This is a genomic window from Corynebacterium sp. LK28, assembly GCF_014335105.1.
GTDB lineage: Bacteria > Actinomycetota > Actinomycetes > Mycobacteriales > Mycobacteriaceae > Corynebacterium > Corynebacterium macclintockiae.
In genome coordinates this window covers 230,436-275,694 of sequence record NZ_PDGZ01000008.1, presented here as the reverse complement: position 1 = coordinate 275,694, position 45,259 = coordinate 230,436, and the positions used below count along the sequence as shown (strand labels likewise).

At 61.5% G+C, this 45,259-nt stretch carries 42 protein-coding genes (1 of these 42 running past the window's edge); 28 read left to right on the top strand and 14 right to left on the bottom strand.

Annotation, left to right across the window (positions count from 1 at the left end; genetic code table 11):
* Positions 1-103: 103 nt before the first annotated feature.
* Positions 104-1,615, top strand: coding sequence for an MFS transporter (locus CRD15_RS03440; RefSeq protein ID WP_187401902.1), 1,512 nt, complete (start codon positions 104-106; stop codon positions 1,613-1,615).
* Between the two features lie 2 nt (positions 1,616-1,617).
* On the opposite strand, the gene CRD15_RS03435 is transcribed toward CRD15_RS03440, so the two are convergent.
* Positions 1,618-2,559, bottom strand: coding sequence for a pseudouridine synthase (locus CRD15_RS03435; protein ID WP_043012787.1), 942 nt, complete (start codon positions 2,557-2,559; stop codon positions 1,618-1,620).
* 96 nt (positions 2,560-2,655) lie between these two features.
* Here CRD15_RS03435 and CRD15_RS03430 point away from each other — a divergent pair, with 96 nt between their 5' ends.
* The 3 genes from CRD15_RS03430 (at position 2,656) to CRD15_RS03420 (ending at position 4,799) form a co-directional block, all read left to right on the top strand.
* Positions 2,656-2,814 (top strand): hypothetical protein, encoded by a 159-nt coding sequence (locus CRD15_RS03430; RefSeq protein ID WP_168163070.1) that lies wholly within the window; start codon positions 2,656-2,658, stop codon positions 2,812-2,814.
* A 195-nt stretch (positions 2,815-3,009) separates the two neighbouring features.
* A complete protein-coding gene (locus CRD15_RS03425) occupies positions 3,010-3,921 on the top strand; it encodes a universal stress protein (RefSeq protein WP_034968360.1) in 912 nt (303 codons plus the stop codon).
* Positions 3,922-4,028: 107 nt separating this feature from the next.
* Complete coding sequence (locus tag CRD15_RS03420; protein ID WP_034968377.1) at positions 4,029-4,799, top strand: TetR/AcrR family transcriptional regulator; 771 nt, start codon at positions 4,029-4,031, stop codon at positions 4,797-4,799.
* Here CRD15_RS03420 and yidC read toward each other — a convergent pair.
* Positions 4,796-5,755: a membrane protein insertase YidC gene (yidC, locus tag CRD15_RS03415; protein WP_051879653.1), complete on the bottom strand. Its 960-nt coding sequence runs from the start codon at positions 5,753-5,755 to the stop codon at positions 4,796-4,798. The genes CRD15_RS03420 and yidC overlap by 4 nt on opposite strands.
* A 109-nt stretch (positions 5,756-5,864) precedes the next feature.
* On the opposite strand from yidC, the gene CRD15_RS03410 reads away from it, so the two are divergent.
* Entirely contained in the window at positions 5,865-6,668 is an 804-nt protein-coding gene (locus CRD15_RS03410; RefSeq protein WP_187401901.1) for a class E sortase, read from the top strand.
* Complete coding sequence (locus CRD15_RS03405) at positions 6,669-6,869, top strand: hypothetical protein (protein WP_034981535.1); 201 nt, start codon at positions 6,669-6,671, stop codon at positions 6,867-6,869.
* A gap of 3 nt (positions 6,870-6,872) precedes the next feature.
* Here the strand turns inward: CRD15_RS03405 and CRD15_RS03400 are convergent, their stop codons facing one another.
* The 4 genes from CRD15_RS03400 to CRD15_RS03385 all read right to left on the bottom strand — a co-directional run bounded on the left by CRD15_RS03400 (position 6,873) and on the right by CRD15_RS03385 (position 10,586).
* Complete coding sequence (locus CRD15_RS03400; RefSeq protein ID WP_051892181.1) at positions 6,873-7,409, bottom strand: DUF2020 domain-containing protein; 537 nt, start codon at positions 7,407-7,409, stop codon at positions 6,873-6,875.
* 109 nt (positions 7,410-7,518) lie between these two features.
* Positions 7,519-7,866 carry an Lsr2 family protein gene (locus CRD15_RS03395; protein ID WP_034968386.1) on the bottom strand — a complete coding sequence of 116 codons (348 nt, stop codon included), beginning with the start codon at positions 7,864-7,866 and terminating at the stop codon, positions 7,519-7,521.
* A gap of 218 nt (positions 7,867-8,084) precedes the next feature.
* Positions 8,085-9,857, bottom strand: coding sequence for an alkaline phosphatase (locus tag CRD15_RS03390; RefSeq protein ID WP_187401900.1), 1,773 nt, complete (start codon positions 9,855-9,857; stop codon positions 8,085-8,087).
* Between the two features lie 102 nt (positions 9,858-9,959).
* Positions 9,960-10,586, bottom strand: coding sequence for a DUF6474 family protein (locus CRD15_RS03385; protein WP_034968392.1), 627 nt, complete (start codon positions 10,584-10,586; stop codon positions 9,960-9,962).
* Between the two features lie 164 nt (positions 10,587-10,750).
* On the opposite strand from CRD15_RS03385, the gene CRD15_RS03380 reads away from it, so the two are divergent.
* Complete coding sequence (locus CRD15_RS03380) at positions 10,751-12,448, top strand: TM0106 family RecB-like putative nuclease (protein ID WP_370546769.1); 1,698 nt, start codon at positions 10,751-10,753, stop codon at positions 12,446-12,448.
* A 41-nt stretch (positions 12,449-12,489) separates the two neighbouring features.
* Entirely contained in the window at positions 12,490-13,212 is a 723-nt protein-coding gene (gene msrA / locus CRD15_RS03375; RefSeq protein WP_034976300.1) for a peptide-methionine (S)-S-oxide reductase MsrA, read from the top strand.
* 26 nt (positions 13,213-13,238) lie between these two features.
* Here the strand turns inward: msrA and CRD15_RS03370 are convergent, their stop codons facing one another.
* Entirely contained in the window at positions 13,239-14,033 is a 795-nt protein-coding gene (locus CRD15_RS03370; protein WP_034968397.1) for an LppP/LprE family lipoprotein, read from the bottom strand.
* A gap of 321 nt (positions 14,034-14,354) precedes the next feature.
* Positions 14,355-14,957, bottom strand: coding sequence for a superoxide dismutase (locus tag CRD15_RS03365; protein WP_034968400.1), 603 nt, complete (start codon positions 14,955-14,957; stop codon positions 14,355-14,357).
* 238 nt (positions 14,958-15,195) lie between these two features.
* On the opposite strand from CRD15_RS03365, the gene CRD15_RS03360 reads away from it, so the two are divergent.
* The 3 genes from CRD15_RS03360 to CRD15_RS03350 all read left to right on the top strand — a co-directional run bounded on the left by CRD15_RS03360 (position 15,196) and on the right by CRD15_RS03350 (position 18,097).
* A complete protein-coding gene (locus CRD15_RS03360) occupies positions 15,196-16,197 on the top strand; it encodes an L-lactate dehydrogenase (RefSeq protein ID WP_187401899.1) in 1,002 nt (333 codons plus the stop codon).
* 75 nt (positions 16,198-16,272) lie between these two features.
* Entirely contained in the window at positions 16,273-17,157 is an 885-nt protein-coding gene (locus tag CRD15_RS03355; RefSeq protein WP_035007995.1) for a glycerophosphodiester phosphodiesterase family protein, read from the top strand.
* A 67-nt stretch (positions 17,158-17,224) separates the two neighbouring features.
* The gene (locus CRD15_RS03350) at positions 17,225-18,097 is read left to right on the top strand and encodes a DUF5926 family protein (RefSeq protein ID WP_222866398.1); all 873 of its coding nucleotides are present in this window, start codon (positions 17,225-17,227) and stop codon (positions 18,095-18,097) included.
* Positions 18,098-18,118: 21 nt separating this feature from the next.
* On the opposite strand, the gene CRD15_RS03345 is transcribed toward CRD15_RS03350, so the two are convergent.
* From CRD15_RS03345 to CRD15_RS03335, 3 genes are all read right to left on the bottom strand, one after another.
* On the bottom strand, positions 18,119-19,525 hold the full coding sequence (locus CRD15_RS03345; protein ID WP_187401898.1) for an LCP family protein: 1,407 nt from the start codon (positions 19,523-19,525) through the stop codon (positions 18,119-18,121).
* Positions 19,526-19,626: 101 nt separating this feature from the next.
* Entirely contained in the window at positions 19,627-20,394 is a 768-nt protein-coding gene (locus tag CRD15_RS03340) for a CPBP family intramembrane glutamic endopeptidase (protein WP_051892182.1), read from the bottom strand.
* Positions 20,384-21,775 (bottom strand): amidase, encoded by a 1,392-nt coding sequence (locus tag CRD15_RS03335; RefSeq protein ID WP_187401897.1) that lies wholly within the window; start codon positions 21,773-21,775, stop codon positions 20,384-20,386. The genes CRD15_RS03340 and CRD15_RS03335 overlap by 11 nt, the downstream gene beginning before the upstream one ends.
* Positions 21,776-21,849: 74 nt before the next feature.
* On the opposite strand from CRD15_RS03335, the gene pheA reads away from it, so the two are divergent.
* On the top strand, positions 21,850-22,866 hold the full coding sequence (gene pheA, locus CRD15_RS03330) for a prephenate dehydratase (RefSeq protein WP_187401896.1): 1,017 nt from the start codon (positions 21,850-21,852) through the stop codon (positions 22,864-22,866).
* A 9-nt stretch (positions 22,867-22,875) separates the two neighbouring features.
* Positions 22,876-23,730 carry a histidine phosphatase family protein gene (locus tag CRD15_RS03325; protein WP_187401895.1) on the top strand — a complete coding sequence of 285 codons (855 nt, stop codon included), beginning with the start codon at positions 22,876-22,878 and terminating at the stop codon, positions 23,728-23,730.
* Positions 23,731-23,754: 24 nt separating this feature from the next.
* Here CRD15_RS03325 and CRD15_RS03320 read toward each other — a convergent pair whose 3' ends face one another.
* The gene (locus tag CRD15_RS03320; RefSeq protein ID WP_187401894.1) at positions 23,755-24,105 is read right to left on the bottom strand and encodes a metallopeptidase family protein; all 351 of its coding nucleotides are present in this window, start codon (positions 24,103-24,105) and stop codon (positions 23,755-23,757) included.
* 3 nt (positions 24,106-24,108) lie between these two features.
* Positions 24,109-25,239 carry a septum formation family protein gene (locus CRD15_RS03315; protein ID WP_187401893.1) on the bottom strand — a complete coding sequence of 377 codons (1,131 nt, stop codon included), beginning with the start codon at positions 25,237-25,239 and terminating at the stop codon, positions 24,109-24,111.
* Positions 25,240-25,352: 113 nt separating this feature from the next.
* On the opposite strand from CRD15_RS03315, the gene serS reads away from it, so the two are divergent.
* The 5 genes from serS to glf all read left to right on the top strand — a co-directional run bounded on the left by serS (position 25,353) and on the right by glf (position 30,216).
* Positions 25,353-26,636: a serine--tRNA ligase gene (gene serS / locus CRD15_RS03310; protein ID WP_034972238.1), complete on the top strand. Its 1,284-nt coding sequence runs from the start codon at positions 25,353-25,355 to the stop codon at positions 26,634-26,636.
* A gap of 38 nt (positions 26,637-26,674) precedes the next feature.
* A complete protein-coding gene (locus CRD15_RS03305; protein WP_034968437.1) occupies positions 26,675-27,625 on the top strand; it encodes a lysophospholipid acyltransferase family protein in 951 nt (316 codons plus the stop codon).
* Between the two features lie 10 nt (positions 27,626-27,635).
* A complete protein-coding gene (locus CRD15_RS03300; RefSeq protein WP_035002780.1) occupies positions 27,636-28,454 on the top strand; it encodes an HAD family hydrolase in 819 nt (272 codons plus the stop codon).
* Positions 28,455-28,460: 6 nt separating this feature from the next.
* The gene (locus CRD15_RS03295) at positions 28,461-28,910 is read left to right on the top strand and encodes a TIGR02611 family protein (RefSeq protein ID WP_034972218.1); all 450 of its coding nucleotides are present in this window, start codon (positions 28,461-28,463) and stop codon (positions 28,908-28,910) included.
* Between the two features lie 88 nt (positions 28,911-28,998).
* On the top strand, positions 28,999-30,216 hold the full coding sequence (gene glf / locus CRD15_RS03290; protein ID WP_034994423.1) for a UDP-galactopyranose mutase: 1,218 nt from the start codon (positions 28,999-29,001) through the stop codon (positions 30,214-30,216).
* A 21-nt stretch (positions 30,217-30,237) separates the two neighbouring features.
* On the opposite strand, the gene CRD15_RS03285 is transcribed toward glf, so the two are convergent.
* Positions 30,238-31,419 (bottom strand): ATP-binding protein, encoded by a 1,182-nt coding sequence (locus CRD15_RS03285; protein ID WP_034994420.1) that lies wholly within the window; start codon positions 31,417-31,419, stop codon positions 30,238-30,240.
* Between the two features lie 166 nt (positions 31,420-31,585).
* Between CRD15_RS03285 and CRD15_RS03280 the strand changes: the two genes are divergently transcribed.
* From CRD15_RS03280 to CRD15_RS03235, 10 genes are all read left to right on the top strand, one after another.
* On the top strand, positions 31,586-32,467 hold the full coding sequence (locus CRD15_RS03280) for an EamA family transporter (protein ID WP_034994418.1): 882 nt from the start codon (positions 31,586-31,588) through the stop codon (positions 32,465-32,467).
* A 192-nt stretch (positions 32,468-32,659) separates the two neighbouring features.
* Positions 32,660-34,123 (top strand): ATP-binding protein, encoded by a 1,464-nt coding sequence (locus tag CRD15_RS03275; RefSeq protein ID WP_034994415.1) that lies wholly within the window; start codon positions 32,660-32,662, stop codon positions 34,121-34,123.
* Between the two features lie 248 nt (positions 34,124-34,371).
* Complete coding sequence (locus CRD15_RS03270) at positions 34,372-36,435, top strand: glycosyltransferase (protein ID WP_187401892.1); 2,064 nt, start codon at positions 34,372-34,374, stop codon at positions 36,433-36,435.
* Positions 36,436-36,511: 76 nt separating this feature from the next.
* Positions 36,512-37,114, top strand: coding sequence for a phosphatase PAP2 family protein (locus CRD15_RS03265; RefSeq protein WP_080716671.1), 603 nt, complete (start codon positions 36,512-36,514; stop codon positions 37,112-37,114).
* Positions 37,111-38,139: a decaprenyl-phosphate phosphoribosyltransferase gene (locus tag CRD15_RS03260; RefSeq protein WP_034968469.1), complete on the top strand. Its 1,029-nt coding sequence runs from the start codon at positions 37,111-37,113 to the stop codon at positions 38,137-38,139. The genes CRD15_RS03265 and CRD15_RS03260 overlap by 4 nt, the downstream gene beginning before the upstream one ends.
* A gap of 320 nt (positions 38,140-38,459) precedes the next feature.
* Positions 38,460-39,473: an alpha/beta hydrolase family protein gene (locus CRD15_RS03255; RefSeq protein ID WP_187401891.1), complete on the top strand. Its 1,014-nt coding sequence runs from the start codon at positions 38,460-38,462 to the stop codon at positions 39,471-39,473.
* An 825-nt stretch (positions 39,474-40,298) separates the two neighbouring features.
* The gene (locus tag CRD15_RS03250) at positions 40,299-42,284 is read left to right on the top strand and encodes an alpha/beta hydrolase-fold protein (RefSeq protein WP_187401912.1); all 1,986 of its coding nucleotides are present in this window, start codon (positions 40,299-40,301) and stop codon (positions 42,282-42,284) included.
* A gap of 2 nt (positions 42,285-42,286) precedes the next feature.
* The gene (locus CRD15_RS03245; protein WP_187401890.1) at positions 42,287-42,901 is read left to right on the top strand and encodes a DUF732 domain-containing protein; all 615 of its coding nucleotides are present in this window, start codon (positions 42,287-42,289) and stop codon (positions 42,899-42,901) included.
* Positions 42,902-42,984: 83 nt separating this feature from the next.
* A complete protein-coding gene (locus CRD15_RS03240; RefSeq protein ID WP_187401889.1) occupies positions 42,985-43,920 on the top strand; it encodes a cutinase family protein in 936 nt (311 codons plus the stop codon).
* Between the two features lie 185 nt (positions 43,921-44,105).
* Positions 44,106-45,259: the 5' portion of a FadD32-like long-chain-fatty-acid--AMP ligase gene (locus CRD15_RS03235; protein ID WP_187401888.1), read on the top strand. Its footprint extends 742 nt past the window's final position; only the first 1,154 of its 1,896 coding nucleotides appear in the window; it begins with the start codon at positions 44,106-44,108; the stop codon falls past the right edge of the window.

The window sequence follows — 45,259 nt, the reverse complement described above, 5'->3', positions numbered from 1 at the left end:
AAAGATTAAGGGAGTGTGTACGCATTACGCGTAGACACTCCCTTTTTTTCATGCCCTATTTTCCCATTTTCCAGTCCTAATCGGCATTGGTAAAGTCACCCCTATGAACGCGCAGTCGGCTAATACGGGTCCCCTCCAACGCTGGCTGCTCTTAGCCACCGTCGGCGTAGGCATCACCATCATTACGCTCGACAACACCATTCTGTACACAGCACTCCCTAGTCTCGTCGAAGACCTTGGCGCCACCAGCACGCAACAGCTCTGGATCGTCAATATCTACGCGATCGTCATCGCCGGCCTACTTCTCGGGACCGGCACGCTCGGGGACAAGATCGGCCACCGGCGGATGTTCATTGCAGGCCTCATCATCTTCGGATGCGCCTCACTGCTGGCGGCCTTTGCGCCAAGCGCCGCGATGCTCATTCTGGGGCGAGCCTTGCTTGCCGTGGGAGGCGCTACGATGATGCCGTCCACGTTATCGCTGATCCGGCTTACCTTCACCAATCCCGCAGAGTTGAACCTGGCCATCGGCATATGGGGCAGCTTGTCCACTGTCTCTGCAACCCTCGGCCCCATCGTCGGCGGGCTATTGCTGGAAGCGTATTGGTGGGGCTCTTGTTTCCTCGTTAACGTCCCGCTGGTGATCGCAGCCCTTGTCGCGGTGCCTTTTGTGGCCCCGCCCGACCGTGCAAACCCGGACAAGCACTGGGATTTCAGTTCCTCCGTCTACGCGATGATCACCCTGGTCAGTGCGGTGATGCTCATCAAGGAAGGCACGCATGCTCCGCAGAATTGGCCAATCATCGGCGTGGCTGCCGTACTGCTCGTCCTAGCTGGCTGGGCCTTTACGCGGCGTCAAGAAGGGTTAGAACAACCCCTCATCACCCTCGACATTTTCCGCTACCCCGCGTTCCGCTCCGGCGCTTTGGGTGCCGCGCTGTCGATGTTCGCCCTCGCGGGGCTGCAGTACGTCATCACGCAGAAGCTGCAGCTCGCGGACGGTCTATCCCCCCTGCGTTCCGGTGTGTACGTGACTTTCGCGGCCATGGGTGCTCTGGCCACATCGATCTACGCCGGCGCGCGCCTGGCGCAGTTCGGCATTCGCCGCCTGATCGCCGGAGGGTTCGGCGTAGCCACGATCGGTGCGGCGATCGTATGCCTTTATGGTTTTTGGGGTTGGACGCCCATTCTTCTCAGCGGCCTATTTATCAAGGGCATGGGGCTGGGCGCGGTGATGGCCGTAGCTTCCATCGCAATGATCTCTGGCGTGCCCAGCCACCGGGCAGGCATGGCCTCCTCAGTGGAGGAAGTCAGCTACGAATTCGGATCTCTGACCTCGATTGCCGTTCTGGGCAGCTTGGTGACGGCACTGTATTCGGCACTGTTTGTTCTGCCGGCCGGCGCGCCCGAGTCGGCGGGGGAGAGCCTGCACTCTGCCGTGCACATCGCGCACTCCACCGAAGCTAGCTGGACTGAACCTTTGCTCGCCGCTGCGGGTACGGCCTACTCACATGCCTTCGCCCTGGTTTCCGGGTTGGTCGTGGTCGTGCTGGCGGCGGGTTCCCTCTACACGGCTCGGATCCTGCGGGGCGTTACCGTAAAGCTGGAAGATTAAAGCTAGAAGTTGCTGATGAACTTTCGCTGCTGGCCAGTCAACGGGTCGGGGAAGTGGAGCTCCTTGGCGATGAGCCCCATGGGAGCGCTAAAGTCCTCGTCCTCCGCGTAAACCGGCCGGGGCGTAGGGGCGTCCATGCTAAACAGCGCTGCGTCCGTGAGCTCGGTGTAGAGAGGATCGTTCAGAATCGGCAGACCAAGCGAGCGCAGGACGACACGCAGCTGGTGGGTCTTGCCGGTGCGGGGCTCCAGTCGCCAAACCAGGACCTCCCGGCCGTCGCGGCACTCCGTGCGCAGTCCAGAGACCACGGTGAGCGCATTGGGAGGGCCATCGGTGAGGATGGTGCTGAGATGCCCACGTGTTTTGGACATGCTGTGTTCCAGGCGCCAGGGGCGCTCCGGCGTGGGTGGATCCCACGAACGCCAATCGGCCAGAGGGGCGATCGGGGCGAAGGGAGCCTCGTTGGGCAGGGGAGTGAGCGCCTCGTAGACCTTGTGGGGGATACGGCGCTCGAACATCGTCTGGTAGGCGCCGCGGACCTCCGGGCGGGCGGTCATCAGCAGCACGCCACGGGTGTGGCGATCGAGGCGATGGGAAGGGGAGAGCTCTGGGATGCCGAGCTGAACGCGAGCCTTCACTAGCGCAGTTTCCGTGATGTGCTGGCCACGCGGGAGGGTCGCCAGGAAAGGGGGCTTATCAATGACGACAATGTCTCGGTCCTGGTGCAGCACCGTGATCTCGCCGGGGACGGGGCGCTCCGGGGCTGGGCGACGATAGAAGTTAATGAAGCTTCCCGGGCGTAGGACGTCGTCCGGGGCGATGGGGGTGCCGGAATCCAGGCAGACTTCCCCTGCAGCAAAGCGATCTAAAACAGCACTAAAATCATCATCTTTTGCGCGGTGACGCTGGGAAGAAATGAGGTGCCACAAAAAATCTTTTGCCACCCACGGCGTGTCGGTAGCTGGGGGAACAAGGATCCGCGTAGGATTTAAGCCCCTTTTTACTGGTAAAGGTCCCATCAATCCGTTATGCTACCCGGCATGGATATTGCTGCAATTACCGGTTCCCTGTCTAACCTGTTCAAGAGCGAGCTGGGCGGTGTTCTGCTGAACATCTTCCGCACGCTGCTGGAGTTCTTCTCCCCGTCCAACGCCCCTGCTGCTGATGACGTTCCGCTGCCGGACACCACTCGTCGCTAATCATCTGATCAACTACACCGACCACACTCACTGACCAACTACACCGACCATTCACGAATCACTCACAAGGTGCCTGATATGTCCCGAAAATAGGGGCGAATCAGGCACCTTCCTGCATTCATTACTGCTTTTCAGGATAATGGGAAGTGTTGAAGGACAAATCGAATAATGCCCTGCAAGGAAGGATCATTTCCCATGGCTACCACGAGCGATAAGGAAATCATCGTTGCGGTTGACGGTTCCGATGCCAGCAACGAAGCCGTTAGGTGGGCAGCGAACGCAGCCCTCAAGCGCAAGCAGCCGTTGAAGCTGGTCAGCGCCTACACCATGCCGCAATTCATGTACGCCGACGGGATGGTGCCCCCGCAGGAACTCTACGACGAGCTCGAAAGCGAGGCGGTTGACAAGATCGAAAACGCCCACAAGATCGTCAGCGATTTCAGTGAAGAGGTTGAGGTTAGCTACCTGGTGAAGGAAGGCGCCCCGATCGATACGCTGCTGGATCTATCCACCACCGCGGAGATGATCGTCATGGGTTCCCGTGGCCTCGGTGGCCTGTCCGGCCTGGTCATGGGCTCCGTTTCCAGCGCCGTGGTCTCCCACGCCGACTGCCCGGTCGTGGTGGTCCGCAAGGATAACGACGTGACCGCGGAAAACAAGTACGGTCCCGTCGTGGTGGGCGTGGACGGCTCCGAGGTATCGCGTCAGGCACTGCGTATCGCTTTCCGCGAGGCCGAGGCGCGTGGTGCCCTGCTGCGTGCAATCCACTCCTGGACCGATTCCCAGATCCACACCTCCTACGTCGGTCTGGTCGATGCCCAGAACCAGATGGATCGCATGATCGTCGAGCGTCAGGACATGATGGAGGACGAGCTGAAGGACCTCATCAAGGAGTTCCCCAGCGTGCAGGTTGAGGAGATCGTGGAGCGCGAGCGCCCAGTGCAGTCCCTCACCGAGGCCGCCAAGGACGCTCAGCTGCTGATCGTCGGCTCCCACGGCCGCGGCGGATTCAAGGGAATGCTGCTGGGATCTACCTCCCGCACCTTGCTGCAGTACTCCCCGTGCCCGCTGATGGTTGTACGCCCAAAGGACAGCAAGAAGCGCTAGGGAATAAACTACAAGTCCTGTAGGGTTCTGGTGGCCCTGCAGGATTTTGTAGACTAAAGCAAGTAAACAAACCTGAAAAGTAGCCATGCAGAGAAGGAGACAAGTGGATGGCAACGGCAGACGACAAATCCCGCGAGTCGGGATCCGCGGCCACCTCTGATTCTTCCGCCGGCGCACGCGACGGGGCGTCCATAAAAAAGACGAGCGCCAAAACCGCTACAAAAACTACCAAGAAGGCAGCGAAGAAAACGGCGAAGAAGGCAACCAAGCAGGCTGCTCGCTCCGGTCGCCGTAACCGCCCTGGCCCTCGGCAACGCCTGCTGGCCAGCGCCACGAACCTCTTTACCACCCAGGGAATCCGCGTAATCGGCATCGACCGCATTCTGCGCGACGCGGACGTGGCGAAAGCCAGCCTGTACTCGCTCTTCGGGTCGAAGGACAATCTGGTGGTTGCCTACCTGCGGGAGCTCGACCAGAAATGGCGCGACGACTGGCACGCGCTGGCTGACCCGCGCGAAAGCCCCGAGGATCGCATCATTGCCTTCTTTGACCTGTGCATTCAGCAGGAACCGGATAATAACTTCCGCGGCTCGCACTTCCAAAACGCGGCCAGCGAATACCCGCGCCCAGAGACGGACTCGGAACAGCGTATCCGCGACGCGGCGATGGACTACCGGCGCTGGTGCCGCGACACGATGGCCGAGCTGCTGACCGAGCGCTTCGGCTATGCGTCCCAGACGCTGGCCGACCAACTGATGGTGTTCATGGACGGCGGCCTTAGCGGTGCGAAAATGTCGCGCAACACTGTGCCACTAGAAACCGCACGCGGGTTGGCGAAGCAACTGCTGCTCACCGCGCCGATGAGCTACAACATTTAGCCCTCGGAAGGCTCCTCGGGGGAGTCCGCCGTAGCTCGCTTCTTCGCCTTGCGACCCGCCTTCTTATCCTTCTTCCGCTCGATAAGGTTGACCTTCATCTTCTGGTGGTGTTCCAGGAACTCCTCCGTGTAGGGGAGCTTGCGGTCCAGGTGGCGCTGCAGAGTGATTGTCTGCGTGGTGGTCCATAGGTTATTGCCCACCCAGTAGATCATCAGCGCGACCGGGCCCACCGCGCCCAGGGCGATAGTGAACGGCGCGATCAGCACAACCGGGCCGATCAGCCACATCAACTTCAGCAAGCCGCGGGCCAACACAGAGTTGTGGTCGACCGTGCGGTAATTGCGGTACATGGAATAAGCCCAGTTAGAGGTGGTGAAAATCGCGGCCAGAATGGCCATGGGGAACACTACCCAAAAGACCTGTTCCATCGTGGTGTGGATTTCTGCAAATTGCTCATCCGACATTTGCACATAGGCCGCCAGAGGAACCCCGAAGAGCTTTGCGGAAAGCAATGACTGTACTTCTTCGGCATTGAGTGGGCCGAAGCCATTGACCGCCGCCTTGACCTCCGGATCCGGACTGGTGACGTGGATCAGCATGCGGTACAGGCCCAGCAAAACAGGAAGCTGAACCAGCGCAGGAATGCAACCATCCGAAAATCGGTATTCGTGTTCCTTTTGTAGTTCGCGGCGCTTCCTAGCCAGCTCCTTACGGGTCTCGGGATCCTTCCCGCTGTATTCCTGCTCTAGTCGATAGACCTTCGGGCGGATATTCACCAGAATGCGGCTGGAATACGACTGCCGGTAGACGAAGGGCAAAAGCAAACCACGCACAGTGACAATAAGAAGAATTAGTGCCAACAGCCACGACTGCGCAGCATCCCAACCGAAGATATCAGCAAAAAGATAGTGCCAAGCCTTCAAGAAAAGCGCAACGGGATACTCGACGATCTTCATGCAGAGGAGCTTACCCGCCAACCAGGTACCTTGCGGGATATGGAGGGGGGCATTACTAATGCCAGATTGGGAAGCATAAGAAACGGGGAAACGTAGTACGATGTGTCGCATGGGACGACACCGGAAGGCAGCGAGAACGAGCAAGCGACTCGATCCAATTAGCGTAATCGGTGAACTCCTTATTACTTTCGGCGTGATTGCGCTGCTATTTGGATTCTGGGACGTCTTTTGGACCGATATCCAGTCCGGCCGCGAACAAGCCGCCGTTGCCCGGGAGCTAGACGACCAATGGGATGACAAGAATCCCCGCCCGCTGACTGAGCCGGCGGAGGGCGCGGCGTTTGCCCGGCTCTACATCCCCTCTTTCGGATCGGACTTCAACTTTTCCATCGTCAAGGGCGTGGCCGACGACGATCTGAACAAAGGGCCGGGCCACTACGAGGACAGCCAAGCCCCGGGAAAGCCGGGCAACTTCGCTATGGCGGGCCACCGCGTGGGGCGCGGTTCCCCCTTCAATGACCTTGGCCTTCTGAACACCTGCGATGCCGTGGTCGTGGAGACCGCAGGCACCTGGAACATCTACCGTGTGCTGCCGATCGACGCCGCCCCCGGAAACCGGAAGGCGGAGGCCGAAAAATGCATGCCCCCCGAGCTGGCGCAGAAGATCTCCAGCGGCGAATACGCGGGCGTCAATGGCCGATACATCACCACCCCCAGCGACATTAACGTGATCAACCCCGTCCCAGGACAACAGCGTATCGAGGTGCGCCCGGGGGATGCGGGGCTGCTGACAATGACGACGTGCCACCCGCAGTTCTCCAATAAGGAGCGCATGATCGTCCACGCGGCACTTGTCCGCTCCGAGCCGAAGAAGGCCGGTAGTACACCTAAAGAGCTGACGGAGGGAGCCTAAATGTACGCGATGCTGTGGCGCAACCTGCCAGGCCCGTGGTGGGTGAAGCTATTTATCGTCCTGGTTCTGCTGGTGGGCATCTTCTTCCTGCTGATGGAAGTCGTTTTCCCCTGGGTGGGGCCGATGATGCCGTGGACGGACGTGGGGGTCTCGGAGGGGGCGCTGCGCATCGCGGACGCGCAAAGGGCGCTGGGGCTTTAGCAGCTAGAGCTTCAGGTTCTTGATCGTCTCTTCGGCGATCTTCTGCGCCTTCACGGACTGTTCCTGGGCGGTAGTCACCACCACTGCCGTTTCGTCCTTCCACACGGCGTACACGGCACCAGTTTTACCGTCACCGCCACGGCGCCCGCCGCTCCATCCCTTTGGCTCTAGCGCCTTCAGGGTTGAATCGATTGGTGCGGCGTGGTCGACTACCGCAATTGCGTCGGAGTTCGTGCGCATGTGGCGCACCATCACCGTTGCCTGCGGGTAGTCCTCATAGGACCAGAACACGCAGGCCGGGGGGTCGAAGCGTTCATCCGTACCGGTGCCGGTGAGGCGCTGGCCGTTAGTATTCTGCAGCCAGTCGCCGTCCAGGTAGGGGCAGACCTCCTGGCCGCCCTGGCCTACCTTTTCCGGGGTTGCCTCAATCGGCAGTTCCGTCCCCTTGACGGGGTCGACGGTGCGCTCCGTAGAGGAGGTGGCGCTGTCTGCCGGACCGTTCCCCGAGTTATCCCCACAGGCGCTCAGGCTAAATGCCATTGCGGTCGCTGCTACCAGCGTAAGGGGTGCCCTTTTTGCTTTGTGACGCCCCAGTATCGGATTCCTCAGATCTCCCATAAAACCGAAAATACCCTAGACGGTGATTTCTTTACTGTCCCTGGGCCTTTTCAAACTTCTCGATAACATCGGCGGAAATGCGTCCGCGCTCGGAGACCTCGATGTTGTTTTCCCTAGCCCATTCGCGGATCATCCGGTTGCGCTCCGGATTAGCGCTGCGGGAAGCCACACGACGACCGGCTACACCGGCGCGGGTCTTGCGGCGGGCGACCTTGATGAAAGGCTCCAGAGCCTTATCAAATGCCTCGCGGTTCTTTGCGGACAGATCCAGCGTGTAATCAACGCCATTCAGGCTGAAATCGACGACGTTGACCTGATCCTCAGCCAATGGAGTATCGTCCAGGTCGTCAAAGAATTGGGTAATTTCGCGGCGTGCCATCAGTGCATTCCCTTCTTTTAAGGATTGTTAATGTTCTGATACTTAGTGTAGTAACTGAGCGACAGATTGCAATGCAATGTATTGCATAATCTTTATTGAATATGAAAAGTGCTGGAAACGGGGCGTCGATAAAAGATATATCGACATAAAAAATACCCCCAGGGGGTGACCTGGAGGCATTTGCTTAAAGCGCTTAAAAGGCTTTAAGTGGGCAGCTTTTAGCGAGCAGAGTGATCAGCCGGGTTGATTCGCACGTTGGAGGTGTGGATTCCCTCGCCCCACTTCGCGCTGGCTGCCTTGGCAAAGTGCAGCGGCTGGTTCGGCTTCAGCTTGCCGTCCGGGCCCAGCGCCATCCAGTTTGCGTCCACCGCATCCTTCGTCACGCGCACAACGGTGTAACCGTGGGAATCGAAGTCCAGGTACTTCACGTGGCGGTTCAGGTTGGTAAAGGCGTACTCCACGGTGTGGGACAGCGCGTTATCCTCCGGCAGCTTGAGGATGTCGTCGATGTTGGAGGAGGTCACGGAGGTGCAGACGATCTCCACACCTGCAACACCACCGCGCGGGTAGGTTCCCGGGGCAGCGGGAATGTCGCAGGCCCAGGAAGAGTGAATGTCGCCGGTCAGCCACACGGTGTTGCGGATGTTGTTATCCAGCAGGTACTTGGTCACGCGACGGCGCTCGGCGGCATAGCCATCCCACTGATCCAGGTTGTACGGCATGCCTTCCTCCGGCAGACCCAGCAGCTGGGTGACGGCCTTGGTGGCCTCCGGATCCAGCGGCGGGATCAGAACCGGGCTGATCATGACGGAGTTGCCGATGAAGTTCCAACGGGCGGAAGAGGTAGACAGCTTCTTGGTCAGCCAACCGAACTGCTCCGAACCCAGCATGGTGCGGGACTTGTCGTCGGTCTTACGTGCAGAGGTAAAGCCGGGCTTTTCGTTGCGGTAGGTGCGCAGATCCAGCATGTTCAGCTCGACCAGGTTGCCGAAGGACAGGTTGCGGTAAATGTGGCCCTTCTCGGACAGCGGGGTAGCGCGGATCGGCAGCCACTCCAGGTAGGCCTGCATCGCGTTGTTGCGGCGGGCGATGAAGTCGCCCTCCTTGTCCGGCTGGTGGTTCTCCGCACCGTTGGACCAGGTGTCGTTGGCGACCTCGTGGTCATCCCAGGTGACGATCCACGGGCAGGAAGCGTGTGCGGCCTGCAGATCCTTGTCGGTGTGGTGCAGGGCGTAGCGCTGGCGGTAGTCGGCCAGGGACTTGATCTCGTTAGCCGGTTCGTGCAGGCGAACCGAACCGGTCTTACCGGTGTACTCGCCGCGCGGGTACTCGTAGATGTAATCGCCGACGTGCAGGGCGTAGTCGATATCGCCGCGCTTGGCCATGTCACGGTAGGCGCTGAAGTATCCAGCCTCCCAGTTAGAGCAGCTAAACAGGGCGAAGCGGAGCTCGGAAACGTCCGCGCCCTTGGCCGGTGCGGTGCGGGTCTTGCCCACGGGGGAAGTCTGGCCCTTGCGTGGGCCGTCGATGGTGATGAAGCGGTAGAAGTAGCCGGTGAAAGGCTTCAAGCCGCGGGCTTCGACCTTCACGGTCATATCGCGGGAAGGTTCTGCCTTCGCGGTGCCGGAGGTGACGACTGTGGTGAACTTGCTATCGGTGGCGACCTCCCACTTCACGGTGGTGGTCTGCCCCTTTTCCAGGCCGGGGTAGTCGTTCTCGTTGGAGGTAACGCGGGTCCACAGCAGCACGCTATCCGGGTACGGGTCGCCGGAGGCCACGCCGTGCTGGAATGCTTCCTTGCCCATCTTCATATTGATCGGCGGGTTGGCCGGCTTGGAGGAGCCCAATGGGCTGGCCGAAGCGGCGGAGTTAGCTGCGATAGAGCCGATTCCGACTGCGGCGGCACCGGCGGCGCCAGTCTGCAGAACCTGGCGGCGGGTAAACTGCCCGGACTGAGCCGGGGTGGAATTTTCCGTGGGGTTGTTCGTCATGGATTTATAAAACCATGTTCACTCAGGTTTTGCTTGGCGAACGCCCCCCGTCTTCTGGGGTCTGGCTCAGCTTAAGCTGCGCAAGATTTAGTTGCGCCCTATTTAGTCGCGCTTAGCCTTAATCTGCGCTTCGACCAGATCCAGCTCGTTGGACACAGAGCGCAGCACGCGCTTGCCCTGGTCCTCGTTCATCGAGCGGGAATTCTCGACCGCATTATCCAGATCATCCATGCGCTCGGAAATATCCTTGGCAAATCCCGAGGGCAGCCCCTTATCCAGAGACTTGCGGATGCGGTTGATGCGAGCCTGCTGCAGGCCGCCGTCGCCAGGGAACTGGGCAGTGGCCTTGGTGGCCAGGCCGCTGCGGCGGGCAGTAGCGCCGTTCGTGGCCTCCTGCAGCGCGGTCACCCCGCGGTAGAACAGCGGTATGGCAAAAGGAGCGGCAACGCGGGCAGCCCCCGCAATACGCAGCACGTTCTTGGAGTTGAAGCGCCCGGCCTTGATTTGCTCCAGCGAGGCCTTCGCCATCTTCTCGTTGTGCTTGCGCTGTGCCTTGATCTCCTTGGCATCCATCTTGCGCACCTGCTTAGCAGTCTTTCGCAGGTAGGCCTCCTTGCGCTTCTCCAGCTTCGAGTCGGCCTTCACCTGAGCCTTGGCCCGAACCTTCGCGGCCTTTTCGACGGCTTTCTTTTCCTGACGGCGCTTGCGCATACCGCTGAGCAGTCCCATGTCACTCCGATGCGTATTGATCTGTCTTACTGTTCAACCAGATTACTTAAGAAACATCTTTACTGTACGCGCTTCACCTTACTTCGACACCCGGGCAGGCCGCTATGGAGGTGCCAGCCACGGTGCGTTCACGTCCGGCCGACGCGCTAGGCTTAGAAACTATTGTGAGCTTGCCTGAAGATCTTCCGCCTCTCAGCCCCAGCGATTGCGTGGGCTGCCGCCACCGGGCGGTACTTCGGCGCGGGGCAAAGGCGCAGCGGCTGGAGGTACAGCGGCCAGAGTCACAGCGGCCGCGGCTACACATTCCGCAGGATCTAGAGGCCTATGTGGAGGCCGTACAGCACCGGGCGAACGCCGAGATCCGCCGCAATCTGGTTTTCCAACTCCTCCCGGCCAAGCCGCGGATCGGGGACAAGTTGTTCCCCAGCCGCGTGGACATCGACCCGACCGATCGGGATATTGCCGTGGAGCAGACCCTAGAGGCTTTGGCTTCGGGCGCGCGACTGATCACCCGCCCCGTCCTAGCGGAGGGGCCCTTCCGTGTGGAGTTGGATCTTCTGGTGCGCGCGGATCAGGGCAAAGGCGTGGACGAGTTCATGCAGTACATCCCGGTCGCCATTTCCTCTCATTCCGTGGCGCGCCGGGCGAAGGCAACGCAGCTCGCGGATTGCCGAGTGGCGGACATCAACGCGTTGGGTTTGGCCGTGCCGGCGCCGACTGATTATCGCCATCGCGCGGTGGCTGGGGATGCGCAGAAGATCGCTATGGCCCACGTTGTACTGCAGCAATGGGGTTTTGCCGCCAACACCGTGGCGCTGATTGGTCGCGCTGGGCCGGGGAAGCCACGCTGTTTCTTTTTTGACGCCCCCTCCGTGCTCCCTGGCCTTTACGCTGCGTTGGAGGAGCCGATTCCCTCCACCCCGCGGCGGATTAAAGAGTGCCGGACCTGCGAATTCCATAATCACTGCCGTGCCCAGTTGCTTCAGGCGCAAGAAATCAGTCTGCTGCTGCCAGGTGATAAGGCTCGCACGTGGCGGGAAAAGGGTATCGAGACCCTGCCGCAATTGGCTGCACAGAGCAGCGGGGAACAGCCCCAGTTGGCGCAGGCATGGATGGACGGGCAGGTCGCTTTACGCAGGCCGAAGAACCGCTGGTTCGAGGCGCCGGAGTTGTGGGGTGGAGCGCCCCGGAGGGTAGGCGAGACCGCAGGGGCGGCCACTGACCAGCGGGATTGGGTGGAAATCGACGTGGACATGGAGGCTCACCCGAACCGCGGCACGTTCCTCTGGGGCACTTTCGACGGCTCCCGGTACATAGGATTCGGGGATTTCAGTCGGGACGGCGATGAAGGGCTGCACGTTGCCGAGTTCTGGCAATGGCTGCAAGCACAGAAGGATCAGGCACTGGCGGAGGAAAAGAGCTTCCAGGTCTGGGTGTATGCCGCGCAGGGGGAGAACTATTGGTTGCGCCACGCCGCCGAGCGCTACGGCGGGCGCAGCTACGAGGTTCCGGGCACGAGTGCGCGCGTCACGATGCCCACGCTGGCGGAGGTCAATGCCTTTATCACCTCCGAACACTGGTGCGACTGCTTTAGCCTGGTGAAAAAGGCTCTGGCGGCCACGGATTCTCTAGGGCTGAAGACAGTCGCCCCGCTGGCTGGCTTCGAGTTCAGCCAGGCGGGCATCAACGGCAAAGCGGCAGTGGAACTGTTCGAGCAGGCCATCGGCGGATCCCGCACCACCGCCCAAGCTGCCCGGCGTAAGCTGGAGCGCTACAACGCCGACGATTGTGTGGCAACGTCAGCGGTTCGCGCGTGGCTGCGCAGAGGCGCGCCGGGCCTGCGGGAACTGCGGCGTCAATAAAAACAGCGGCGACAACAAACAGCAGAGAGGGCACAAAGGACATGACGAACTTCTTCGATCGCATCCTGGCGCTCAACAGCCAGGGGCCTTTCCGAGCCGAAAGAGTAGGGCCGGATGACGCGCTGAAGGGCGGCCGCACGCCCGTGCTGGTGGACCCGCAGCCCAATGCGGTGCTGGGCACGGCACTGACCGGGCTGGAAGACAAATACTGGGAAGGGAAGCTGGAACGACCTGCGCAGATAGTGCTGGGGCTGGGGTGCTTCTGGGGTGTGGAGCGCATGTTTTGGGGAGTGGATGGGGTGTGGGGAACCTCCGTGGGCTACGCCGGCGGATATACCCCGAACCCCACCTACCGCGAGGTCTGCACCGGGCGCACCGGGCACGCCGAAGTTGTGCGGATCGTTTTCGACGAAGCAGCCGTGAGCCTGGAGCAGCTGCTGCAGATCGCGTTTGAAAACCACGACCCGACACAGGGCGACAGGCAGGGCAACGACGTGGGAACCCAGTACCGTTCCTGCGTCTACACACAAGATGCTGAGCAGCTCGGGCGCGTGCAGCGAGCTATCGAGGGCTGGCAGCAGCGCTTCACCGACGCGGGCTTTGGGGCCATCACCACCGAGGTTGCCGAGCTGGCGAACATCGGCGATGGGCATTACTACTTGGCCGAGGATGAGCACCAGCAGTACCTACACAAGCACCCCGACGGGTATTGCAACCACGGTTCCAATGGCGTGAGTTGCCCCGTCGGGGTGCTGGGGGACTAGCTGCCGAAGCTAGCTAGGGCGGCGAACTAGACGCCTATCTTCTTCGGCAGGTTTTGGTTCGGAATGCGGCCGTCGGGCACGACCTTGCCGCCGTCCCAGCGGAAGGTTACGTCCGAGAAGTACTTGCTGGCGGCCACGTTGGCTTCACCCGACTCGTGCAGAGCTTCCCAGTCCCGCATGCGGACGGTAACCGAGGACGGAGTGGTCTTGAGGATTTCTGTCTGCTGAACCGTGTCGGAGGCGATGCCGATGTACTTGCCCTTGTGGAACAGCATCAGCTGGGTGGCGAATTGGGCGTTGCCCTGCCTGGCCTGAGTGATCAGCGCGTAGCTGAGGTCAGAGCACGCGTTGTAGTTCGTCTGATTAGTCAGCTTCCAGCCGTGTGGGTTCGGCGGCAGCTTGCTGATGTTGTTGGTGATCTCCGGCGCCGTCGAATTCACGCGGCACTCCTTGCCGCCACCTTCTGTGCCACCGGTTTCTGCGCCACCGCTTTCTTCACCATTGTTCTGGTCGCCCTTGGGTGCTTCGGCGGTGGAGGCTGCGACGTTTTGAGTGTCCGGCTGCTCGCCATTGGCGCCATTGGCGCCTTCGGGTGCGTCGGCCGCGCCAGCTGCACCGGACTCTGCCTCGGCGGCAGTGGCTGCTGGAGTGTTGGCATTGCCGGAAGCCTGGGATTCATCGTCATCGCCGCAGGCGGCGGTGCCGAGCAGCAGGCCGGTCAGCGCGATCGCTGCACCGAACTGGCGGGTGCGACGGCCGCGGCGCGGGCGATGAGTGCGTTCAGTGTGGGGAATGTTGAAATTTCGAGAGTGAGCCTTCATGGTTCTTCTCCAATCTCAGATCGTGTGTGAGTGTGTGACTGTGCGCAATGTGTGCGCAGTTTCTGCACATTGCGGAACACGCTGCGCACGCTTTGTACCTCGGCGAATAAGCGAATAAGAGTGGGTGAAAGCTTCTTCGCTAGGGTACGCAAAAGACCCTGTATCGAACGCAGTTTTCCTTTACTGCGGATACAGGGCCCTCGCTTTTGAGTTTTCGAAGTTATTCAGTTGTATACCCAGTATTACGCTTGCTGGAGTTCGATTGCAATAGGCTTTGCAATAGACATTGCAATGGGCTCTGCAATCAGCAGCGCATGAGGCTTACTTCTTTGCAGCCTCGAAGCGCTTAGCAACCTCGTCCCAGTTGAAGACGTTCCAGACAGCCTTGACGTAGTCTGCCTTGACGTTCTTGTACTGCAGGTAGAAGGCGTGCTCCCACATATCCAGCAGCAGCAGCGGGGTCAGGTTGATGGACAGGTTGCCCTGCTGGTCGGTCATCTGCTCGACAACCAGGTTGCCAGCGATGTGGTCGTAGCCCAGAACTGCCCAGCCGGAGCCCTGCAGACCCAGAGCCGCGCCGGAGAAGTGATCCTTGAAAGCCTCGAAGGAACCGAAGTCGCGGTTAATTGCCTCCGCCAGCTCACCGGTCGGCTCGCCGCCACCGTTCGGGGAGAGGTTCTTCCAGAACAGGGAGTGGTTGGTGTGGCCACCCAGATTAAAAGCCAGATCCTTGGACAGTGCGGTAACTACGCCGGCGATGGAGCCGTCCTTGCGGGCAGCTTCCAGCTTCTCCAGAGCAGCGTTAGCGCCGTTGACGTAGTTCTGGTGGTGCTTGGTGTGGTGCAGCTCCATGATCTCGCCGGAGATGTGGGGCTCCAGTGCGTCGTAAGCGTAGTCCAGCTCGGGAAGTTCGTACTTAGCCATTGTTTTTAATGTTCCTTTCACACGTCGGATGTGCTTATGACAACAAGTGTGACGCGAAAATATTGTTCCTGCAAGGTTTTTTCTTACGAATAATTAAGTTATTGACGCCGCGTTTCGGAAGTTCAATTATCAGAAAAGTCTGCGGTGAGCGTGACTGGCACCCGGGTTATGCTGGCGTGTGGGCGTCAACTCAATAAGGCAACCTAGAAAGCAACAAACAAGGAAGAAGGCCACCACAGTGACTGCTCCGGAACCAACACCAGTATCCACCAACAACGCCACCACTCCTCCGGCCCCCGGCACCAAGATCGTCCTGATCGGCGCGGGTGATGTCGGCGTAGCTTACGCATACGCCCTGGTTAACCAGGGGCTGACCGACCACCTGGCCATCATCGACCTGGATGAACGCAAGACCTGGGGGCACGTGCAGGACCTCAACCACGCAGTGCCGTGGTCGCACCACAACACCCGCGTCACCGTCGGCACCTACGAGGACTGCCGAGACGCCGCCATGGTCTGCATCTGCGCGGGCGCGGCACAGAAGCCGGGCGAGACCCGCCTGGACCTGGTTGCGAAAAACACCTCCATTTTCAAGAAGATCGTCGGCGACGTAATGGAACATGGCTTCAGCGGCATCTTCCTGGTCGCCAGCAACCCGGTGGACATCCTCAGTTACGCAACGTGGAAGTTCTCCGGCATGGATTCCAGCCGCGTGATTGGTTCCGGAACGATCCTGGATACCGCACGTTTCCGCTACTCTCTGGGGCGCTACTTCGACCTGGCGCCGACCTCCGTGCACGCCTATGTCATCGGCGAACACGGCGACACGGAGCTGCCAGTGCTCTCCGCCGGATCCGTGGCGGGCACCTCCATCCAGCACCGGCTGGAAATGATGGGGGAGTCGGCTGGCGAGGACGTCGACGAGATCTTCGTGAAGACCCGCGACGCGGCCTACGAGATCATCCAGGCCAAGGGGTCCACCAGCTTCGGCATTGGCATGGGGCTGGCGCGCATCACGCAGGCAGTATTTAGCAACCAAGATGTTGTGCTGCCAATCTCCACTTTGTTGGAGGGCGAATACGGCTTCGAGGACATCTACATCGGAACCCCCGCAGTGATCAACCGTCAGGGTGTGCGCCACGCGGTGGAGCTGCAGCTGGATGCGGAGGAAAAGAAGAAGTTCGACCACTCCGCCACCGTGCTGCGCAAGGTGATGGCCGAGGCGGGGCTGGTTAAGTAAACAGTAAATGAAACTTGGAGGCGACCGGCCTTTAGCGGATGCCGGTTGTGCCCCGGCGCACTAAGAATGGAGGGTATGAAAATTGTCGCCCACCGTGGAGCCTCCAAGGAGCGCCCTGAACACACCCTGGCAGCCTATGAACTTGCCGAGCAAAGGGGCGCGGATGGCTTCGAGTGCGACATTCGCCTGACCAGGGATGGCGAGCTGGTGTGCATACACGACCGCACCATCGACCGGGTGGCGGTGGAAAAGCCTAAGAAGTCCAGCGGCGTGATCAGCGAAATGACGCTGGCCGAGCTGCGGGAACTCAACGTTGGCACCCCGGAAGAGCCCGCGCAGGTACTTACTCTCCGCGAGCTGTTGACATTCTTCAACGACATCAATTCCTCGCGTGTGCCCGCCGAGCCAGGGCATAGCCAGCGGCCGGGAGGTCTGTCCGCGGAGGGCGGCGGGGCGTCCATAAAAAAAGAGATATTTATCGAGACAAAGCACCCGAACCGCTATGGCCCCAAGGTCGAACACGCGCTGCACTACGAGCTACAGCGGGCACACCTGGCGGACAGTCCGCACGTGCACCTCATCAGTTTTAGCCCCCAATCGCTGGTGCGATTCAAGATGATCAACCCGGGGATCCACCGCATTCTGCTGCGCCGTGAGTACCAGCGCATGCTCAACCCTGGCCTGCAGGCGCTGCATGTTGTTGACGCCCACGGGTTGTCCGTCGCCCGCGGTCGGATTCGCCCGGACATTATCGGCCGCTTCGGCGATGGCACCTACATGTGGACCGCGGACAAGGAAGACGAGGTGCGGTGGGCTACACGGCAGGGCGTGACCTGGCTGGCGACGAACTACCCGGGCAGGGCGCGCATGTGGCGCGATAGCGAGAACGGCGTGGATCTCGGAAACAAAGCGAGCGCACCGACAGTGGTTGAAGAAACGGGCGTCACCGCGATCTCCTAGGTATGGCCAGGTACAATAAGGGATCGTGGCTAAGAAGAAAAAGAACCAAGAGAATCTGCCCGAAGGCATGAGCCGCCGTCAGGCGAAGCTGGCTGCCCGAGCTGCCGAGCGTGCCAAACTGCAAAAGGATGCGCGCCCCTTCGATGGCTTCGCCATGGAGGCTGACCTGATCGCCCTACAGGAATTCGTTCCTTCGGCGCACTTCGTCGCTTCGGTCAAGGACGCGGAGCACAAGATCTCCATCGTTACCGTTCTGCCGGGTGCCGTCGCAGCTCTGCGCCGTTCGGAAGAAGACGGTGGGGAGGGCTTCGTAGCGCTGCAGACCCAGCGCCGCGGAGACAACCCGAACCGCGACCTGGCTTACGCCCTGAACTGGGTGAAGCAGGCTCAGCCGGGCGAGTCCCTGGAGGTCGGCCTGTCCGACGGCACCGAGCCCGCCCTAGCGGACATCCTGGATAAGGACGCCCAGGCGGAGATCAACGTTGCACAGGACTTCGACTGGTGGCTGCCAGAGGAGAGTCGTGACAACCCGCAGGTGGCGGCTACTCTGCAGCGCGCCAACGACTCCGTGCTGCCGTCCGAGCGCGTGGAGGCCGACATCAAGGGTGCGGCGTGGTGGATCGACCCGTCCGACAAGGCGCACATCCGCTGGGTTCGCCAGGAGGGTGAAGAGGAGCTGCTGGAGGCTCTGGCCCGACTGCACGGCGCTGGTGAGCTACACCTGGGCGAGGGTTCCAAGTTCGCTGGAGTGTTCCGCACCCACGGCATCCTGGTACCGGTGTGGGATCTGGATCGCACCCGCGAGTCCGCTTCCTGGAAGGAAGGCCTGGAGGCTCTGGACGCGAAGATCGAGGAAGCTCTGGCCAAGGATGCGCCGCTGAGCGCCGATGAACAGAAGGCCAAGCAGACCATCCAGTCCCGCGAGGTCACCATCCGCTAGTAACTAGCGGAGCTCGAGCAATTAGCGGAGCTTTGAGAACAACTCCTCGGCGCCGGCTTCGTCCCACAGTGCGACGTTGCCGGCGTACGTGTCTTGGTAGCCCGCAATCGGCACGGTCTCCTGCTTCGCGCCACCGGCCAGCGCCAGGCCGAGCGAGGCGAGATGCCACACGTGGTCACCCTCGTTGACCTGGATATTTGAGCTCAACGCATCGGCGACTTTCAGGTTCTTAAAAGGGTTCAGTAGGACACCCGGGGACTTGATCTTCTTTGACAACCCCGCCAGGAACTTCCGCTGGCGCTCCACGCGATCCAGGTCGCCGCGGGCAGAGGTGTAGCGGGAGCGGACATAACCCAGCGCGGTCGGGCCGTCGAGCTCCTGACAACCGGCCTGCAACTTGATGCCCGCCATCGGGTCATCCAGCGGTTCATCCAGACACATCTCCACGCCACCGACGGAATCGACGACATTGGCGAAGCCGCCGAAGCCAACCTCTGCGTAGTGATCCAAGTGGATACCCGTCGCCTGCTCCACCGTCCGCTGCAAAAGCGCAGGACCGCCGAGGGAGAATGCCTGGTTCAGCTTATTCTGTCCATGGCCGGGGATATCCACCCAGCTATCGCGGGGCAGGGACAGCATGGTCGCGTCCCCGCCGAAGCGTGGGATGTGAACGACCATAATCGTATCGGTGCGCCCCACCGAATCGTCGAGCTCGCCGGCCATGAGCCGGTCGGCGTCCTCCTTGCTGAGGCCTGCGCGGGAATCCGAACCCACCAGCAGCCAATTCGTGCCCTTAGTGCCGCCCAGTCGGCCGTCGTAATCCTGCAAAGCATCCGTGCGCTGTAGCTTCGTATCAATCCATACCGTCGCGCCGATGGTGAATGCTAGGACGATCGCGAGCAGTAGGCCGACCGTTTTGAAGAAACCGAAGCGTTTGCGCCGCTTTGGCCGTGGCGCCGTGCGACTGCGGGGGCGCCGCGCCGGGCGGGAGTCACCTCGCCGCCCAGCGCGATCAGGGGAGCTGTCGAACTGCGGATCGCCGAACGTTTGTCCAGGTTGAGCCGCGTGATCCGCTGGCCCCGGCTGTGCCGACGGCGCCTGCCATTGGCTTGCCCGCGGATGGGTTGCCGGGGGAGCCGCCTGCGGCTCTGCGCGACGGTACTGGGGCTCTGCGCGGCGGTACTGGGGCTCTTCCGGCTGCGCTGGTCGTTCCGGCTGGGCCGACCGCTCTGCATGCATCGAGTCGGACAAGTTGCGCGTTTCGCGACGCGGTGACTGGTTATTGCTAGGGGGGATCACGCCCCCGCCCTTTCGCACAGGTCGCCCATAGCGATCCAGAAGGGGCTTGCCGTGGCGATCCCGGGCAAACTCCGAACCATCGGAATTGCCAGGATTGCGGCCCGAGCCGTAATTGTCGCGAGAATTCATGGGCACAATACTAACCGCAAGCGCCTCGCAGGCTAGGACAACGACAGTCGCTGTGCTGTGCTGTGCTGAATTGCAGCACGCTCGGCGCCAGCAAGCTCGGATCAGTACAGCGCAGCGTAGCCGACGAAGGCAACCGTATCGATCAGGCCGTGGCCGATCACCAAAGGCCAAATCCGCCCGGTTTTCTTGAAATACCACAGGTAAATCAAGCCCATCACGATGTTGCCCACCCCGGCGGAGTAGCCCTGGTACAGGTGATAGCTGCCCCGCAGGATGGCGGTTGCGGCGAAAACCCACGCCCAGCTAATACGCAGTTGCCGCAGGCGGGTGCTGAGCCACGCGACGACCACCAGCTCCTCTGCAAAACCGTTGGCCCAGGAGTTCACCACCAACAGCGGGATGCGCCACCAGGTTTCGGCGAGCCCCGTCGGAACCACCTGCTTCGACAGCCCCAGATGCACGGCAGCCGCGTAGAACGCCAGGCCAGGGAGGCCAATGATGGCCGCCAGCCCCGCGCCGTGCAGCCAGTCTCGCGTCCGCAGTCGCCAGTGGCGCACCAGCGCAGGAGTGGGCGCATGTCTCAGCAGAAGGAACATCGCCAGCCCACCCCATGCGACCAGCACTCCGCTGGAAAGCAATTGCAGCGCCGGATCCAGCCAGGCCAGCGTGGACTGTGCTTTGTTGAGCGTTGCCCGTTGTTGGTTGAGGGCTTGTGGGCTGACGCTGGCCTCCACTAGTCGCGCTATGGCGCGCAGCCCGCTGGTACCGAAGGTGATCGCCAGGACGATGAGGATCTCCCAACGCAGCGCGCTGCGGTTGGTTTCGGCGCTCGCGCTGTGTCGGGTGGTTGGGTCGTTCTTAGTGCTCATGGTGGTTGTGGCTATTGTCCGGCTTGGCGCGAAAATCCAGGGCCTCGATATCGCCCGGTACCGCGACGCTGAGGCTTTCGGCGGGGAGGTGCGAGGTGGCGTCCATAAGAAAGTCCGCTAGGGAAAGCAACGTCGCAGCGCTGACTCGATTGCCGACGGCGCCCAGTAGCAGTGCGATGGGCCAGCGGCCGGGGACGCGTTCCGGGGCGACGAGGGGGAGGGTGACGCTGGCCCAGCCCGTGAGGTTCCACAGTGTGCCCCATGGGGTCCAGGCGGTCTGGGCCCAGAAGTTGTCAACGGGGGTGAGCTGCGAAAACGCTCCATTGGGAGGGGGTGCGCACGCGAGGGTAGGGGTCGCGATCACGTCGAAGTGTTGCCACGCCCGCTGTGGGTCTAGCCCGACTATTTGTTGTTCTAATTGTTGACGCCGCCATTTCGGCACCTGACGGCCCTCCTCGCGGAGCCACGCGGTGATGGGCGACAGTGTGCCGGGAAGGTCTGCGCAGCGGGAAGCAATGAGTTCGCGGAAGAGCTGGAATGTGGCTGGCGGATACGGGGCGGGAGCCTGCGAGACGGATTCGACCAGTGGGTGCGTGGTAGCCAGCGCGGTAGCGGCGGCTGTGGCGGCGGCGATGTCGGGGGAGACGCGGCTGCGGGTGTGGAAGGGTTTATTGGTGTAGCCAATGCGTAGGGGCTGGGAAGGGTGGCTGAAGTGCAACGTGCCCCGATCTGGTGCAGGTAGGCCATAGGCGCGGGCGGTCGTGGGGATGTCCGCGGCGATGAAACCCTGGGCCACCGGGGTAAACGTGCCGAACTGGTGGTTGTGTGCGGGCTTCAGGGCAGCCAGGCCACAGCAAGCCGCGGGGATGCGGATCGACCCGCCGCCGTCGGTCGCGTGGGCGATGTTCACCAGCCCGCGGGCGACAGCTACTGCCGCTCCGCCCGACGAACCGCCTGCCATCATCTCCGGATGCAGCGGGTTGACGGGGTGGGGCATGCCGACGGGTTCGGTATAGGCCGTGGTGCCGTATTCCGCGGAGGCAGAAGCGCCTACCAGCGTTGCGCCACCCGCTAGCAGGCGGTGCGCAGTCGTATCGTGATAGGCCGCCGTGAAGCTGTGGTGGACGGATCCCATCGTGGTGACTTCGCCCGCGACCTGTTGCAAGTCTTTAATCAGGACCTCTTCGCCGATTAAGGGAAGGTCTGGGTGGTCGGGAAGGTCGGGGTGGCTGCGCAGAAAGTCGTAGCTGTGAGGGTTGTCGTAGACCCGGGTGACCCCCAGCTGGGCATCGCTCAGGCTCGTATCGCGCCGGGCGCGGGCAAGGCGTTCGGCGAAAGAGCTCGCACGGTCAGACTGGGGGTGGTTGGGTGCGGGATTCATTGTTTAACAAGGATATACCCGACGTGATTGGCATTGGGGCTAGCTTGTCTGTGGGTTCCATTAGACTCCGTCTTATGGCTGATTCCACTGAGCAATCCAGCGTGCAGTCCACTGTGCGCGTTGCGTTCCTGGGCCCCGAGGGGACTTTTACCGAACAGGCGCTGAAGCAGTTCAAGGAGATCGGCGCTGTGCCCGCCGGTGCCACCGAGATCCCCGTCGCCTCGCCGCGTGTCGCCCTGGACATGGTGCGCGATGGGGAGGCCGACTTCGCGTGCGTGGCGTTGGAAAACTCCGTCGACGGGCCGGTTTCCCAGACCGAGGACGCACTGACTTACGGCGCGCCGCTACAGATCTACCGTGAGGTTCTGGTGCCCGTGGTGTTCTCCATTCTGGTTCGCCCTGGCACTGCCCTGGAGGATGTGAAGACCCTCACCACCCATCCCGTAGCCGAGGCGCAGGTGCGCAACTGGGTGGAAAAGCACCTGCCGGATGTCTCCTTCGTCCCCGCTGCGAGCAACGCCGCGGCTGCCGCGGCCGTGCAAGCGGGGCAGGCGGATGCCGCCGCAGCCCCGGCACGCGCGGGCGAGATTCACCAATTGGATGCCGTCGCCGAAGGGGTGGCGGATGTCTCCGGCGCTCAGACTCGGTTCATTCTGGTCGGCAAACCCGGGAAACCCACCGAGCGCACGGGCAGTGACCGCAGTGGCATGATCCTCTGGTTGCCGAATCTGCCCTCCAGCTTGCTCGATGCCATCGCGGAGCTATCCACCCGGCAGGTCGATATGGTCCGCATCGGATCGCGGCCCCGCCGCACCGGGGAAAAGGGCGAGGGCGCGGCGAACGGCAACTACGTCTTCCACATTGGCATCGTCGGCCACATTGAAGACGACGCTGTGGCCGAAGCGCTGGCCGGACTATACCGCCGTGCCGAGGACGTGCGCTTCCTAGGAAGTTGGCCGTCCGCGGAGCCGCTGCAGGCTGCGGATTCTCAATCGCCACATCCTTTCCATCGCCATGCGGGCAGTGCCCCGCCGAACTACGCTGAATCCAGTAGGTGGATAGAGGCGCTGAAGCGCGGTGCGAAAGGGTAGCTAGCGAGAATGGGACGATCGACACGGCTTTTCCTGGTCAGGCATGGCCAGACGACCTCTAACGCCATCCACGCCCTGGATACCGCACTGCCGGGGGCTAGCCTGACGGACCTGGGGTGGCAGCAGGCCGCCGAGGCCGGGCAGTGGCTCACCGAGCGCACGCAGCGGCTAAAGATCGTTTCCTCCTTTGCCGCCCGCGCCCAGCAAACCGCGGTGGGCGTGGCCGGTGCTTTCGGCGGCGAGCTGGTTCCTGCGGCCTTCTCTCGCGGTGAGCTTTTAGATGACGCCGCAGCCTGCGACAACGCAACGGATCACACCAAGGCATCGCTCCAGCGACTGCCGCGGGTATCGGAGATCCCCGCCGGGCAGTACGAGATGAAAAACGACGAGGATTCCCACGAGGCCTACCACTCCATTCTGGGTGCCTGGATGCTCGGCAAGGTGGATAAGGCAGTGCCGGGTGGACTGTCCGGCGCGGAGGTTCTGCGCGAATACCTGGCCACGCTGCTCGGCGCCCTGGCGGAGAACCTGGCGGAGAACCAGGCGGCGAATGCCGCGACAGATGAGGCCGCCGCCGACGTAGCCCTAGTTAGCCATGGCGCGGTGATCCGACTGGTAGCCCGCTTCCTCGGCGGGGTGGATCCGGAATGGGCATTCATGCACTACCTGGCCAACGGCAACGTCATTACACTGCGCGTACCGGACAACATTGGTGAGTTGGCTGATGTTGCTGTGGGCAGGCCTGGGGCGTCCCAAAGTAAGAGCGCCGCAGGAAACAGCGCCGCAGGGGCAACTCAGTCAGGCGTGCTCGACAGCCTGGAGGGGGCGTTCGAGGTGCTGGGGTGGGGTGCGGCCACGCTATAGGTCGGGCTCGGGACGGGCGGGCGCTTAGCCCCAGCCGAGTTCGTGCAGGCGATCGTCGCCGATGCCGAAGTGGTGGCCAAGTTCGTGGATGACGGTGATGGCAACCTGCTCGATTAGTTCCTCTTCGGTGTCGCAGATGTCCTCGAGCGCATGGTGGTAGATCGTGATCTTGTCGGGCAGCGCGCCGGTGTATTCGGAGTCGCGCTCGGTCAGCGCAATGCCCTCGTAGAGCCCCAGGATCTCCGGGCTTTCGGGGTTGTAGTCCTCCGTGACGATGGCGACGTTGTTGACGTTATCCAGCAGCTCGCGGGGGATCCGCCGTAAGCCGAGGTCAACGAGCTCTTCGAAGCGCTCTGGGGAAACGTCGATGGCCATGGGTTATTGCGCTGCTCCGGGAGCGGCGCCGGGGTTGGTTCCGGCGTTGGTGCCCGGGTTAGTTCCGGCGTTAGTTCCAGGCGCGGCATTCGGGTTGGCCTCAGTATTCGGGCCGGCCTCGGCGCCACGGGCATCGCTCGGCCGCGGGGAGCGGCGCAGCGGATTGCGCTTCGGCGGGGTTGCCGGTCGCTTACCGTCGATGGTGAATTCCTGGCGCACATCACCCTTGATTGCTGCGAATCCACCACCGGGACGGCCGAACGTCAACGCGCAGTTCACGGTACGCGAACCCGCATCCCAGGACTGGCGCTGCAAGGTGTTCCAAAACGGGGTGAGTGTGGAGTTGTACAGGGCATCGTCGCCACCCAAGTAATCCTGGGCGGCCTTCGTACACACCTTGTTTAAGAACTCGTTCTGGTCCTTGATGCTGGGCCAGGGGCCGGGGAACTTCTCGCCGAGATTCACCACCGAGGTCACCTGCCAGGAGTGCTTTTCCTCGCACGGAACCTCGTTGGTCAGGTCGCCGTCCGCGCGCACGCAGTGATCCTTCTCAAAGTATCGAGCCTGATCCTGCTCGGCGGCAAAGCCCGTGGTCTCCGTCGTGCGGCCGGTGGAGTCCGGGACCATCACGCCGCACAGCATCGTGCGGTCACCGTCAGCCCAGGCGGACTGTGGCGGCAGGATCGGGGAGATCGAGTAGCGCCCTTCGGGGTCGAGCTTTCCCTCCAGGTACTGCATCGTTGGGCCGTTGCATAGCTCTGCGGTGAGCTCTTCCTGACGCCGCAGGTCCGGCTGCTTCGCGTCTGGGCCGAACTCACTGGTGGGATACTGGCCGAGATCCTCCCGAGAGCTGACCTCAAAGCGGTGGGGCTGGTCGCAGCTGACGGTGGTGAAGTCCTTGTTCACCCCGTCTGCGCTGGGCTTCCAATTCACACAATCGCCGTTGCTGGCCTGGGTAAATGTGGAGTTATCTACGTGCTGGCCCTGCTTCTCGTTCATCGGAACCAGTGGTGAGCTGCCCTCGGGAGCTACGAAGGTGAAAGCCGCGGCGCTCACACCGCCGCACAGTGCGGCGAACAGGGCGATGGTGAGGCTCCGCGCTCGGCGGTGGATCTTCGCTTCGCTGAGGGACATGGGGCTCGCTTCGTTATCTAGAGGTTAGTAACTGGGGGCTAGTGTAGTAGGGGATATGGATAAGGGGGAACTGGCCGGACAAGCTGGCGGGGGAACCGGCTAAGCTAAACACCATGATTGATCTGAAGCTTCTGCGCGAAAACCCCGATGTTGCCCGTGAATCCCAGCGCACTCGTGGGGAGGACCCAGCGCTGATCGACCAGCTGCTGGAAGCCGATGCGCAACGCCGCGAGGCCATCAGCGCCGCCGATGCCGCCAGGGCGGAGCAGAAGGCGTTTTCTAAGGAGATGGGGCAGAAGATGCGCTCTGCCTCCGACGAGGAAAAGCAGGCGCTGCGTGAAGAGGGCAAGCAGAAGGCCGACTCGGTGAAGAAGCTGGAGGAAGCCCAGGCAAAGGCAGAGCAGGCCGTCAACGACCTGCAGATGCAGATTTCCAACATTGTTCAGGAAGGCGCCCCGGCTGGCGGGGAAGACGACTTCGTCACTCTAGACGTGGTGGGCGAGCCTCCGCAGTTCGACTTCGAGCCGAAGGACCACCTGGAGCTCGGTGAATCGCTGGGCCTGATCGACATGAAGCGCGGCACGAAGGTTTCCGGCGCCCGCTTCTACTTCCTCACCGGCGACGGCGCGCTGCTGCAGCTGGGCATGCTGCAGCTGGCCGCCCAGAAGGCTGTGGAGCACGGTTTCCAGCTGATGATCCCGCCGGTGCTGGTACGCCCGGAGGTTATGTCCGGCACCGGCTTCCTCGGAGCCCACGCGGACGAGATTTACCGCCTGGAAGAAGATGACATGTACCTGGTCGGCACCTCCGAAGTTGCCCTGGCCGGCTACCACTCTGAGGAAATCATCGACCTTTCTAAGGGGCCGCTGCGCTATGCTGGCTGGTCCTCCTGCTTCCGCCGCGAGGCCGGCTCCTACGGCAAGGACACCCGCGGAATCATCCGCGTGCACCAGTTCGACAAGGTGGAGATGTTCGTTTACTGCAAGCCGGAGGAAGCCACCGAGGTCCACCAGGAACTGCTGGCCATGGAGCGCGAGATGCTGTCTGCCATCGAGGTTCCCTACCGCGTGATCGACGTCGCCGGTGGTGACCTGGGATCCTCTGCCGCCCGCAAGTTCGATACGGAGGCTTGGGTTCCGACCCAGCAGACCTACCGCGAACTGACCAGTACCTCGAACTGCACGACCTTCCAGGCCCGTCGCCTGAAGACCCGTTACCGCGATGCTGATGGCAAGGCGCAGACAGCCGCCACGCTGAACGGCACGCTGGCAACAACCCGCTGGTTGGTGGCTATTTTGGAGAATCACCAGCAGGCCGACGGCTCCGTTGTGGTGCCAAAGGCGCTGCGTCCTTTCGTTGGTAAAGATATCCTGAAGCCCAACGAATCCGGCGCTTAGTGCGCCCGCAGAATTTCCAGGAGAGGTAACCGCCACCCATGTCGTTGCTCGATAGCTTCAGCTTTCCCGATGGCTACCAGCCCACAACCACCGGCCACAAGGAAGCAAAGGAATTCCCCTATGGCTTCCCGACAATCGGTATTGCCAAGCTATGGTTCCGCGTCATGCAGAACCTGGACTGCGCTATCTACGGTGCGGAGAACATCCCCACCGACGGTTCTGCCATGATCGCCGTCAACCACACGGGCTACTGGGACTTCACCTACGGTGGCATTCCGGCGCACGTGCGCGGCGGCCGACTGGTGCGCTTCATGGCGAAGAAGGAAATCTTCGACGTCAAGGGTGTGGGCGCCCTGATGCGCTCCTACCACCACATTCCGGTTGATCGCGCAGACGGTCAGGCCTCTGTGGACGAGGCCATCAAGAAGCTCCGCGCCGGCGACCTGGTGGGCATTTTCCCCGAGGCCACGATCTCCCGCAGCTTCGAGATCAAGGAGTTCCGCCAGGGTGCGGCTCGCATTGCCTACGAGGCAGGGGCGCCGCTGATCCCGCTGACCATCTGGGGCTCCCAGCGCGTCTGGACGAAGGGCCGTAAGCCGATCTGGAAGCCGAAGAAGACCGAGCTAGTCATCACCGTCGGCGCGCCGATCGAGGTCACCGAGGATGCGGAGGCGACCACGGAGCGCCTGCACCAGACCATGGTCGAGCAGCTGGACCTCACCCGCGAGCGCTGGGTGGAGCGTTTCGGCCCCATGCCCAAGGGCGAATTCTGGGTGCCCGCGGCGCTCGGCGGCACTGCTCCGACGCTGGAGGATGCCACCGTCCAGGACCGCGCCGACGCTGCAGCGCGCAAGGAGAAGCGCGCTAAGGACAAGGCCGAAGCCGAACTCCGCACTGCCACCGAGGCTCGCGAGCGCGCAGAAGCCACCGGCATCAACAAGCTGCTGGTGCCCCTGCGCCAGCGCATTAACCACTTGCGCAAAAAGTAGGTCATAGGCGATGCAGGATTCCCCGTTGCTGGTTGTCAGCGACGTCGACGGCACCCTGCTAAACAGCAGGGAGCGCGTTTCGCAGCGCATGCGCCGGGCAGTTAGCTCGATGCTGCGCCAAGGCACTGTGTTTACGATCGCCACCGGCCGACCGCCGCGCTGGCTGATGCCCGTCTTTGAGCAGCTGCCCGTCCGCCCCGTCTGTGCCTGCGCCAACGGCGCCATTATTTATGACGCCAACCGGGATCAGATCCTGCACGCCGCCACCCTCGCGCCCGGTCCGATCCGCGCTCTGATTGACCAGCTCAGTGAATCAGTTCCCGGCGTGGGCTTCGCGGTCGAGCGCGCCGGAACCAGCGCTTTCGATCGCGCCGACGAGCTGTTTTCCGTTTCCCCCGGCTACGACCACGCCTGGGATTCCACCGAGCACGCCGTCCAGACCATCGACGAGCTCACCGCCACGCCCGTGGTGAAGCTGCTGGTCCGCGACCCTCACCGAACCTCGGCTGAGTTGTACGCCGCGGTGCGCCCTTTTATTGACGCCACCCAGGCGAAAGCCACCTACAGCTACGAAGGGGGACTCGTCGAGATCGCGGCGGCGGGGATCTCCAAGCGTTCCGCGCTGGAATGGATTGCCGCGCAGATAGGTGTGGATGCAACCCAGACCGTGGCCTTCGGGGACATGCCAAACGATACGGAGATGCTCACGTGGGCGGGGCTTGGCGTGGCGATGGGCAACGCAGAGGAGTCCTTGAAGGGCATTGCCGACGAGGTCACACTGACGAATGACGAGGACGGCGTGGCCGCCGTCCTCGAACGGTGGTTTTAAGTAGTCATGTCCAAGCTGAGCGAGAACGTCCGCCGGAAAGTAGCCCAACTGCAGGTACGACACGAGGGCTTGAAGAAGAAGAGCTATGGCTTCCTGGTCCGTCCGTTGACGTTATTGGCGGGCTGGTTGTTCGTGGTTGGCGGCATCCTCATCATCCCCACGCCGGGACCGGGATGGTTCCTGCTCTTTTTCGGCATCGGAGTGCTCTCCTTCGAACTGACGTGGCCCAACCGGCTGCTGGACTACGGCCTGCGGCAATACGACCGCGCCGAGGAGTATTGGAAGCGTCAAGGCACAGCCATGAAATCCCTGATCATCGTGGTCTTCTTGGTCGGATGTGCCATCGTCTTCAGTGGCATTTTCTGGGTGATGTGGAACACGGGCATGCTGGGCTTTACTAAAACCTGGTTAGAGCCATGGGTGGATAAGCTTCCGGACTGGATCGGGCTTAAATAACCGCTTGCCTGAGAATGCCTGGCGCAGTGGCACACCGAGGTGGCGTCATGCCCAAGAAACAACGAGTGAGCGCGGTACCCTGGCAGGCATGACACAGCAAACACGCAATGAACATAACTACGACCTCATCGTTGTGGGCAGCGGCTTCTTCGGCCTCACCGTGGCCGAGCGCGCAGCCACCCAAGCTGGCAAGAACGTGCTGGTGGTGGAGAAGCGTTCCCACATCGGCGGCAACGCATACTCCGAGGCCGAGCCGGAGACGGGCATCGAGGTCCACAAGTACGGCGCGCACCTGTTCCACACCTCCAACAAGCGCGTGTGGGACTACGTCAACCAGTTCACCGACTTCACCGACTACCAGCACCGCGTGTTTGCCATGCACAAGGGTACGGCCTACCAGTTCCCGATGGGCCTGGGCCTGATCAACCAGTTCTTCGGCAAGTACTACAGCCCGGACGAAGCCCGCCAGCTGATTAAGGACCAGACCGACGGGCTGAACCCCGAGGACGCGAAGAATCTCGAGGAAAAGGGCATCGCCCTGATCGGCCGCCCGCTGTACGAAGCCTTCGTGCGCGACTACACCGCCAAGCAGTGGCAGACCGACCCGAAGGAGCTGCCGGCCTCCAACATCTCCCGCCTGCCGGTGCGCTACACCTTCAACAACCGCTACTTCAACGACACCTACGAAGGCCTGCCGGTGGAGGGCTACACCGCGTGGCTGGAGAACATGGCCGCCGACGAGAAGATCGAGGTACGCCTGGATACCGACTGGTTCGAGATCCGCGACGAGATCCGCGCGGCCAACCCGGATGCGCCCGTTGTCTACACCGGCCCGCTGGACCGCTACTTTGATTACGCCGAAGGCCACCTGGGCTGGCGCACCCTCGACTTCGAAACTGAGGTGCTGAACACCGGCGACTTCCAGGGCACCCCGGTGATGAACTACAACGATGCCGAGTTCCCGTACACCCGCATCCACGAGTTCCGCCACTTCCACCCGGAGCGGGGCGACAAGTACCCGAAGGACAAGACGGTCATCATGAAGGAGTTCTCCCGCTTCGCGGAGGAGGGCGACGAGCCGTACTACCCGATCAACACCCCGGAGGACCGCGAGAAGCTGGAGGCCTACCGCAAGCTGGCCGCGGCGGAAGCTGCGGAGAACAAGGTGCTGTTCGGCGGGCGCCTGGGCACCTACCAGTACCTGGACATGCACATGGCCATCGGTGCGGCACTGTCGATGTACGACAACAAGCTGGCGCCGTACTTTGAGTCGGGCGAGCCGCTGGAGCAGGCGCGCGGACACTAGGGGCCGCGCTCGGGGGCGTTCCTACTCCGGCCAGATGGAGAACTGCTCCATTGCTTCGGCCGCGTAATGGGAGCGCAAGTACTCGCGCATGTACGGCAGTTCGTAATCGACGAACCCGTGGGCCGTTGGGCCGATCATTTCTGCATCGATGAGGCGTTTGCGGTAATTCCCCGCGTATTGCGCGTCTACGCCCATGCGTGTTGCGATGTCCGACATACGCGAGGGGCCATCGTCGGTCGACATTGCGATGAGAAAAGTCCGGTCAACCTCAGACAGATCCGCAATCGATGGTTCATGCACGAGCTGTCCAAGTTTTCTCCGGGCATCTCCAATTCCACGAGATACTGCTTCTTCGTCGATCGCGTTGCCGGTGCAGTTGCGGAAGGCGTGTTGCCCGACTAGCTGGATCATGAAGGGGTAGCCGCCGGTCGCCTTGGTCGCGTTGTCGAGTGCCTGCGGGGTCCAAGAGATCCCGACCTGTTCGGTGGTCTTGTCAAGCGCAGTGCGCACTTCTTCAATCGGCACCATTCCGGTTTCAATTTTGTTTGCCCGACGCAAAAAGGTTACTGGGTTGCGACCTTCGTCAGCTGCGAGAAGTGGTTTCACAGCGCCGGGAATGCCAGCCATAGCAATCGCAATCTCACGGTTCTCGCGGACGAGATGTTGAATTGTTGTTCCAAATTCGATGATTTCGTCCATGTGGGCGTAGTGCAGCTCGTCCAAGGTGATCAGCAAGCCGACTGGCTCTTGACCGAGTCGAGTATCAAGCTCAGCCTGGCGGTCGAAAAGCTCTTCAAGTACTGACCTCAACGTCGGTGTGGGTGAAAAAGAGGGAATGGCTTCGGTGTCGAAGCCGAGGTAAGGGAGCTTGATGCCCGATAGGCGTTGTTTAGGCTCGTCGGAAAGATCCTGCAGCAAGCTAAAGGCGCGGTCGCGGATGCGGTCGTTGAAACCACGGGTCGTGGTTTCGGATATGACGTACCACGAGTGGGTTTTCGCGACCGCTTCGAATTCATTTAACAAAACAGTCTTGCCGATACCCCTAGGGCCGGTAATTATGGAGATACGTTCATGGCTCCCAGGGCCATCTTGGATGGCGGCATCGAAGTCACGGAGGTATTCATCGCGTCCGGCGAGAACCAGTGGCGTCTTCCCAACTGTCGCAGTGAAGGGGTTTCTAGGTCGAGCTGGAATGGACGGCATCTTGCCTCCTTACTATCTCTTACTATCTTTACTATTTTTACTATCTTTACTATTTTGTCGCTAGAGCCTGGCTAAATCAGCCAAAGGAGGCTGCACTAATATTTCACGGGTGTCGCGTGAGAAAACCCAAACAAAGGCAACCCAGCAAGAGCCATCGTCGCGGGGCGTGAGCAAGTTCCTCGCCCTACCAGTGGCGCCGGTCCTCTTGGTCCTCGTCGGGTCCCTGGGTACCCAAGCTGCGGCGGTACTGGTCACAGACATGCTTACTACGGTTGGCGCGCCGGGCGTATCGGGTCTGCGCATGACCGCCGCCGCCATCATCATGGTGGTTGTCTTCCGCCCGAAACTGTCTGGCATGACGCGCGCCCGCGCCCTCAACATCGTGGTCTACGGCATCGCCATGGGCATGATGAACATGATGGTTTACGAAGCCATCGCCCGTCTGCCTCAGGGCGTTGCCGTCACTATCGACTTCCTTGGCCCCTGCATTGTTTCCTTCCTGGGTCTGACGATGTGGCGCTCTCGACTGTGGGCCATCGTCGCGTTCGTCGGCGTTGCATTTATCGCGCAGCCCTCCAATGACCTGGACATTGTCGGTATTGGCTACGCAGCTGTTGGCGCGGTTTTCTTCGGCGCCTACACACTGTTTTCAGCCCGTGTGGGAAAAACCGAGGGCGGCGGCATGCCGGATCTGGCGCTGTCTGTGGTCGTCGCTGCACTTGTGCTCTCGCCGTTTTCCATCCCCGCCGTTCCGCACGTTAACGGTTCGATGTGGGGCATCATCGTCATTTCTGGCTTCATCGGCGCTGTCGTTCCCTACATGATGGATACAATCGCCGCCGGAATTGTCTCGGCGGCGATTGTCGGTACGCTCTTTGCGCTAGATCCGGTGATCGGAGCGATACTGGGCTGGGCATTCTCCGGCGACCAGGTGACGTGGTCCATGGCGGCGGGCATTGTGCTGATTGCGATGGCCGGCGCGATGATTACGTGGCGCGGGGCGCGTGAATCGCGGGAGTTGGTGCCGTCCCCGTTTTCAGAGGACTAGATCGAATCCAGTCTGCCTCCGCCGGGTTCTTTCACGTCTTCACCAACTTCTATAGACGTATGCTTTTGTCGGTGAGTTTGTCATTCTTGCACTAGGCGGGAAGAGAAGCATAACACCTAGCTTCCCACTTAACATCCCACAGTGTTATGTTAGGTGTGAAGTTGAGTGGGAAGTTGATTAGGTGGATCCGCTATGGACGACAGTTCGTTGAAGGAAATCGTCGCGAATCTTCGGTTAGTAGGTTCAGACACTCAGGCTGTTGAAGTTAAGAGCAACGTCGGCAAGAATACTCGTGAAACTCTGAGCGCCTTTGCTAATGCTGGTGGCGGTCTCATTATTGTCGGGCTTGACGAAAGTGCTGGATTTGCTCCAGTAGACAAATTCGATGCTCTCAAGGCGCAAGATGCGCTAGAGACGCGCTGTAGACAAGTGACACCACCGGTGCGACCACAAATTTCGGTGCTTCCTTTTGAAGGAGGCCGTATCGTCGTGGCGGAAATGGAGGAATTCAGCCCCTTCGACAAACCTTGCTATGTAACGGATCAAGGCCGATACGGGGGAAGCTACATTCGTACAGGGGAAGGGGATACCAAGCTTTCGAGCTACGAAATCGACAAGCTTATCGAAGAGCATACTCAACCAAAATGGGACGAAAGTCCAGTTCCAGAGGCCACTGTCGAGGATCTAGCTCCAGAGGTGCTCGAGGAGTATCTGCAAGCACAGAAACGGCAACGTCCAAAGACTTTCAAAGATGGTCGTGAAGTAGCGCTAAGAAGGCTCCGAATTACTAAGGATGGGGGTGCGACTTTGGCTGCCTTGCTGGTCATGGGGGACTATCCTCAAGAATTCTTCCCGCGTTTGACTGTTACATTCGCGCTTTTTCCAGGGGCAAGTAAAGGTAGTGTAACCACTGGTTTGAGGCTTCTCGACAGTGCAAGGCTGACAGGTACTATTCCCGAACTTGTAGAAGCCGGTGTCGATATAGTTAAAAGAAATATGCGCACTGGAGCCATGATTAGTGAAAAGTTCCGGACCGATCTTCCCGACTATCCACCAATTGCCGTGCGTGAAGCCCTGGTGAACGCGCTGATGCACCGAGATTACTCGCCGTCGGCTCAGGGGAGCCAGGTGCAGATCAATATGTTTGTAGATCGGCTAGAGATTACAAGTCCAGGTGGTCTATACGGTGGCGTAACGGTTCGTCATTTGGGTGAACCCGGAGTTAGCTCGACTCGCAACCAACGGATTTCAAGTTTCTTAGAGGAAGTTTCCCTGCCGGGTGAAGGAAAACAGGCGGGGCGCGTGGCTGAAAATCGTGGTACGGGCATTGCAACGATAAATCAGTCTTTGGAAGATGCTCTTATGCCAAAACCTGAGTACATCAATCGGCTTGACAGTTTCACCATAATATTCCGCCGCCGGCGGGTTGCTACTCAGGAGAGGTACACGACGGCGCGGGATCATGTTTTGGCAATCCTGGAGGAAGAATCCTCTTCTTCGACCAGCGAAATCGTAGAGAGAACCCAGTTGAGCCGGACAGCTGTCCAAAAAGCAGTCAACGCTCTAATTAACGAAGGTTTGGTAGAACGAACCGAACCTGCGAGGAGTCCGAAGCAACGTTATCGAATGCTTGAAGATCAGAACTCCCCTAATTGATAGTGGAAAAGTGGAAAACTACAGCTAGATGAGGGGGTGGCGAGAGCATCACGCCTAGCTTCCCACTTAACTTCCCACAGTGTTATGTCTGGTGGGAAGTTCTCAGCCACTTAGCGGGCGCTCCTCGACTAAGAGTCCAACTCGGGCTGAACTGGGGCTGTGTCGCGCAAGCGCTTGTGACCGGCTTTCATGGATAATCGGATATATTCCAATGTCTTTATGTCTATGCGGAGGTTTGTGTTCAGCATATGAACGCTCAGCCAGTGAAAGCCAGTACCAACGATGGGTTCGACGCCACCCGCTTAGCGCGCATCTTGCTGCCGAAGCGTGGCGAACCGCGCAACGTGCGTTCCCTGTATTTCGTAGAGAACGAGGCCACCACCCCCGGCCGCGTTAACGCCGTTTCCCGTACCGAGGCGATCCTGCCTGCGGGCAGCGAAACCTCCTTCGAGACTTACTTCAACGCCTTCCCCGCCTCCTACTGGCGCCGCTGGTCCCAGCTGGACGAGGTCAAGCTGCGCATCGAGATCACGGGCGAGGCTCGCGTTGACCTGTACCGCTCCAAGTACGACGGCTCCCGTATCGGCATCGAGGGAGCCCAGATCGAAACAGATGAGAACGGTCACGGCATCGCCGAGTTCACCATCTCCCTGGCTCCTTTCGAGGACGGCGGCTGGATCTGGTTCGACCTGACCTGCGAGAAGGAAACCCGCCTGCACTCCGCGGGCTGGTACGCCACCGTCGAGGCCGGCGAACAGGCCTTCGAGGGCGAGACGCTGCCGGTCGCCGAGCCGAGCGTCACCATCGGCATCCCGACCTTCAACCGCCCGACCGACGCGGTGGCCGCGCTACACGCGCTGGCCTCCGACCCCGAGGTTGACGGTCGCATCGAGGCCATCATCATGCCTGACCAGGGCGACAAGCACCCCGCCGACGAGCCCGACTTCGACGAGGTCGCTGAGCACTTCGGCGATCGCCTGCGCATCGTGCAGCAGGGCAACTTGGGTGGCTCCGGTGGCTACTCCCGCATCATGTACGAAGCCCGCCACCCGGAGCGTGGCACCACCAGCCCGTACATCCTGTATATGGACGACGACATCGCCATCGAGCCCGATAGCGTCCTGCGCGCCCTGGCGGCCGCCCGCTATGCGAAGTCCCCGATGTTGATCGGTGGCCAGATGCTGGATCTGCAGGAGCGCAGCTTCCTGCACAGTATGGGCGAGGTCGTTCACCGCGACGTGTTCATGTGGGGTGGGGCACCGCACACCCATTACACTCACGACTTCTACCGCCACCCGCTGCGCGACCTGGGCGACGGCACTGCCCACAACGCTGCAGGCCAGCCGATCGCGCCGGTGGCCCGGGACGTGATCAACAAGGGCTACGGCACTCCGAATAACTCGGAGAACTCCAAGGATCTGCACCGCCGCATCGACGTTGACTACAACGGTTGGTGGATGTGCCTGATCCCGCGCTATGTCGCTGATCGCATCGGCCAGCCCCTACCGCTGTTTATTAAGTGGGATGACGCCGAATACGGCCTGCGTGCAAAGGATGCTGGCTTCCCCACGGCCTCCTGGCCGGGCATCGCGATCTGGCACATGGCCTGGTCAAGCAAGGACGATGCCATCGACTGGCAATCCTACTTCCACATCCGCAACCGCCTGATCGTGGCGGCCATGCAGATGGAAGGTTCCCCGCGCGGGCTGCTGGTCTCTCTGGCCAAGCTTGCGACCAAGCACCTCCTGTGCCTGGAGTACTCCACCGTTGCCCTGCACATCGAGGCAATGAAGGACTTCCTGGCAGGCCCGGACCAGCTGTTTGACATCCTGGATACCTCTCTGCCGCGCATCGCGAAGCTGCGTAAGAACTACTCTGATGCGGTCGTCGTCCCATCTGCTACCGACCTGCCCCCGGCGACAGGTGGTCCGGCGGGCCTCACGCGCATCCCGTTGAGCAAGAAGGCCAAGATCGTCACTCTTGCCAAGGGTCTGTTGCACAACGCCAAGCCTGCAGACGCCCGCCACCACCACGCACCGCAGGTGAACCTCCCGCCTGTCGAGGCCCGCTGGTTCAGCCTCTCCCGCGTCGACGGCGCGACCGTGACCACCGCCGATGGCAAGGGCGTGTTCTACCGCAAGCGCGACCGAGGCCAGATGCTGGCTCTGGTGAAGGAGTACGCGCGCCTGGAAAAGCAGGTCTACGACCGCTTCGACGAGCTGCGCAACGCTTACCGCGCAGCCCACCCGCACCTGACAAGCCGGGAAGGCTGGGCACAGATCTTCGAGCCCGAGAGCGTGGAAAACAAGTAGCGAGCCGACGCTAGCTGCACCGAAGCTGAGCCAGACCGAAACCGAGCCAGACCGAAGTAAGGACAACGCAAAGACAATGAGCTCCACACACGTCAGTGGCGACCCGCTGGGCGAATCCGACATTCTGGTCGCGCTGCAAAAGCAGCTGGCCGACAAGCCGGGAATCCTGCCCACCGCCCGCGGCATGAGCCACTTCGGTGAGCACGCCCTCGGCTGGATGGGCACCGCTGCTCTGGGCTACGGCCTGGCCCTGGCGCAGGGCAAGTCCGCCGACGGCCCAGAGCGCCGCGGCTGGCTGACCATGGGTGCCAGCGCCTTTTTCGCCCACGCCGCCAGCGTGGTCCTCAAGCGCATCGTCCGCCGCCCGCGCCCGCACGACCCGCGGATCAAGATCGGCGTGGGCACGCCCTCGAAGCTGAGCTTCCCGTCTTCCCACGCGACCAGCTCCACCGCAGCTCTGGTGGCATTTACCCAGTCGGCAAACAACCACACCGGGGCGCTTCCCCTCGTGGGAATCCCGGCGATGGCGCTGTCGCGTCTGGTGTTAGGTGTACACTATCCCTCTGACGTAGCCCTCGGAAGTTGCATCGGCGCTGCCACGGCCATCGCCGTGCGCAGGGTTGTGGATGGGGGACGTGGGGGCGTCACAAAGAAAAACAGTGAGGAGAAAAGCCAGTGAGCGAACAGCGTAGCGACGGCCGCCCGGAGCCGCTGATCGGCGCGGAGCCACACACGTCCGGGTTGGAAGACTCGAACCAGGCGACCAGCACCGCCACCGACACGAAGAAGCTGCGCCCGCCGCGCAACCTGCCGGAGGCGATGATCAAGGCACTGCGCCCGAAGCAATGGGTGAAGAACGTGCTGGTCGTCGCGGCTCCGGCGGCTGCGGGTAGTGACATGCTCTTCCACAGCCGCGTGCTGCTGGACGTGCTGATCGCTTTCGTGGCTTTCTGCCTGGCGGCTAGCTCGATCTACCTGATCAACGACGCGCGCGACGTGGAAGCCGACCGGGCGCACCCGACGAAGCGCTTCCGTCCGATTGCGGCTGGCGTGCTGCCGGTGGGGCTGGCGTATGCGATGTCGGTGGTGCTGATCCTGGCGGCGATCGGCGGCTCGCTGCTGGCCTCGTCGGGCACGAACCTGGCGATCGTCGTGGCTGTGTACATCGCCCTGCAGCTGGGCTACTGCTTCGGTTGGAAGCACCAGCCGGTGATCGACATTGCACTGGTGAGCTCCGGTTTTATGCTGCGCGCCATGGCCGGCGGTGTGGCGGCGGCGATTCTTCTGTCGCAGTGGTTCCTGCTGGTCGCGGCGTTCGGCTCGCTGTTTATGGCGGCGGGTAAGCGCTATGCGGAGCTGAAGCTTTCGCTGCGTTCGGGGGCGAAGATCCGCAAGTCCCTGGAGAGCTACACCCCGACCTACCTGCGCTTTGTCTGGACTCTGGCCGCCACCGCCGTGGTGCTGAGCTACGCGCTGTGGGGCTTTGGTCTGGCGCAGACCGTCGATTCCGGAGTGGCTGCCGTGTGGTACCAGGTTTCGATGGTGCCGTTTACCATCGCGATTCTGCGTTATGCCGCGGACGTTGACCGCGGCGAGGGTGGCGCGCCCGACGAGATCGCCCTCGAGGATCGCACCCTGCAGTTGCTGGCGCTGGCCTGGTTGTTCTGTGTGGCGATGGCTGTCTACATCGTGCCGATGTTCTAGCTGTTTTCTTTTGGACGCCGACTCTTCCCCCGCGGAAGGTTGGCGTCTTTTGCTTTTGTTAAGCAGCCGGGCTGGGTGTGGACGGCGTTACACTTTTGGGGGTGAAAATGTGGCGTCGAGAGATGGGTGTGTGACTGCTGTGGCGGGGGAGGGGAGGAGAGACCTTAATTTTTGGAAGATGTAGCGATTTACTTAATGGATTCGATAGTTATCTTGAGCAGGATCGTAAAGATTTGATAACGTACTCGCATTCTGTGTTTCTCGGCAGAGCAACTGCGTTTCGAGAGATTTCAAGACTGACTAGAGCTGTTTAGGACTGTATGAATTCGACGATGAAGAGTAAGGGACTGGGCGCGAAGCTCACTGCATTCCTGGTTGCAGTGGCCACTGCGCTGGGCATGGCTGTTGTAACTGCACCTACGGCTGCTGCGGATAACCGCGGCCACCTGCGCCCGGGCTGCAGCTGGAGCAAGCACAAGTACTACCTGCAGAACTGCTGGGTTTACTCCCCGGCGATGGGGCAGAAGATCCAGGTGCAGATCAAGCCTTCCTCGCGTGGCGGTAACGCTGGCGTCTACATGCTGGACGGCCTGCGCGCACGCCAGGACTACAACGCGTGGGTTTGGTCTGGCAACGCTGTGAAGAAGTTCGTCAACGACAACGTGACCCTGGTGATGCCCGTTGGTGGCCAGGCTCAGTTCTACACTGACTGGAAGGGTCCGTACGGTGGCAAGGGTGGTCCGAAGAAGCCGCGTTGGGAGACCTTCCTGACCCGCGAACTGCCGGGTTACCTGCAGCGTAACTTTGGCGTGAGCCCGAACCGCAACTCCATTGTCGGTCTGTCCATGGGCGGTACTGCCGCGATGAACCTGGCTGCGTGGCACCGCAACCAGTTCAAGCAGGCGACCTCCCTGTCTGGTTACCTGAACCCGACCTGGCCGGGCATGTACGCCGGAATCCAGTACGCGATGTCCGATGCTGACAAGGGCGCGAACATCTGGGACATGTGGGGTAGCCCGGTAGACCCGCTGCGTTTCCGCAACGATCCGACTGTTCAGGCTGGCCGTTTCAGCGGTATGCCGCTGTACCTGGCTGCTTCCGGCGGAGTTCCGGCTCGCGGCGAGAAGTTCCTGGAGAACCCGCGTGGCGTTGCTGCCGGCATCGGCCTGGAGTGGATGGCGCGTACCTCCACTGCGAAGTTTGAGATGGCTGCTCGTGCGGTAGGTGCTCGCCCAGTTGTGAGCTACCCGATCAACGGCCTGCACGCATGGCCGTACTGGGATGCGGAGCTGAGCAAGGCTCGCCCGCACATCCTCCGCGCGCTGGGTGCCTAGTTAATTTTGTGACTAGTTAGCCTGGGGTCTTGTTAAACGGAGGCCTTGCTAACTGGGGGGCTTGCTAGGTTCCCGAAGCCACTGTCTAAGGTGCCGGCTTGAATAGCCGGTCGCCTTCGGCGGTGGCTTTTGCGTTTCTTGGAGGGTAAATGTCGGAAAAGTTGCAAAGCTACAAGTCGGCTATTTCGTGGATACGATTTGTGGCGCTCTGACCAGCGGCTTTGCGAAATGGAAATAGTTACCAACAAAGAAGTGCAACTTTTCCGACATGTAGGCCGGGGTGTGGGGCTGGACTGGATGGCCGGAGCGTGTGGCCGGGGTGTGGGGCTGAGGAGAGGGTTTGCCGGTGTTGGCTATCTGGGCGGGGCGGTTGGGCGGGGCGGTTGGGGTGTGGCGGCGTCAAGAAAAAGGAAGAGCAAAAAGGGTCACATGGGTAACAGTGGCTACGTGCTAGGCTAACCCTAAAGTAAAACTTTAAATGTTCCGCGTGTTGTCCATGTGAATACGCTTTTGCTTGCCATAATTACTGACGTGCTTGAAGCGCGCCTGTGGGAAGTGCTTGCCGCGACTGCTCAGCGAGGCGTCCCGGCGGGAAGCCCCAGGCCGTGATTGACAGCAATAAACAGAATCTGAATAGAGTACCTGGATCGAAAAGTTCAGTAATGGCCGGCAGTGCGAAGCAGGAGGGGAACCTGCTTCGGCTGACACAGCACCAGCGCTGAGCTGGCCTACAACTACGCACGACCAGCACAACTGCAGGGTGGCCCCAGGGCGACTGCAGAACTACAACCAAACAACCAAAGAGCAACAGAAAGAATGAAGACTATGCGCCTTGCAGCGAAAATTTCCCGTCGCACTCGCTCCGCCAGCAGCAAGACCGGTAGCACGAACAGCAGCAACCTCCGCCGCGGAAGCGCCGCGTTCCTGGCACTGCCGCTTTCCGTTGCACTTGCAATGCCGCTGACCCCAGTCGCTGCTGCCCAGAGCTCCCTGGGCGGATCCCTGGGTCCGGGATCCGGCACCAGCTACCTGGACCCCGAGAGCATCCCGAAGCGCACCCCGCGCCAGGTCACCGAGCAGCACCTGCAGGGCCTGCCGGAGGGTGTCAGCGTGGACCGCGTTGAGTGGATCACCGAGCGCTGGGCGAACGTCTTCATCAACTCTGCCGCCATGCCGGGCAAGCCGATCAAGGTGCAGATCCTGCTGGCTCGCGACTGGTACTCCCAGCCGGACCGCAAGTTCCCGACCGTGTGGGCCCTCGATGGCCTGCGCGCCCGCGAGGACGAGTCGGGTTGGACCCTGTCCACCAACATTGCTAACCAGTACGCGGACCGCAACGTCAACGTGATTCTGCCCGTCGGCGGCGAGTCCTCCTTCTACACCGACTGGCAGCAGCCAGACAAGGGCAAGCACTACAAGTGGGAGACCTTCCTGACCAAGGAGCTGCCGCCGGTGCTGCGCGAAGGCTGGCGTGCCAACGAGGATCGCGCCATCACCGGCCTGTCCATGGGCGGCACCGCCGCGATGAACCTGGCTGAGCGCTTCCCGGAGATGTGGAAGTTCGTCGGTTCTTTCTCCGGCTACCTGGACACGACCTCCTACGGCATGCCCGAGGCCATCGCCTACGCCACGAACGACGGCAATGGCTACGACGCCAAGAAGATGTGGGGCGAATTCGGCTCCCAGGACTGGATCGACCACGATCCGAAGCTGGGCGTTGAAGCTCTGAAGAAGATGACCGTCTACGTCTCCGCAGGCAACGGCAACGCCGGCAAGTACGACAAGCCGGGCGCTATCCCGGGGCTGCCAAGCAACATGGCGGGCTTCGGCCTGGAGGCCATGTCTCGCATGACCACCGAGACCTTCGTCAAGCGCGCTAAGCAGGCCGGCGTCAAGCCGATCACCGCCTTCCGTCCGTCCGGTACCCACGACTGGCCGTACTGGCAGTACGAGATGATCCAGGCATGGCCGCACATCGCCGATGCCCTCGGCCTGTCGGAAGCTGACCGCGGCGCGAAGTGCCAGGTCGGCGGCGCTATCGCCGAGAACGTCAAGAAGGTTCCGAACCTGGGCGCCTGCATCTCTAACGAGTACGATGCTAAGGACGGCGGCAAGGTTCAGGACTTCCGCGGTGGCCGTGCCTACTGGTCCCCGAAGACCGGCGCCCACTTCGTATGGGGTCGCATTGGCGCCCGCTACGCGTCGATGAACGGCCCGGATTCTTGGCTGGGCTACCCGACCTCCGAAGAGCACGTCATTTCCAACGGTCGCGGTCGCTTCACGGCCTTCGAGAATGGCGCGATCTACTGGACCCACGAGACCGGCGCCTTCGCTGTGCCGAAGGACTTCGTCGACGAGTGGGGCAAGACCAACTGGGAGAACGGCCCGCTGGGCTACCCGATCGCTGAGGTCGAGAAGGTCGGCGACAGCTACATGCAGAAGTTCCAGAACGGCCTGATCGTCCGCGATAAGGACAACAAGACCAACTACGTCCAGGGCAAGATCGCCGAGAAGTACCTGCAGCTGGGTGGCCTGAACTCCAAGCTGGGCAAGCCGAAGAGTGGCGAAAAGGCCATCAAGGGCGGCCGCTTCTCCGAGTTTGAGCACGGCAACATCTACTGGTCCCCGTTCACCGGCGCGCACGTGATCTACTACGGCAACGTGTTCGACGAGTGGGGCAAGCGTGGCTGGGAGCAGGGCAAGCTCGGCTACCCGACCAGCGACCACGAGGACATCCCGGCCGGCGGAACGCGGATCAAGTTCCAGCACGGTGAGATCCGCGAGGTCAACGGACGCGTAGAGGTGCTCTAACGGTGGGCGTCACTAAGAAAAACACCGGACGCACGTCCCGCGGTGCCGTTGTCGGTGCTGCGTGCGTGGCGCTGCTGTCCCTCGGTGCGCTGACGGCCTGCGGCGACGATGAGACGGTGGACAATTCCACCGAATCCTCAGTGCCGTCGGTGTCTGCGTCAGAGTCTGGGTCCAAGTCCGACGAAGACAAAGACGGCAAGGACAGCAAGGATGGGGTCAAGGACGGTGACGGTGAGTCGGGCTCTAGCTCTACGGAAGGTAGTGACGCCCCAGGCTCCGCCGGCCAAGGCGGTGCGCCAGCGCACGACGGCGGCGTGGATGAGGTGGATGAGATCCCCACTGGCGCGCAGCGTAGCGACAAGGACAAGGACTTCCTGAACCGCTTGAAGGATGGCGGCATTGACCTGACGAAGGCCGATGATGCCTCCGATATTGGTGGCCTGGAAGATCAGGTCATTGCAGCTGGTCAAGCGCATTGCACCGCCGAAGGCGGCGGCAAGGCGGACGTCTACACTCCGTTGGCTGCGGGGCAGCTGAAGGAGAACGGCGTGATCGACGGTGACCCGAAAAAGGCCGAGGAAGCTATTCGCAACGCAGCGAAATCGGCGTATTGTTAGGGCTTCAGCGCTTCCGAAGTCTCGAGTAACCAGGCTGTCCACATTTACGCGCGGGCAGCCTGGTTTTGTTCTAGAAGGAATTTATGAAGAAGGTCTTGACTATCCTGGCCGTGCTCGTCCTCCTTGCTCTGATCGTGGTGGGCGTGGGGAATTGGCTACTCACAAATGATCAACCGGGAGGCCCCGGTCCGGGCAAGCCCACTGCACCGCCGAGCCCTGAAGCGCAGAACCCGCCGGGGTGTGCGGATGTAGAGGTGCTGGCGGCCCCGGGTACGTGGGAATCCAAGGCGGACGATGATCCGCTGGCTCCGCGCGCCAACCCGCGGTCCTTGCTGCTGAATGTCACCCGCCCCCTGACCGAGGAGTTCCCCAAGGAGAAGGTGAAGGTGTGGACGTTGCCGTATACCGCGCAGTTCCGCAACATCAACGCGAAGGGGGAGATGACCTACGACGACTCCCGTAACCAGGGCTTCAAGCGGCTGGAAAACGAGCTGCGGGAGATGCACAAGGCATGCCCGGCGACGTCCTTCGTGCTGACCGGCTTCAGCCAGGGCGCGGTGATTACGGGCGACATGGCTGGGGAGATCGGCAACAACCGGGGGCCGGTTCCCGCAGACAGGATCCTGGGTGTGGCTTTGATCGCCGATGGTCGCCAGGAGCTGGATAAGGGCACGCTGGTCGGTGCGAAGGGTATCCGCGGTACGGGCGCGGAGATTGCGCTGAACCCTGTGAGCGGGCTGATCCAGACCATCGTCCCCGGGGCGACGATGCGCGGTCCGCGCCCGGATGGTTTTGGTGAACTCAACGATCGCGTGAATAACTTCTGTGCGCCTGCCGATCTTATTTGTGACGCCCCAGGGGATCTGGGCAACGCTCTTGTGCGAGCTAAGGACCTGGTGGCTGCCAATGCTGTCCACTCTCAGTACGCGACGAATGGCGCGGTCGTGGACGGGAAGACCGTGCCGGAGTACATCGTTGGTTGGGCTCGGGATTTGATTAACGAGCGCACAGGGAAGTAGCTGGGGAAGTAGCTGGCATGCCGCCGGGCGCGAGTGCACCATACGGCGCCGGGGGCGAGGGCACCACATGCCGCCGGGTGCGAGACACAGCATTGCGCAATTGCAGGGTAACGAATGCCTTTCCCGGTACGATGTGTTTCACAAGTAAAACTAAGTGTTTATAGAAACAGATAGAGGAGATCTCAGTGGATATCACTTCGGCAATGGGGCAGTTTTACGACGAGCAGGGCAATATCAACATCCCTGATCAGCTGACCCTTTCCGGTATGTGCGAGATGCTGTACACGATGGCGCAGATGGAAGGCACCGTAGATAATGTGCTGATCCGCCACTGGGACTTCTCCGAGTCGCGCGAGGGAACGGTACACGAGATCACCCGCGCGCAAGTGAACACCCGCATTAAGGCCGTGTGCGTGCGCCTGCAGCAGGTCGCCAAGCCCGGCGACCGCGTGGCGATTCTGGCTAATAACTCCCCGGAGTACATGTACGCCTTCCTCGGCGCGATGTACGCCCGCATGGTGCCGGTTCCGCTGTACGACCCCAACGAGCCGGGCCACACCGGTCATCTAACCGCCGTGCTGGGTTCCTCCGAGCCGACGGTAGTGCTGACTAACAAGCGTTCCGCGGCTGCGGTACGCAAGCACTTCGCTGCCATCCCCGCGACCGAGCGCCCGCGCGTGTTGACGGTGGACGCGCTGCCGGATGCGCTGGCCGACGATTGGCAGAACCCCATGGCCGCCATCATGGCGGATCCATCCCTGGCCCCGAAGTCCAGCGAGGAAGCATTCCTGCAGTACACCTCCGGCTCCACGCGCACCCCGGCTGGCGTGGTGCTGACGCACAAGTCGATCGTCACCAACGTTTTGCAGATCTTTAAGGCCGTTAACCTGAAGACCCCTCTGCGTCTTTCCACCTGGCTGCCGTTGCACCACGACATGGGCGTGATCTTGTCCGCCTTCGTGATCATCCTGGGACTTCCATTCGAGCTAATGTCCCCGCGCGACTTCATCCAGGATCCGGGCCGCTGGGTCCGCCAGCTGAACCGCAAGAGCGAGGACGAGAACATCTACACCGTCGTTCCGAACTTCGCCCTGGAACTGGCCGTGCGTTACGCCGACCCGGCGAAGGTCGCGGAGCTCGCCGACGTGGACCTGTCCGCTATCGACGGCATCATCAATGGTTCCGAGCCGGTGCACCACAGCTCTGTGCAGAAGTTCCTAGATACCTTCGGCCCTTACGGCTTTAAGAAGGAGGCCATGCGTCCGTCCTATGGCCTGGCCGAGGCCACGCTGATCGTCACCACCCCGCAGACTGACGAGCGCCCGCTGACGAAGTGGTT

What these genes read in the sequence shown, in the direction of transcription:
- CRD15_RS03440 (WP_187401902.1), top strand. Translation starts at nt 104, where the DNA reads ATGAACGCGCAGTCGGCTAATACGGGTCCCCTCCAACGCTGGCTGCTC.
- CRD15_RS03430 (WP_168163070.1), top strand. Translation starts at nt 2,656, where the DNA reads ATGGATATTGCTGCAATTACCGGTTCCCTGTCTAACCTGTTCAAGAGC.
- CRD15_RS03425 (WP_034968360.1), top strand. Translation starts at nt 3,010, where the DNA reads ATGGCTACCACGAGCGATAAGGAAATCATCGTTGCGGTTGACGGTTCC.
- CRD15_RS03420 (WP_034968377.1), top strand. Translation starts at nt 4,029, where the DNA reads ATGGCAACGGCAGACGACAAATCCCGCGAGTCGGGATCCGCGGCCACC.
- yidC (WP_051879653.1), bottom strand. Translation starts at nt 5,755, where the DNA reads ATGAAGATCGTCGAGTATCCCGTTGCGCTTTTCTTGAAGGCTTGGCAC.
- CRD15_RS03410 (WP_187401901.1), top strand. Translation starts at nt 5,865, where the DNA reads ATGGGACGACACCGGAAGGCAGCGAGAACGAGCAAGCGACTCGATCCA.
- CRD15_RS03405 (WP_034981535.1), top strand. Translation starts at nt 6,669, where the DNA reads ATGTACGCGATGCTGTGGCGCAACCTGCCAGGCCCGTGGTGGGTGAAG.
- CRD15_RS03400 (WP_051892181.1), bottom strand. Translation starts at nt 7,409, where the DNA reads ATGGCATTTAGCCTGAGCGCCTGTGGGGATAACTCGGGGAACGGTCCG.
- CRD15_RS03395 (WP_034968386.1), bottom strand. Translation starts at nt 7,866, where the DNA reads ATGGCACGCCGCGAAATTACCCAATTCTTTGACGACCTGGACGATACT.
- CRD15_RS03390 (WP_187401900.1), bottom strand. Translation starts at nt 9,857, where the DNA reads ATGACGAACAACCCCACGGAAAATTCCACCCCGGCTCAGTCCGGGCAG.
- CRD15_RS03385 (WP_034968392.1), bottom strand. Translation starts at nt 10,586, where the DNA reads ATGGGACTGCTCAGCGGTATGCGCAAGCGCCGTCAGGAAAAGAAAGCC.
- msrA (WP_034976300.1), top strand. Translation starts at nt 12,490, where the DNA reads ATGACGAACTTCTTCGATCGCATCCTGGCGCTCAACAGCCAGGGGCCT.
- CRD15_RS03370 (WP_034968397.1), bottom strand. Translation starts at nt 14,033, where the DNA reads ATGAAGGCTCACTCTCGAAATTTCAACATTCCCCACACTGAACGCACT.
- CRD15_RS03365 (WP_034968400.1), bottom strand. Translation starts at nt 14,957, where the DNA reads ATGGCTAAGTACGAACTTCCCGAGCTGGACTACGCTTACGACGCACTG.
- CRD15_RS03355 (WP_035007995.1), top strand. Translation starts at nt 16,273, where the DNA reads ATGAAAATTGTCGCCCACCGTGGAGCCTCCAAGGAGCGCCCTGAACAC.
- CRD15_RS03350 (WP_222866398.1), top strand. Translation starts at nt 17,225, where the DNA reads ATGAGCCGCCGTCAGGCGAAGCTGGCTGCCCGAGCTGCCGAGCGTGCC.
- CRD15_RS03345 (WP_187401898.1), bottom strand. Translation starts at nt 19,525, where the DNA reads ATGAATTCTCGCGACAATTACGGCTCGGGCCGCAATCCTGGCAATTCC.
- CRD15_RS03340 (WP_051892182.1), bottom strand. Translation starts at nt 20,394, where the DNA reads ATGAGCACTAAGAACGACCCAACCACCCGACACAGCGCGAGCGCCGAA.
- CRD15_RS03335 (WP_187401897.1), bottom strand. Translation starts at nt 21,775, where the DNA reads ATGAATCCCGCACCCAACCACCCCCAGTCTGACCGTGCGAGCTCTTTC.
- pheA (WP_187401896.1), top strand. Translation starts at nt 21,850, where the DNA reads ATGGCTGATTCCACTGAGCAATCCAGCGTGCAGTCCACTGTGCGCGTT.
- CRD15_RS03325 (WP_187401895.1), top strand. Translation starts at nt 22,876, where the DNA reads ATGGGACGATCGACACGGCTTTTCCTGGTCAGGCATGGCCAGACGACC.
- CRD15_RS03320 (WP_187401894.1), bottom strand. Translation starts at nt 24,105, where the DNA reads ATGGCCATCGACGTTTCCCCAGAGCGCTTCGAAGAGCTCGTTGACCTC.
- CRD15_RS03315 (WP_187401893.1), bottom strand. Translation starts at nt 25,239, where the DNA reads ATGTCCCTCAGCGAAGCGAAGATCCACCGCCGAGCGCGGAGCCTCACC.
- serS (WP_034972238.1), top strand. Translation starts at nt 25,353, where the DNA reads ATGATTGATCTGAAGCTTCTGCGCGAAAACCCCGATGTTGCCCGTGAA.
- CRD15_RS03305 (WP_034968437.1), top strand. Translation starts at nt 26,675, where the DNA reads ATGTCGTTGCTCGATAGCTTCAGCTTTCCCGATGGCTACCAGCCCACA.
- CRD15_RS03300 (WP_035002780.1), top strand. Translation starts at nt 27,636, where the DNA reads ATGCAGGATTCCCCGTTGCTGGTTGTCAGCGACGTCGACGGCACCCTG.
- CRD15_RS03295 (WP_034972218.1), top strand. Translation starts at nt 28,461, where the DNA reads ATGTCCAAGCTGAGCGAGAACGTCCGCCGGAAAGTAGCCCAACTGCAG.
- glf (WP_034994423.1), top strand. Translation starts at nt 28,999, where the DNA reads ATGACACAGCAAACACGCAATGAACATAACTACGACCTCATCGTTGTG.
- CRD15_RS03285 (WP_034994420.1), bottom strand. Translation starts at nt 31,419, where the DNA reads ATGCCGTCCATTCCAGCTCGACCTAGAAACCCCTTCACTGCGACAGTT.
- CRD15_RS03275 (WP_034994415.1), top strand. Translation starts at nt 32,660, where the DNA reads ATGGACGACAGTTCGTTGAAGGAAATCGTCGCGAATCTTCGGTTAGTA.
- CRD15_RS03270 (WP_187401892.1), top strand. Translation starts at nt 34,372, where the DNA reads ATGAACGCTCAGCCAGTGAAAGCCAGTACCAACGATGGGTTCGACGCC.
- CRD15_RS03265 (WP_080716671.1), top strand. Translation starts at nt 36,512, where the DNA reads ATGAGCTCCACACACGTCAGTGGCGACCCGCTGGGCGAATCCGACATT.
- CRD15_RS03255 (WP_187401891.1), top strand. Translation starts at nt 38,460, where the DNA reads ATGAATTCGACGATGAAGAGTAAGGGACTGGGCGCGAAGCTCACTGCA.
- CRD15_RS03250 (WP_187401912.1), top strand. Translation starts at nt 40,299, where the DNA reads ATGCGCCTTGCAGCGAAAATTTCCCGTCGCACTCGCTCCGCCAGCAGC.
- CRD15_RS03240 (WP_187401889.1), top strand. Translation starts at nt 42,985, where the DNA reads ATGAAGAAGGTCTTGACTATCCTGGCCGTGCTCGTCCTCCTTGCTCTG.